At 76.2% G+C, this 56,124-nt stretch carries 49 protein-coding genes (1 of these 49 cut by a window edge); 17 read left to right on the top strand and 32 right to left on the bottom strand.

Going from position 1 to position 56,124, the window contains the following annotated elements:
* Nucleotides 1-125: 125 nt before the first annotated feature.
* On the bottom strand, nucleotides 126-992 hold the full coding sequence (locus OG335_RS30005) for an SMP-30/gluconolactonase/LRE family protein (RefSeq protein WP_405014265.1): 867 nt from the start codon (nucleotides 990-992) through the stop codon (nucleotides 126-128).
* Between the two features lie 306 nt (nucleotides 993-1,298).
* On the opposite strand from OG335_RS30005, the gene OG335_RS30000 reads away from it, so the two are divergent.
* The gene (locus tag OG335_RS30000) at nucleotides 1,299-2,801 is read left to right on the top strand and encodes a SulP family inorganic anion transporter (protein ID WP_405014264.1); all 1,503 of its coding nucleotides are present in this window, start codon (nucleotides 1,299-1,301) and stop codon (nucleotides 2,799-2,801) included.
* A gap of 109 nt (nucleotides 2,802-2,910) precedes the next feature.
* Here the strand turns inward: OG335_RS30000 and OG335_RS29995 are convergent, their stop codons facing one another.
* The 7 genes from OG335_RS29995 to OG335_RS29965 form a co-directional block, all read right to left on the bottom strand.
* Nucleotides 2,911-4,785, bottom strand: coding sequence for an acyl-CoA dehydrogenase (locus OG335_RS29995; RefSeq protein WP_405014263.1), 1,875 nt, complete (start codon nucleotides 4,783-4,785; stop codon nucleotides 2,911-2,913).
* Between the two features lie 112 nt (nucleotides 4,786-4,897).
* Entirely contained in the window at nucleotides 4,898-5,662 is a 765-nt protein-coding gene (locus OG335_RS29990) for a metallophosphoesterase (protein WP_405014262.1), read from the bottom strand.
* Nucleotides 5,663-5,771: 109 nt separating this feature from the next.
* Nucleotides 5,772-6,335: a GNAT family N-acetyltransferase gene (locus tag OG335_RS29985; RefSeq protein WP_405014261.1), complete on the bottom strand. Its 564-nt coding sequence runs from the start codon at nucleotides 6,333-6,335 to the stop codon at nucleotides 5,772-5,774.
* Between the two features lie 110 nt (nucleotides 6,336-6,445).
* Nucleotides 6,446-11,035: a hypothetical protein gene (locus OG335_RS29980; protein ID WP_405014260.1), complete on the bottom strand. Its 4,590-nt coding sequence runs from the start codon at nucleotides 11,033-11,035 to the stop codon at nucleotides 6,446-6,448.
* Between the two features lie 142 nt (nucleotides 11,036-11,177).
* Nucleotides 11,178-12,050 carry a hypothetical protein gene (locus OG335_RS29975; RefSeq protein ID WP_405014259.1) on the bottom strand — a complete coding sequence of 291 codons (873 nt, stop codon included), beginning with the start codon at nucleotides 12,048-12,050 and terminating at the stop codon, nucleotides 11,178-11,180.
* Nucleotides 12,051-12,084: 34 nt separating this feature from the next.
* Nucleotides 12,085-13,584 carry a hypothetical protein gene (locus tag OG335_RS29970; protein WP_405014258.1) on the bottom strand — a complete coding sequence of 500 codons (1,500 nt, stop codon included), beginning with the start codon at nucleotides 13,582-13,584 and terminating at the stop codon, nucleotides 12,085-12,087.
* Between the two features lie 157 nt (nucleotides 13,585-13,741).
* Nucleotides 13,742-14,761 carry a TauD/TfdA dioxygenase family protein gene (locus tag OG335_RS29965; RefSeq protein ID WP_405014257.1) on the bottom strand — a complete coding sequence of 340 codons (1,020 nt, stop codon included), beginning with the start codon at nucleotides 14,759-14,761 and terminating at the stop codon, nucleotides 13,742-13,744.
* A gap of 562 nt (nucleotides 14,762-15,323) precedes the next feature.
* Between OG335_RS29965 and OG335_RS29960 the strand changes: the two genes are divergently transcribed.
* From OG335_RS29960 to OG335_RS29945, 4 genes are all read left to right on the top strand, one after another.
* Nucleotides 15,324-15,926, top strand: a complete 603-nt coding sequence (locus OG335_RS29960) for a hypothetical protein (RefSeq protein WP_405014256.1) — start codon at nucleotides 15,324-15,326, stop codon at nucleotides 15,924-15,926.
* 223 nt (nucleotides 15,927-16,149) lie between these two features.
* Nucleotides 16,150-16,926 (top strand): LamB/YcsF family protein, encoded by a 777-nt coding sequence (locus OG335_RS29955; protein WP_405014255.1) that lies wholly within the window; start codon nucleotides 16,150-16,152, stop codon nucleotides 16,924-16,926.
* On the top strand, nucleotides 16,926-17,555 hold the full coding sequence (locus tag OG335_RS29950) for an allophanate hydrolase subunit 1 (protein WP_405014254.1): 630 nt from the start codon (nucleotides 16,926-16,928) through the stop codon (nucleotides 17,553-17,555). The genes OG335_RS29955 and OG335_RS29950 overlap by 1 nt, the downstream gene beginning before the upstream one ends.
* The gene (locus OG335_RS29945) at nucleotides 17,548-18,399 is read left to right on the top strand and encodes a biotin-dependent carboxyltransferase family protein (protein WP_405014253.1); all 852 of its coding nucleotides are present in this window, start codon (nucleotides 17,548-17,550) and stop codon (nucleotides 18,397-18,399) included. Before OG335_RS29950 ends, OG335_RS29945 begins: the two co-directional genes overlap by 8 nt.
* Before the next feature lie 42 nt (nucleotides 18,400-18,441).
* Here the strand turns inward: OG335_RS29945 and OG335_RS29940 are convergent, their stop codons facing one another.
* Nucleotides 18,442-19,218: an SDR family NAD(P)-dependent oxidoreductase gene (locus tag OG335_RS29940; RefSeq protein ID WP_405014252.1), complete on the bottom strand. Its 777-nt coding sequence runs from the start codon at nucleotides 19,216-19,218 to the stop codon at nucleotides 18,442-18,444.
* 299 nt (nucleotides 19,219-19,517) lie between these two features.
* Between OG335_RS29940 and OG335_RS29935 the strand changes: the two genes are divergently transcribed.
* On the top strand, nucleotides 19,518-20,360 hold the full coding sequence (locus OG335_RS29935; RefSeq protein ID WP_405015574.1) for an undecaprenyl-diphosphate phosphatase: 843 nt from the start codon (nucleotides 19,518-19,520) through the stop codon (nucleotides 20,358-20,360).
* Between the two features lie 79 nt (nucleotides 20,361-20,439).
* On the opposite strand, the gene OG335_RS29930 is transcribed toward OG335_RS29935, so the two are convergent.
* The 4 genes from OG335_RS29930 to OG335_RS29915 all read right to left on the bottom strand — a co-directional run bounded on the left by OG335_RS29930 (nucleotide 20,440) and on the right by OG335_RS29915 (nucleotide 25,256).
* A complete protein-coding gene (locus tag OG335_RS29930) occupies nucleotides 20,440-21,171 on the bottom strand; it encodes a DUF1775 domain-containing protein (RefSeq protein ID WP_405014251.1) in 732 nt (243 codons plus the stop codon).
* Between the two features lie 94 nt (nucleotides 21,172-21,265).
* On the bottom strand, nucleotides 21,266-22,711 hold the full coding sequence (locus tag OG335_RS29925) for a HEAT repeat domain-containing protein (RefSeq protein WP_405014250.1): 1,446 nt from the start codon (nucleotides 22,709-22,711) through the stop codon (nucleotides 21,266-21,268).
* A 333-nt stretch (nucleotides 22,712-23,044) separates the two neighbouring features.
* The gene (locus tag OG335_RS29920) at nucleotides 23,045-23,680 is read right to left on the bottom strand and encodes a hypothetical protein (protein ID WP_405014249.1); all 636 of its coding nucleotides are present in this window, start codon (nucleotides 23,678-23,680) and stop codon (nucleotides 23,045-23,047) included.
* A 100-nt stretch (nucleotides 23,681-23,780) separates the two neighbouring features.
* Complete coding sequence (locus tag OG335_RS29915; RefSeq protein ID WP_405014248.1) at nucleotides 23,781-25,256, bottom strand: hypothetical protein; 1,476 nt, start codon at nucleotides 25,254-25,256, stop codon at nucleotides 23,781-23,783.
* A gap of 443 nt (nucleotides 25,257-25,699) precedes the next feature.
* Between OG335_RS29915 and OG335_RS29910 the strand changes: the two genes are divergently transcribed.
* Nucleotides 25,700-26,869 carry an aminoglycoside phosphotransferase family protein gene (locus tag OG335_RS29910; RefSeq protein ID WP_405014247.1) on the top strand — a complete coding sequence of 390 codons (1,170 nt, stop codon included), beginning with the start codon at nucleotides 25,700-25,702 and terminating at the stop codon, nucleotides 26,867-26,869.
* 28 nt (nucleotides 26,870-26,897) lie between these two features.
* Here OG335_RS29910 and OG335_RS29905 read toward each other — a convergent pair whose 3' ends face one another.
* The 3 genes from OG335_RS29905 to OG335_RS29895 all read right to left on the bottom strand — a co-directional run bounded on the left by OG335_RS29905 (nucleotide 26,898) and on the right by OG335_RS29895 (nucleotide 29,862).
* On the bottom strand, nucleotides 26,898-28,094 hold the full coding sequence (locus tag OG335_RS29905) for an acyl-CoA dehydrogenase family protein (RefSeq protein ID WP_405014246.1): 1,197 nt from the start codon (nucleotides 28,092-28,094) through the stop codon (nucleotides 26,898-26,900).
* Between the two features lie 297 nt (nucleotides 28,095-28,391).
* Nucleotides 28,392-28,886, bottom strand: coding sequence for a hypothetical protein (locus OG335_RS29900; protein ID WP_405014245.1), 495 nt, complete (start codon nucleotides 28,884-28,886; stop codon nucleotides 28,392-28,394).
* 739 nt (nucleotides 28,887-29,625) lie between these two features.
* Entirely contained in the window at nucleotides 29,626-29,862 is a 237-nt protein-coding gene (locus OG335_RS29895; RefSeq protein ID WP_405014244.1) for a DUF397 domain-containing protein, read from the bottom strand.
* Between the two features lie 225 nt (nucleotides 29,863-30,087).
* Here OG335_RS29895 and OG335_RS29890 point away from each other — a divergent pair, with 225 nt between their 5' ends.
* Entirely contained in the window at nucleotides 30,088-30,633 is a 546-nt protein-coding gene (locus OG335_RS29890; protein ID WP_405014243.1) for a PTS-dependent dihydroxyacetone kinase phosphotransferase subunit DhaM, read from the top strand.
* An 88-nt stretch (nucleotides 30,634-30,721) separates the two neighbouring features.
* Entirely contained in the window at nucleotides 30,722-31,651 is a 930-nt protein-coding gene (locus tag OG335_RS29885; protein ID WP_405014242.1) for an NAD-dependent epimerase/dehydratase family protein, read from the top strand.
* Here the strand turns inward: OG335_RS29885 and OG335_RS29880 are convergent.
* The 6 genes from OG335_RS29880 to OG335_RS29855 all read right to left on the bottom strand — a co-directional run bounded on the left by OG335_RS29880 (nucleotide 31,638) and on the right by OG335_RS29855 (nucleotide 36,144).
* Complete coding sequence (locus OG335_RS29880) at nucleotides 31,638-32,129, bottom strand: NUDIX hydrolase (RefSeq protein ID WP_405014241.1); 492 nt, start codon at nucleotides 32,127-32,129, stop codon at nucleotides 31,638-31,640. The two genes, OG335_RS29885 and OG335_RS29880, sit on opposite strands and share 14 nt — an antisense overlap.
* A gap of 10 nt (nucleotides 32,130-32,139) precedes the next feature.
* On the bottom strand, nucleotides 32,140-32,808 hold the full coding sequence (locus OG335_RS29875) for a NeuD/PglB/VioB family sugar acetyltransferase (protein WP_405014240.1): 669 nt from the start codon (nucleotides 32,806-32,808) through the stop codon (nucleotides 32,140-32,142).
* Nucleotides 32,809-32,938: 130 nt separating this feature from the next.
* On the bottom strand, nucleotides 32,939-33,652 hold the full coding sequence (locus OG335_RS29870) for a sugar transferase (RefSeq protein WP_405014239.1): 714 nt from the start codon (nucleotides 33,650-33,652) through the stop codon (nucleotides 32,939-32,941).
* A gap of 31 nt (nucleotides 33,653-33,683) precedes the next feature.
* Complete coding sequence (locus OG335_RS29865; protein WP_405014238.1) at nucleotides 33,684-34,871, bottom strand: glycosyltransferase family 4 protein; 1,188 nt, start codon at nucleotides 34,869-34,871, stop codon at nucleotides 33,684-33,686.
* Entirely contained in the window at nucleotides 34,864-35,694 is an 831-nt protein-coding gene (locus OG335_RS29860; protein ID WP_405014237.1) for a polysaccharide deacetylase family protein, read from the bottom strand. Before OG335_RS29860 ends, OG335_RS29865 begins: the two co-directional genes overlap by 8 nt.
* A 192-nt stretch (nucleotides 35,695-35,886) precedes the next feature.
* Nucleotides 35,887-36,144 carry a hypothetical protein gene (locus tag OG335_RS29855; RefSeq protein ID WP_405014236.1) on the bottom strand — a complete coding sequence of 86 codons (258 nt, stop codon included), beginning with the start codon at nucleotides 36,142-36,144 and terminating at the stop codon, nucleotides 35,887-35,889.
* Nucleotides 36,145-36,438: 294 nt separating this feature from the next.
* On the opposite strand from OG335_RS29855, the gene OG335_RS29850 reads away from it, so the two are divergent.
* On the top strand, nucleotides 36,439-37,434 hold the full coding sequence (locus OG335_RS29850; protein WP_405014235.1) for a polysaccharide deacetylase family protein: 996 nt from the start codon (nucleotides 36,439-36,441) through the stop codon (nucleotides 37,432-37,434).
* A 10-nt stretch (nucleotides 37,435-37,444) separates the two neighbouring features.
* On the opposite strand, the gene OG335_RS29845 is transcribed toward OG335_RS29850, so the two are convergent.
* From OG335_RS29845 to OG335_RS29835, 3 genes are read right to left on the bottom strand one after another with little or no spacing between them, the layout of a single operon-like run.
* Nucleotides 37,445-37,999, bottom strand: coding sequence for an NUDIX hydrolase (locus OG335_RS29845; RefSeq protein ID WP_405014234.1), 555 nt, complete (start codon nucleotides 37,997-37,999; stop codon nucleotides 37,445-37,447).
* Complete coding sequence (locus tag OG335_RS29840; protein ID WP_405014233.1) at nucleotides 37,996-38,742, bottom strand: tyrosine-protein phosphatase; 747 nt, start codon at nucleotides 38,740-38,742, stop codon at nucleotides 37,996-37,998. The genes OG335_RS29845 and OG335_RS29840 overlap by 4 nt, the downstream gene beginning before the upstream one ends.
* A gap of 26 nt (nucleotides 38,743-38,768) precedes the next feature.
* Nucleotides 38,769-39,548, bottom strand: a complete 780-nt coding sequence (locus tag OG335_RS29835) for a glutamate racemase (RefSeq protein WP_405014232.1) — start codon at nucleotides 39,546-39,548, stop codon at nucleotides 38,769-38,771.
* A 55-nt stretch (nucleotides 39,549-39,603) separates the two neighbouring features.
* Between OG335_RS29835 and OG335_RS29830 the strand changes: the two genes are divergently transcribed.
* The gene (locus OG335_RS29830) at nucleotides 39,604-40,740 is read left to right on the top strand and encodes a glycosyltransferase (RefSeq protein ID WP_405014231.1); all 1,137 of its coding nucleotides are present in this window, start codon (nucleotides 39,604-39,606) and stop codon (nucleotides 40,738-40,740) included.
* A 16-nt stretch (nucleotides 40,741-40,756) separates the two neighbouring features.
* On the opposite strand, the gene OG335_RS29825 is transcribed toward OG335_RS29830, so the two are convergent.
* The 7 genes from OG335_RS29825 to OG335_RS29795 form a co-directional block, all read right to left on the bottom strand.
* The gene (locus OG335_RS29825; protein ID WP_405014230.1) at nucleotides 40,757-41,329 is read right to left on the bottom strand and encodes a flavodoxin family protein; all 573 of its coding nucleotides are present in this window, start codon (nucleotides 41,327-41,329) and stop codon (nucleotides 40,757-40,759) included.
* 215 nt (nucleotides 41,330-41,544) lie between these two features.
* Nucleotides 41,545-42,744 (bottom strand): glycosyltransferase family 4 protein, encoded by a 1,200-nt coding sequence (locus OG335_RS29820; protein ID WP_405014229.1) that lies wholly within the window; start codon nucleotides 42,742-42,744, stop codon nucleotides 41,545-41,547.
* Nucleotides 42,745-42,748: 4 nt separating this feature from the next.
* Nucleotides 42,749-43,942, bottom strand: coding sequence for an ABC transporter ATP-binding protein (locus OG335_RS29815; protein WP_405014228.1), 1,194 nt, complete (start codon nucleotides 43,940-43,942; stop codon nucleotides 42,749-42,751).
* Nucleotides 43,932-44,831, bottom strand: a complete 900-nt coding sequence (locus OG335_RS29810) for an ABC transporter permease (protein WP_405014227.1) — start codon at nucleotides 44,829-44,831, stop codon at nucleotides 43,932-43,934. Before OG335_RS29810 ends, OG335_RS29815 begins: the two co-directional genes overlap by 11 nt.
* Nucleotides 44,832-44,999: 168 nt before the next feature.
* Nucleotides 45,000-45,659, bottom strand: coding sequence for a DsbA family protein (locus OG335_RS29805; RefSeq protein ID WP_405014226.1), 660 nt, complete (start codon nucleotides 45,657-45,659; stop codon nucleotides 45,000-45,002).
* Nucleotides 45,660-45,785: 126 nt separating this feature from the next.
* Nucleotides 45,786-46,763, bottom strand: coding sequence for a slipin family protein (locus OG335_RS29800; RefSeq protein ID WP_405014225.1), 978 nt, complete (start codon nucleotides 46,761-46,763; stop codon nucleotides 45,786-45,788).
* Nucleotides 46,764-46,911: 148 nt separating this feature from the next.
* Entirely contained in the window at nucleotides 46,912-48,063 is a 1,152-nt protein-coding gene (locus OG335_RS29795; RefSeq protein WP_405014224.1) for a glycosyltransferase, read from the bottom strand.
* A 176-nt stretch (nucleotides 48,064-48,239) separates the two neighbouring features.
* Here OG335_RS29795 and OG335_RS29790 point away from each other — a divergent pair, with 176 nt between their 5' ends.
* From OG335_RS29790 to OG335_RS29765, 6 genes are all read left to right on the top strand, one after another.
* Nucleotides 48,240-49,406 (top strand): glycosyltransferase, encoded by a 1,167-nt coding sequence (locus tag OG335_RS29790; RefSeq protein ID WP_405014223.1) that lies wholly within the window; start codon nucleotides 48,240-48,242, stop codon nucleotides 49,404-49,406.
* A 480-nt stretch (nucleotides 49,407-49,886) separates the two neighbouring features.
* The gene (locus OG335_RS29785) at nucleotides 49,887-51,680 is read left to right on the top strand and encodes an AAA family ATPase (protein ID WP_405014222.1); all 1,794 of its coding nucleotides are present in this window, start codon (nucleotides 49,887-49,889) and stop codon (nucleotides 51,678-51,680) included.
* On the top strand, nucleotides 51,677-52,771 hold the full coding sequence (locus OG335_RS29780; protein ID WP_405014221.1) for a glycosyltransferase: 1,095 nt from the start codon (nucleotides 51,677-51,679) through the stop codon (nucleotides 52,769-52,771). The genes OG335_RS29785 and OG335_RS29780 overlap by 4 nt, the downstream gene beginning before the upstream one ends.
* A 114-nt stretch (nucleotides 52,772-52,885) precedes the next feature.
* A complete protein-coding gene (locus OG335_RS29775) occupies nucleotides 52,886-53,929 on the top strand; it encodes a GNAT family N-acetyltransferase (RefSeq protein WP_405014220.1) in 1,044 nt (347 codons plus the stop codon).
* Nucleotides 53,929-55,473 carry a hypothetical protein gene (locus tag OG335_RS29770; protein ID WP_405014219.1) on the top strand — a complete coding sequence of 515 codons (1,545 nt, stop codon included), beginning with the start codon at nucleotides 53,929-53,931 and terminating at the stop codon, nucleotides 55,471-55,473. The genes OG335_RS29775 and OG335_RS29770 overlap by 1 nt, the downstream gene beginning before the upstream one ends.
* Nucleotides 55,470-56,124: the 5' portion of a DegT/DnrJ/EryC1/StrS family aminotransferase gene (locus OG335_RS29765; protein WP_405014218.1), read on the top strand. 584 nt of this gene lie beyond the right edge of the window; only the first 655 of its 1,239 coding nucleotides appear in the window; it begins with the start codon at nucleotides 55,470-55,472; its stop codon lies off the right edge, out of view. Before OG335_RS29770 ends, OG335_RS29765 begins: the two co-directional genes overlap by 4 nt.

Here is a 56,124-nt window from a genome sequence, read left to right as displayed (position 1 = left end):
GCAGCTGCGCCGGCCGCCGCCCGGGCACACCCGGGAGGGTCCAGCATCCAAGACTGGGAAGACTTCTTCAAGTTTCCGACCGACTGGGACACAACGCCTGCCGAAGGGTGTAACGGGCCTCCGGCTCAGCCGCGGAAGCGGTGTGCCGGGCGGCCCGTGACACCGGGCGTGCAGGTGAAGATCCCGCCCGCGAGCGGCTGCTCGGCGAGCTCGGCCGACGTGAGGTTCTCGGTGGCCGTGGTGATGTAGAGGGTGTCCAGGCCGGGGCCGCCGAAGGCGCAGCTGGTCGTCATGGTCGCGGGCACCCGCACCACGGTGTCCAGCGTGCCGTCGGGCAGGTACCGGCGGATCTCGCCGCCGAAGGCGACGGCCACCCAGACGCCGCCCTCGGTGTCGACCGTGATGCCGTCCGGCACGCCGCCCTCGATCTCGGCGAACAGCCGCGGGTCGTGCAGCCGGCCGGCCTCGTAGCGGTAGGCGTGCACGAGGCGGGTCGGGCTGTCCGCGTAGTAGGCGGTGGCGCCGTCGGGCGACCAGTCGAGGCCGTTGGAGATCGTCACGCCGTCGAGCGCGGTGTGCACGGTGCCGTCGGCGTCGAGGCGGTGCAGCGTGCCGGCTCCGGGCGTGTGGTCGTACGCCATGGTGCCCGCGAGGAGGCGGCCCTCGGCGTCGCAGACGGCGTCGTTCATGCGCAGGGTGCCGCCCGCGGAGTCGAGGTCGGCGATCCGGGTGAGCGCGCCGTCCTCGTCGAGGACGGCGAAACCGTCGGCCACCGCGAGGACGAGGCCGCCGGCCGCGCGCAAGGCGACCGCGCCGACCGGCAGGCCCGCCTCGAAGCGGGTGCGCTCCCCCGTCACCGGGTCCCAGCTGTGGACGTGACCGGCGATGATGTCGACCCAGCGGAACAGCTGGACGCGGTCGTCCCACAGCGGACTCTCGGCGAGGTGCAGGCGGTCGGCGACCGCGAGCTCGGCGTGCAGGGTGCGGGGCATGTCTACTCCAGGGACGGAGGGGGCCGGTGTGAGCTGTGGGGGGACGATGATCCTAGGCGCCGGAGAGCGCGTTCCGCACCGGGGTCCGCACCTCGGACCGGACCGGGCCGCGGGCGGGCCGTCCCGAACGGGCCGGTAAGGTCTTCGGGGGCACAGCGCACCTGACGGCCACCGCGCCGGACCGCTCCGCCCGCGCCCGGGTCCGACGACGCCCCCGGGCGACCTGCAGGGCCGCCGCCCTCCGCAGCGCTCCGCACGCTTCCGGCCCGCCCGGCGGGCCGTCCTCACGACAGGCAGCCGCTCCCCGTGCCCTTCCCCCTCCCGTCCGCCGCCGCGCGGCTCCGCGGCCTGCGTCCCGACTGGCTCTCCGACCCGGCGGTGTGGCGCACCGAGGTGCTGGCCGGCCTGGTGGTGGCACTGGCGCTGATCCCCGAGGCGATCTCGTTCTCCGTCATCGCCGGGGTCGACCCGAAGATCGGCCTGTTCTCGGCGTTCACCATGGCCGTGACCATCGCGGTGGTGGGCGGGCGACGGGCGATGATCTCCGCCGCCACCGGTGCGGTCGCGCTGGTCATCGCCCCGCTCAACCGGGAGCACGGCCTCGGTTACCTCGTCGCGGCCGTGCTGCTCGCCGGGGTGTTCCAGATCGTCCTGGGTGCGCTGGGGGTGGCGCGGCTGATGCGCTTCGTCCCGCGGTCGGTGATGGTCGGCTTCGTCAACGCGCTGGCGATCCTCATCTTCCTGACGCAGCTCCCGGAGCTGGAGCACGTGCCGTGGGCGGTCTACCCGCTGTTCGCGGCCGGGATCGCGCTGCTGGTGCTCCTGCCCCGCCTCACCACGGCGGTGCCGGCCCCGCTGGTGTCGATCGTCGCCCTGACCGCCGTCACGGTCGCGGCGGGCATCACCGTGCCGACCGTGGGCGACAAGGGCGAACTGCCCTCCTCGCTGCCGCACCCGGGCCTGCCCGACGTGCCGTTCACGGCCGACACCCTGCTGACGATCGCCCCGTACGCCTTCGCGATGGCGCTGGTCGGCCTGATGGAGTCGCTGATGACCGCCCGGATCGTCGACGACCTCACGGACACCCGGTCCGACAAGACCCGCGAGGCGGTCGGCCAGGGCATCGCCAACATCGTCACCGGTCTCTTCGGCGGCATGGGCGGCTGCGCGATGATCGGCCAGACGATGATCAACGTCAAGGTGTCGGGCGCCCGCACGCGCCTGTCGACCTTCCTCGCCGGATCGTTCCTGATGGTGCTGTGCGTCCTGTTCGGCCCGGTGGTGTCGCGGATGCCGATGGCCGCGCTGGTGGCCGTCATGGTGATGGTGTCCTGGGCGACGTTCGACCGGCACTCGGTGTCGCCCGCGACGCTCCGCCGGATGCCCGCCGGGGAGACCGCCGTCATGGTGGTCACCGTCGTCTGCGTGGTGGCGACCGGCAACCTGGCCGTCGGCGTGGTCGTCGGCTCGGTCACCGCGACGGCGCTCTTCGCCCGGCGCGTCGCCCGGCACACCGGGATCACCTCGGAGACCTCCCCCGACGGCACCACCGTGGTGTACCGGGTCACCGGCCAGCTCTTCTTCGCCTCGGCCGACGGCCTCGCCGCGCACTTCGCCTACGCGGACGACCCCGACCGGGTCGTCGTCGACCTGTCGGCCGCCCACATCTGGGACGCCTCGACCGTCGCCGCGCTCGACGCGGTCGCGGCGCGCTACGCCCAGCGCGGCAAGACCCTGGAGATCACGGGCCTCAACGCCCCCAGCGCCCACCTGCACGGCACCCTCAGCGGCGAACTCGCCGCCGCCTGACCGGCCGCCCCGGACGGCTCAGACGGCCCGCACGGGCCGGACGACCAGCACCGCCCGCACGGCCCGCCGTACCGCGATCCCGCGGCGCGGCGGGCCGTCGCCGTACGGCTCAGCGGTCGGCGGGCACCGGACCGGCGGGTGGGCGGTCCATCAGCGGCAGCCGGTCCATCAGCGGCGCCGGCAGGGCGAAGGCCTCGGTGAGGGTCTCCAGGTGCGGCGTGAGCCGCGCCCGCAGGGCCTCCGCCTCCGTGGCGATCCCGCCCGCCTGCGGCACGGACAGCAGCCCCGCCGCGGCCAGGTCACCGCTGCGCGGGTGCACCTGCTGCAGCAGGAAGAGCCGGCACAGGTCGGCGAGCAGCGCCCGCGCCCGCGGGTCGCCGACCGTCCCGACGGCGTCGAGGAAGGCGTCCGCCGCCTGCACCAGCGCGTACGCGGCCAGGGCGTCCTGGGCGGCCGGTGAGGCGTGGTTCCAGCGGGCCAGGGGGTCGCCGGCCGGACCGGAGCGGATCCGCGCGGCGGCGTGGCGGCGCAGCCGGGCCTCGTCGGCGGCGAGCAGGTCGCGCAGCACGTACGGGTCGCGCAGCACACCCGGACCGGGCGGTGCCTCCGGGTCGGCCAGGGGGTCGGCGCCGGTGGCGCGGATCGGGCGGGGCTCCTCGTGGGCGAAGACGTGCTCGGCGGCGGCCTTGACCCAGACGGCCAGGTTGTCGCCCTCGGCCGTGATGGCGCCCTCGACGTTCAGCGGGAGCTCCGCGAGGCCGTTCGCCGGGAACAGCCCCTGGGCGCCGCACCGCTCGCGGCACTCGACGAGCACGTCGCGCGTGCGCCAGGTGTTCCACGCCTTGGTCACGGCGACCAGCCGCTCGGCGCGGGCCCGGTCCTCCGGTGCGTGGCCGGCCCAGGCCCGCGTCGCGGCGCGGTGCAGGAACGTCGTCGCGTACGCGGTGGCGCAGGCCGCGAGCAGCCGGTCGGTGTGCGAGCGGTGGGCGCTGAGCGGTACGCGGCTGCCGGCGGACGTGCCGCTGATGCGCCGGAGCCCGGCGTACCGGACGGCGATCGCGAGGGCGGCGCGGGAGGCGCCCACCCCGGCGGCGCTCATGCAGAGCTTGCCCTCGGTGACCCGGCCGATGGACCGGAGGAAACGTTTGCGCCGGCTGCCGGGCCCGGAGACCGTCGAGCCGTCCGGGCCGAGGCGGCCGTGGTCGCCGGTCAGCAGGGCGGACGCGGGCAGCCGCACCCGGTCGAACGAGGTGAGGCAGTGGTCGACCGGGCTGCCGGTGCGCTCCGGCAGCAGCTCGACGTGCACGCCGGGCCGGGGGCCGTCGGCGTCGGCGAGCTCGGCGAGGAGGAGGAACACGCCGTGGTCGCGGCCGTCGGCCAGCAACCGCGCCGCGACGACGGCGCTCTTGGGGCCGCCCGCGGGGCTGGTGTTGGGCATGTACTTGCGGGCGCCGGGGTGCGGGGTGTGCAGCACGTACGTGCCGGTCTCCCGGTCGAGGGTGGCGGTGGTCTCCAGCGCCGCTGCGTCGTTGCCGTGGTCGAGCTCGGTGCACAGGAACGTGCCGATGCGGCGCATCGCCAGCAGGTCGTCGAGGTGGCGCCGCCGTGCGGGGTGCGGGTCGTGGTCGAGGAGGCTGCCGAGGAAGAGGTTGTAGTGGATGCCGGCGACCGTGGCGAGGGAGCCGTCGACGACGGCCGTCCACTCGTGCAGGGCCGCGAGCCGGTGCACGTCGCCGGCCAGCGCCCGCGGGTCGGCGACCGAGTCGTTGACTAACCGCAGCCGGTCGTAGGCGAGTTCGGCCCGCTCCTGGTGGCCGAGGCCGGCCCGGTACGCGAACTCGGGGCGCGACACGAGGTGTGCCCAGTGCTCGTGGCCCGGGTCGTGGCCCGGTGCGGGTTCGTCGAACAGGGCTGAGGTCAGGGCCGTCAGCACGGCCTTGTGCCCGGGGCGGCCGTCCGGGCCGCCGGGGGGAGGAGTGATCATGACCGGCCCAACGAGCGCCTCCCCGTGCGGAAACGATCTCGGCGAAACGATTAACCCAGAGTTCACAGGGCCCCGGCCGACGGCGCCTGCGCGCGGGCGCCGCACCCGGCCGTCAGCCGACGACCACCCGTTGATGGGTCGTCAGCCGGCCGTCCTCGTCCAGCACGTGGAACGCGATCACCGGAGGGTGGTCGAACGCGATGCCCGGCCCGCCCTCCCAGGGCAGCGTCACCGTGGACACCACCCCCGGCGCCACCGCCAGCGGCAGGCCCGCGAACCGGGTCGCGGCACCCGTGTGCGCGTGGCCGCACAGCACCGCCGCCACCTGCCGGTGGCAGCGCAGCACCGCGGCGAACCGCTCCGCGTCCTGCAGGCGGATCCGGTCGACGGTCGGCTGGTGCAACGGCACCGGCGGGTGGTGCAGCGCGACCACGGCGGGCACGTCGCGGCGGGCGTGCGTGAGCGTGGTGTCCAGCCAGGCGAGCGTCTCCTCGTCGAACCGGCCCTCGTCCCGGCCGGGCACGGAGGAGTCGAGCATCAGCACGGTCAGGCCGGGGAGTTCGTGCAGCCGGTTCACCGGCCCGGCGGACGGCTCCTCCCCCGCCAGGCCCGCCAGGTACGCCTCCCGCACGTCGTGGTTGCCGGGGCACGTCAGCACCGTGTGCCGGGCCGACGCCAGCACGCGGGCGGCGGCCGCGTACTCCTCCGGGCGGCCGTGGTCCGCGATGTCACCGGTCACGAGCACCGCGTCGACCGGGCCCGGCAGCGCCTCCAGGTACGCCATGACCCGCGCCGCGCGCGCCTCCGCCCGGGCGCCGCCGTCACCGCCGTGGTCCTGGCCGAGGTGGATGTCGCTGAGGTGCGCGAGCACCGGCATGGGCGTTCCCTTCGGGTCGGGTCGTCGGGCCCGGCGCGGGGCCGGGGCTCGGACTCTATGCCCGGCGGGCGCGTCGGGTCGGGCGTTCGGGTCGGGCGTCCGGGTCGGTTCAGGCGTCCGGGTCGCGCAGGCCGACGCAGTCGAGGGCCCAGAAGACGTCCGGGTAGACGAAGGTGCCGGTCATCCACGGCTCGTGGCCGCCGAGCCGTGCCACCTGGAACGCCGCCGGGGGGATGCGCAGCGAGGGGCTGCGGAAGCCGTGCTCGTCGGCACGGTCGAAACCGCGGGCGCCGTAGTAGTCGGGCGGGCCCTCCAGGAACACCAGGGGTGCGCCGGTGGCGTCGGCCGCGGCGAGGGCGTGGGCGATCAGCCGGCTGCCGAGGCCGCGGCCCTGGTGGGAGGGGAGGACGGCCAGCGGGGAGAGGGTGAGCACGTCGACGAGGCGCCGGGGCGCGTCGAGGCGGGCCGGACTGAGCACGACGTGCCCCACCACGCGGCCGCCGTCGGTCGCGACGAACGACAGCGGGGCCGGCCGGAGCGCCTCGACGAGGGCGGCGACGTGGCCGTCGTCGCCGAACGCCGCGGTGTGGAGGGCGGCGACGGCGGCGCGGTCGGCTCCGCTCTCCGCGCGGACGGCGGGGCGGTCGGCGTGCTCGGGCTCTCGGGGGGTCATGGCGCGCAGGGTAGGTCGCCACGGCCCGGCGGCGCGAACGGTTTTCGGGCCACCGGGTCACCGGGCGTCAGGGTCCGGCGGGGCCGGGCGGTCAGGCCGGCGACCGGGCGCTACTCCGCCGCGACGGGCTCGACGGGCTCGACGGGTCCGATCGGTTCGGCCGGGCGCTTGAACATCCGGGTGGCGGTGATCTCGCCGTGGATCGCCGGGCCGTCCGGGTCCTGCGGCGCGGGCAGCCCGGGGCGCAGGTGCTCCTCCACGGAGATGTACTTGAGGCCGGCCCGCAGGTCGGCGTCGTTGCGCAGCCGGATGACGAGCGGGAACTCCGCGAGCGCGGTGGTGTCGAACAGGCCGGTGGTGTAGATGAGCTGCACGCCGAGCGCGTCGGCGACGGCCCGCTGGAGCTCCAGCAGGTAGGTGGCGTTGGCGCGGCCGATCGGGTTGTCGAGGAAGAGCGTGCCCGCGTGGCGCAGCTGCGACTGGCCGCGGTCGTTGGCGCGCAGCGCGGCCATCGTGCAGTAGAGCGCGATGGCGGCGGTGAGGAGCTGGCCGCCGGAGAAGACGTCGGACATCTGGCCGACGCCGACGCGCTCGGCCCGCAGCACGGCGTCGGGCTTGAGGATCTCGACGCTGACGCCCTTGGGGCCCATCGCCGCGGCGACGCCGCGCAGCAGCAGCGACATGCCGTCGCGGCGCAGGTCGCTGTTCTTGCGGACGGCGGCGCGGGTGGCCTCGTCGATGACCTCGCCGAGGCGCTCGACGAGCAGGGCGTGGTCCGGGTCCTCGAAGCGGATCCGGAGGAACTCCTGGCCGGACCACTCTCCCAGGCCCTCGGGCAGCCGGGAGAGCCGCTGGGCGGCACGCAGGGTGGTCAGCGAGCTCTCCACCAGGCCGCGCAGGCGGTCGACGATGGATCCGCGGTTGCGTTCCAGCTGGGCGAGTTCGTCGGTGAGGACGCGCAGCCGGGGGGCGAAGGCGGCGGCCCAGGCGGCGGCGTGCTCGGGCAGGGCCGCGGTCGGCAGCTCGCGGATCTGCTGCCGGGCGGGGGTGCGGACGGCCTCGTAGCGGGCGGCGTTGGCGTGCCGGATGAGCGCGTCGGAGGCGTCGCGGACGGCGAGTTCGGCGCTGCTGAGCTCCGCGGCGGCGGCGCGCAGGGTGCGGCGGGTCTCGGTGGCGCCGGTCCGGGCCTCGGCGAGGCCGCCGAGGTACGGTTCGGCGCTCTGCTCGGGCTCGTCGGCGTGGTCGCGGAGGCCGTCGCGGAGCTGGGCGGCGATCTCCTCGAAGTCGGCCGCGGCGCCTTGGGCCGCGTCGGAGGTGCGCAGCAGGTCGGCGTGCTCGGTGCGGGCGGTCTCCAGGCGTTCGCGGCGCTCGGCGAGGAGGGTGGTGGCGGTGCGGAGCAGCACCTGGGCGTGCTCGGGGTCGGTGGGCACGAGCTCGTCGGGGAGTTCGGTGTGGGCCTCGCCGTCGGCGGGGGCGGAGCGTTCGACCTCGCCGCGGAGCCGTCCGAGCTGTTCGCTGGCGGCGGCGGAGCGGGCCTCGATGGTGGCGACGAGTTCCTCGGCGCGGGTGGCGGCGGCCTGCCGGGCGGGGCCGTCGGCGCCGTCGGGGCTGGCGAGGAGTTCCTCGGCGCGGGTGCGGACCTTGTTGGTGAGGCGGTCGAGCTCGGTGGCGGCGGCGGCCTCCTCGCCTTCGGCGCGGGCCTGTTCGGCGCGCAGGTCGGCGCCGACGCCGACCTTCTCGTAGACCTGGGAGGCGGCGCGGTAGGCCTCGCGGAGGGCGGGCAGGGAGGAGGCGGCGCCGTCGGGTTCCGGGGCGTCCTCGGCGAGGGCGGAGAGCTCGGCGCGCTCCGCGCGGAGCGTACGGGCGGTGCGGCGGGCGTCGTCGGCGGCGCGCTGGGCGGCGCGGCGGTCCTCGTCGCAGGTGCGGGCGCGGTCGGCGCAGGTGGCCTGGCGCTGGTCGCATTCGGCGGCGTCGTCGGCGAGTTCGCGGCGGCGGCGGGCCCAGGTGGTGCGCTCGCGCAGGCGGAAGGCGAGGCCGGCGAGGGCGTCGGCGCGGCGCCGGGCCTGCTGGACGGCCTCGCGGCGCTCCTCGTGCGCGCCGGCGGCGGCGGCGTGGTCTGCCTCGGCCTCGGTGTGCTCGGCGCGGGCGGTGGCGAGCACCGCGGCGGCGGTCTCGGCCTGTTCGCCGGCGGCGCGGGCGGCGGCGGCGAGTTCGGCGAGGGTGCCGGGCGGGCACTGGGCGTGCCAGGAGGCGAGCCGGGCGGCGAGGGCGCGGTCGTGGCCGAGGCGGGCGGCGAGTTCGCGGATGTGCTCCTCGCGGGCGGTGGCCCGGGTGCGGAGCTCGCGGCGCTCGTCGTCGGCGGCGCGCTCGTCGTGCATGGCGGGGTTGGGCGGTACGAGGAAGAACGCGGGCTCGCCCTCGATGGGGGCGATGAGGGCGGCGGCGGTGCCGACGGCGACGGTGGAGCGGGGCAGCAGGGCGGCGGCGGCGAGGGCGGTGCGGGCCCGGTCGAGCGAGGCGGGGTCGGTGACGACGACGCCGTCGACGAGCTCGGGGCGGGCGGCGAGGATCGCGTCGTGGTCGGCGGGGTCGACGGACTGCGCGAGGTAGCGCCAGCCGGGGAGGGCCGGGATGCCGTGCTCGCCGAGGTACTCGACGGTGGCGAGGACGTCCGGACCGGGCGGCAGGAGGCCGCCGTCGCCGAGGGCTGCGAGGATGCGGGAGTCGTCGGCGGCGGCGGTGCGCAGGTCGAAGAGGGTGCGTTCGGCGGTGGCGACGGCCTGGTCGAGCTGCTCGCGCAGCGCTTCGGCGTTGGTGTCGAGGAGCGCGGGGGTGAGGAAGCCCTCGCCCTCGTCGGCGGTCTCCTGGTAGGCCGTCAGGGAGAGGAGGTCGGCGAGCCGGGCCTCGGCGGCGAGCAGGGCGGCGGTGCGGTGCTCGGCGGCGAGGGCGCGTTCGGCGGCGGCGCGCGCGTCGGAGGCGCGGGCGGCGGCGAGTTCGGCGCGGGCCTCGGCGGCGGCGGTCTCGCGGAGCCGGGCGGCGGCGAGTTCGGCGGCGGCGCGCACCTGGGTGAGCGCGGCGGCGGCGGCCTTCTCGGCGTCGGCGGCGTGCAGGGCGGCGCGGGCCGGGTCCGGGTCCTCGGTGGCGTCGATCCAGCCGGCGTCGACGGCGGCCTCGGTCTCCTGCTCGACCTCGGCGAGGCGCTGGCGCAGGTGTTCGGCCTCGCTGCGGGCCTTCTGGGCGGCGGTGGCGGCGGCGGTGGCCTCGGTCTGGGCGGCGGAGCCGTCCTCCTGGAGTTCGCCGGCGCGCAGCTCCTCCTGGTCGGCGCGGGCCTCGGCGGCGAGGGCGGCGGTCTCCAGGGCGCGGGCGAGGGCGCCGGCGGCCCGGGCGCGGGCGGCGAGGGCGGGGGCGGCGTCGAGTTCGGCCTCGCGGATGGCGGCGGAGACGCGGGCGGCGCGGTCGGCGGCGGCGCGGTGGCGCAGGGCGGCCTCGGCGGCCTGCCAGGCGGAGTGGAGGGTGCGGGCCTCGACGAGTTCGCGGCGCAGGGCGGCGGCGTCGGAGGTGGCGGCGGCGAGCCCGAGGGTGGCGTGGCGGTGGGTGAGTTCGGCGGTGATGAGGGAGTGCCGGGTGCGGTCGGCCTCGGCGGCGGTGACGGCGCCTGCGGCGGCGGCGACCTCGACGGCGAGGTCCTGGGCGCGGTCGCGTTCGGCGGCGGCCCGGCCGAGGTGGGCCTGGACGAGGCGGCGGGTGCGGCGTTCGGCGGCGCGGTGGGTCTCGCGGACGGTCTCGCGGGCGGCGGTGGCGTCGACGATGCGCTGGAGGAGGTCGAGGGAGCCGGCGGTGAAGTCGCGTTCGGCGGCGAGTTCGGAGCGGCGGCCGAGTTTGGCGGCGAAGCCGTGCACGAGGTCGGCGAGGCCGTCGGTGTCGCGGGTGTCGGTGACGGCGCGCAGCAGCAGGTCGGTGAAGTCGGAGTCGTGCTTGACCGCGAAGAGGCCGGCGGCCTCGCCCTCGTCGGCGTTCATCTCGCGCTGGTAGCGGAAGAGTTCGGGGTCGAGGCCGAGGGCGCCGAGGTGTTCGTTCCAGCGGTCGTGGATCTCCTCGAAGGTGAGGTCGAGGTAGGGGTGGGCCTTGCCGGCCTCGGTGAGGGCGTCGCGGAAGCCCTTCATGGTGCGGCGGCGGCCGCGGGCCCTGCCCTCGGGGGCGAGGGCGAGGCGTTCGGCGACGGGCAGCGAGTCGAGGGTGAGGCCGGGGCCGGGGCGGAACGAGTACCAGAGTTCGGCGAACTTCCGCGGGTCGGAGGAGACCTGGCGGCCGCGCCACTCGCTGGTCTTGCCGACGACGATGAGCTCGCCGGTGACGGTGTGCTGCCACTCCAGGGCGACGTGCCCGCAGTCGTCGGCGAGGAGGAACTTGCGGAGCACGCCGGAGCTGGCGCCGCCCAGGGTGTTGCGGTGGCCGGGCAGCATCACCGAGAAGATCAGCTTGAGCAGGACGGACTTGCCGCCGCCGTTCTCCAGGAAGAGGACGCCCGCGGGGGCGGGACGGCGGCGCGGGCCCTCCGGCTCCTCGCCGAAGAGGCCGATCTGCTGCGGGGCGGGCTCCGCCACCGGCTCGCCGACGCCGCGCAGGTCGAGGACCGTGTCGGCATAGCGGGCACCGGCCGGTCCGATCGAGTACAGGCGGACCCGGTTGAGCTCGTACATGTGCGGCGGTTCTCCTGGGGCGGGTCAGGCGGGGGACGGTGGGCCGGTCGGGGCGGTGGCCGCGTGGGCCGCTCGGGGCAGTGGCCGGTCGGTGTGGCAGCCGGGCGGCGTGGTGGCCGGGCGGGGCGGGGTGCCGGGCGGGTCAGAGGGCGTGGAACGGCAGTCCCGCGTCGGCGACCAGTTCGTCGCTGTGGTCGGGTGGCAGCAGGGTGGCGGTGCCGTCGGTGACCGGGACGACACCGAGGTCGGTGAGCTCGGCCATGGCGGCGCTGCCCGCGAGGTCGCGGACCTGCAACTGGTAGCGGGCGGTGGTGCGGTAGGTGCCGCCGGAGTCGTCGGACGTCTTCTGGAGGAAGCCGGAGTCGACGAGGAAGAGCACGGCCTTGGAGACGATGCCGGTGGTGGAGCCGGCCAGGCGGCGGGCGTCCTTGGTGGCGCCGGTGGCGGAGCGGCGGGCCCAGACGCGCCACGCGGCCTCCAGGCCGGGGGCGTCGGTGGCGGGGTCGGTGACGGCGCCCTCGGCCTCCGCGCGCTCCTCCAGGCGGCGGCAGGCCTGCCGGACGAACGCGTCGACGCCGTTGACGGTGACGCGGCCGAGGTAGCCGTCGTCGGCGAGGTCCTCCGGGCGGGGGAAGGCCAGGGCGGCGACGGCGAGGTGCGCGAGACCGTGCAGGAAGCGGTCGGTCGACTCGGACGCGGCGCGCCGCGAGTAGTCGCCCATGCGGACGGCGAAGACGGAGTCCTCGGCGGCGGCGACGGCCATGCCCGCACGCGGCGACACCTCCAGGACGACCAGGCCCATGCCGGTGGCCACCGCGTCGGCGAGCCGGGCGAACGACGGGTCCTCGCGGTGCCGGCGCACCAGCTCGGCGTACTCGGCGTCGCGGGCGGGCAGCAGCTTGGCCTGCAGGCCGAAGGAGACCAGCCGGGCGGCGTCGGCGACGTCCGCGGGGGTGAGCTGTGCGGGGGCGGGCTCCGGCTCGGACGCCCGGGCCGGCTCGTGGAGGTTCGTCACGGGCGGGGCTCCTTGCGCGGTGAGGGGTGGGACATCAGGTCGCCTCCTTGCGGTCGGCGGCCATACCGGCGGCGTCGAGCAGGGCGCTGCCGACGATGAGGTCGGCACCGCCGAACTCGGGGTCGTCGAGGCGGGTGCCGTCGTCGACGGCGAAGAGCAGCCGCTCCTCGCCCTGCCGGTAGGCCGTGCCGACGGGCGGGCTGGCCGCGTGCACGGCGAGCAGCGCGACGAGGTACGGCAGGTCGGGGTCCTGGCGGCGGGCGTCGGCGAGCAGGCCGGAGAGGCGTCGCGGGGCGTCGGCGGGCAGGTCGAGCAGGTCGAGCGCGGCTTCCAGCTGGGCCTCGGTGAACCGGCTGTCGTCGGGGGTGGCGACGAGGTCGGGCTCGGGGAGTTCGGCGCCGAGGTGCTCGCGCTCGACGGGCGGGGTGAGCAGCAGGTCGACGAGGTCGGCGACGCGGACGGACGCGGCGACGCGCAGGCCGGCGCCGCGGGCGAAGAACGCGTCGGTGGGCCGCACCGCGCGTTCCAGCGGCAGCTCCAGCAGCGGGGCGAGCAGGTGCCCGTACAGGTCGATGCCGCTGCGGGCGCCCGGGGCGGCGAAGGCCTGGCGGTCCTGCTCGGCGCGGAAGAGCGGGCCGGCCTCCAGCAGCCGGGTCTGCAGCTGGGTGTGGCGGCGGATGCAGTCCTTGACGATGTCGACGAGCTCGGCGGCCCGGCGCTTGTGCTCGGGGTCGACGGCCTCGTCGCGGGCCCGGCGGATGTTGGTGAGGATGGCGTTCTCGTGCCGGTACCGGTCGGCGATGTGGTCGAGCGCCTCGTCGATCAGGTCGGGGACGGTCTCCATCCAGTCGACGGCGCGGACGTTGCGGCGGGTGGCCTCCAGGGCGCGGCGCAGCGTCTCCGCGTACTGGACGGTGCGGTAGCGGGCCTGCTCGGCGGCGAGCTGCGCGTCGGCGAGCCGCCCGCGGCGGATCAGCACCTCCAGCTTCACCTCGGCGGCGATCTGGGCGGAGGTGACGTCGGTGTCGAGGGCGCCGACGAGCACGTTGACGGCCTCGTCGGTGGTGCGCAGGTAGACGCCGCCGTCGGGGCCCGGCACCTCCTCGATCAGCTTGAAGTCGTAGTCGCGCCGGACGTACCCGCCGTCGGCGCCGAAGGTGCCGTAGACGGCGCGGAACCCGCGGTCGACACTGCCGACGTTGATCAGCGACTCCATCACCCAGCGTCCGACGCGGGTGTGCTCGGCGGGGTCGCGGCCCGGGTTCTGCGCGGCGATCCGCGGGTGCAGCCGGGCGAGCACTATGTCGCGGTCGGCGCCGGTGTCGAAGTCCATGTTGAGCGTGACGAGGTCGATCGCGGCGAGCCCGATCTCGGCCATCGTGTACGAGCTGTACTCGCCGGCGAGGTTGACCTTGCGCGTGTCGAGGTCGTGCAGCGGGGCGGTGCAGGCCAGCGCCTTGAGCCGGCGGGCGAGCCCCTCGTCGGCGGCCGGGCCGGGTGCGGGCCTGGTGGGCTGGTCAGCGATCGCGGTCACGGTGGACAAGATTAGAGGTTCGCACCGACAACATCCGAAACGGCCGTGGTTGCCCCGGTTCCGCCGGCCCCGGCGCGGGCGCGCGCCGGGGCCGGTCGGGGTGCCGGTCAGGGCCGGCGGGGGTGCCGGTCAGGGTGCCGGTCAGGGCGGGCGGGTGTCACCCGCGGGTGGGCTCGGCCTCCAGCTGCTCGGCCGGCACCAGGCCCGCCACGGCCGGCGGGTCGGCGGGCTCCAGCAGACGGCTCGGCACGCCGTCCGTGCCCACCGGCAGGTCGCCGTCGAGGGTGATCCGGCGGACCAGGCGGGGCTGGTCGCCGTAGTCGGCCACGGCGTAGTGCTGGGTGGCGCGGTTGTCCCAGATCGCGACGTCGCCGACCTGCCAGTTCCAGCGGACGGTGTTCTCCAGGCGCTCCACGTAGCGCTGGAAGAGCCCGATCAGCGCCTTGCTGTCGGCGCCGGAGACGCCCTGGACGCGCTGCGCGAACGCGCCGAGCAGCAGGTTCTTCTCGCCGGTCACCGGGTGGACGCGCACCAGCGGGTGTTCGGTCCTGAAGGTGGTGGAGACGAAGACCTGCCGGAACAGCTTCGCGGTCTCCGCGTCGTCCGCGAGTGCGGGGGCGAGTGCGCGGTCGGCCGCGTAGTCGTAGTCGTTGGTGTGCACCGCGCGCAGGCTCTCGGCCAGCGCCTTCAGCGGCGCGGGCAGGTCCTGGTAGGCGGTCGCGGTGTTGGCCCACACCGTGCTGCCGCCCGCCTCGGGCAGTTCCAGGGCCCGCAGGATCGACGCCTTCGGGTAGGACGGGACGAACGTGACGTCGGTGTGCCAGTTGTCGGCCCGCACGCCCTTGGTGGCGTCGAGCTCGAAGACGTACCGGCCGTCGGCGCTCGGCACGGTCGGGTGGCCGACGGGGTGGCCGAGCAGGCGGGCGAAGGCCTCGTGGCCGGCGTCGTCGAGGTGGTGCTGGCCGCGGAAGAACAGCACCTTGTGGCGGTGGAGGGCGGTCTCGACCGCGGCGACGGTGACGGCGTCGAGGTCGCCGCCCAGGCGGACGTCGTGGACGACCGCGCCGATCCGCCCGGCGACGGGGGTGAGGCGGAGCCCGGCGGGGGCGGTGGTGTCGTTCTCGACGGCGGTGTCGACGGCGGTCTCGGTGACGGTCTCGGTGGCGACAGCGGTCATGGCTGATCCTCGGCTTTCTCGGCACGACGGAGCACGGCGGCGCGTCCGGGCCGCCGGCAGGGCGGGGCTCGGCGGAGGCGCGGCGGCGCAGGGCGTCGCAGAACGGTGCGGGGCGTCGCGGAGCGACGCGGGGCAGGGAACGGCGGTCAACGCCGGAAGAGGGGTGGCGACTCGCTCAGACGGCGGTCGCGCGGCGACACGGGGGACAGCTGACACGGCTCATGGTTCGGCGTCCTCCTCTGGGTCGCGGCGGGTTCGACGGCATCATGCTGGCGGCCCGACCGTACTGCTGTCAATCGCCATCTCGCCTGGTGGGAGTGGGTGTTGCGGCACAGTTTCAGCATGTTGCGGGCCATGGCGGGCGCCCGCGCCGCCACACCCTGCGGGGTCCGCCGACGGGAGTCCGGGCGGCGTCGCGGAGGTCCGCCGACCCTCCCCCGGGCAAGACGCTGAACGCGTTCAATTCTCATCTTGAACATGTTCAATACCGAGGTCTACAGTGATCCTGCGCCGCCCGGACACCCGGGCCGCCCCCTTCGACGCGCCGTCCCGGGAGTGCCCCATGATCACCGAACCCGGCCCCCGCGCCGAGCTCCGAAAGATCCGCACCTGGCTGTGGATCTTCATCGTCTGCCTCGTGCTCAGCGGCCTCACCGCCTTCCCGCTGGAGACCGAGACCCGCTGGCTGGCCGACGCCGTCCACCGCGGCGGCCTCGGCGAGCACTGGCCCGGGCTCACGCTCTGGACGGACCGGGTCCGCGACGGCGTCGCCGACACGAACCTCCGCCACCCCTTCCTCGCGTACGGCACCGACTGGCTCGCCTTCGCACACCTGGTGATCGCCACCGCCTTCCTGGGACCACTCCGCGACCCCGTCCGCAACGTCTGGGTGATCCGCTGGGCCCTGCTCGCCTGCGCCGGTGTCGTCCCGCTCGCCCTGATCTGCGGTCCGCTGCGCGAGATCCCGCTCATGTGGCGATTCATCGACATGTCGTTCGGCGTCGTCGGCGCGGTCCCGCTGCTCATCGTCCTGCGGGCGATCCGCCGCCTGGAGTGGGCCCAGGCCGTCGCCGCGCCGCCGTTCGCCGTCGCACTGTTCGACGGCACCCGCCCCGACCCCGACGACGCACGCCCGAGCCTCACGCGGACGGCGCCCGCCGGATGACCGCGCCGGACGGCGGGACGGCTTCCACGGCCCTCGCCGCCCAGCTCCCCTCCGGCACAGAGCCGTCCGGCCCAGAGCCGTCCGGCACCCGACGGCGCCGGGCGGTCGCGAACGGACGACGAACGTCCGGCAAAACGCGGCCCCGCGCCAACCGGCCCGGCGCCCGGGCAAACGATCAGGCCCTACGATCACCCCCAGGAGCGGCTGGAAGGCGGGGCGACGCGTGTCGGACGCGGTGATCGATCTCAATGCGGACCTCGGCGAGGGGTTCGGGCGCTGGACCCTGACCGACGACGAGGCGCTGCTGTCGGTGGTGACCAGTGCCAACGTCGCGTGCGGCTTCCACGCGGGCGACCCGTCCACGATGCGCCGGGTCTGCTCCCTCGCCGCGGAGCGCGGGGTGCGGATCGGCGCGCAGGTCTCGTACCGCGATCTGGCCGGGTTCGGGCGGCGGGCGATGGACGTTCCGCCGGACGAGCTGGCCGACGAGATCGCCTACCAGATCGGCGCCCTGCAGGTGTTCGCGCGGGCGGCCGGCTCCCGCGTCAGCTACGTCAAGCCGCACGGCGCGCTCTACAACCGCGTGGTCGCCGACGACGAGCAGGCGGAGGCGGTGGTCTCCGGGGTGCTGCGGGCGGGGGCGGTCTGCGACGGCCCGCTGCCGGTGCTGGGCCTGCCGGGTTCGCGGCTGCTGGCCGTCGCGGAGGGGGTCGGCCTGCCGGTCGTCGCCGAGGCGTTCGCCGACCGGGCCTACACGCGGGCGGGCACCCTCGTGCCGCGCCGCGAGCCGGACGCCGTGGTGCACGACCCGGAGGCGGTGATCACCCGGGCGGTCGGGATCGCCCGGGACCGCGCCGTGACCGCGACCGGCGGCGAGCGGGTGGCGGTGCGGGCCCGTTCGCTGTGCGTGCACGGTGACACGCCCGGGGCCGCGCAGCTGGCCTGGCGGGTGCGGGGCGCCCTGGCCACCGCGGGTGTCCGGGTGGAGGCCTTCACCTGATGGCGGGCCGGCTGACGTTCCGTCCGGTCGGCGAGGACGCCCTGCTCGTCGGCGCCGGCTCCGCCGAGCAGGTCGCCGCGCTGTACGCCGCCCTGCTGGAGCACCGCGCCGACCTCCCGGAGGTGGCCGAGATCGTGCCCGCCGCACGCACCGTGCTGCTGGACGGCGTCGCCGACCGGGCCGCGCTCGCCCGCGTGCTGGACGGCTGGACGCTGCCCGGGCACCCGCCCGCGGCGGGACCGCTGGTGACGGTGCCGACGGTGTACGACGGCGCCGACCTCGCCGAGGTCGCCGGTCTCTGGGGGGTCTCCCCCGAGGCGGCCGTCCGGATCCACACCGGGGCCGAGTACCGGGTGGCGTTCTGCGGCTTCGCCCCGGGCTTCGCCTACCTCACCGGTCTGCCCGCGCGGTACGAGGTGCCCCGCCGGTCGACGCCGCGCAGCGCGGTACCGGCCGGGTCGGTGGCGCTGGCCGGCCCGTACACCGGGGTGTACCCGCGGTCGTCGCCCGGCGGGTGGCAACTGCTCGGACGCACCGCGCTGCCCCTGTGGGACGCGGCCCGCGAGCCCGCCGCGCTGCTGGCGCCGGGCACCCGGGTGCGCTTCACGGCGGGGGCACCGGATGGCTGAGCTCGTGGTGGTGCGGCCGGGGCCGCTGACCACCGTGCAGGACCTCGGGCGGCGGGGCGTGGCCCATCTCGGGGTGCCGCGCGCCGGGGCGCTGGACGAGCCCGCGCTGGTCGCCGCCAACCGGCTGCTCGGCAACGCGCCGGGGGCCGCGGCGCTGGAGACGACGCTCGGCGGCGTCGCCGTCCGGGTGACCGCGCCCGTGGTGGTGGCCGTGACCGGCGCTCCCGCACCCGTGCGCGTCGACGGGCGCCCGGTGCCGTGGGGTGCGGCGGTCCGGGTCGGGACCGGGTCCGTCCTGGAGGTCGGGACGGCCACCCACGGCGTGCGCGGCTACCTGGCGGTGGCGGGCGGGGTCGCCGTGCCGCCGGTGCTCGGCAGCCGCTCGGCGGACCTGCTCTCCGGGCTGGGCCCGGCACCGCTCGCGGTCGGCGACCGGCTGCCGGTCGGTGCGCCGGGCGCCGCTCCGGCGGCCGGCCCGGTCGCGCTGCCGGGCCCGCCCGCGGAGCTGCTGCTGCGGCTGCTGCCCGGCCCGCACGACGACTGGTTCGAGGACGCACCGCCTCGCGGCGGTTACACGGTGGCCGCCGCGTCCAACCGGATCGCCCTGCGCACCGAGGGCCCGCCGCTGCACCGCGCCCGGCCGGGCGAACTGCCCAGCGAGGCCATGGTGCTGGGCGCCGTCCAGGTGCCGCCGGACGGCCTGCCGGTGGTGTTCCTCGCCGACCATCCCACGACCGGCGGCTACCCGGTCGTGGGGGTGGTGCCGCGGGCCGACCTCGCCGCGGCCGCGCAGGCCCGCCCGGGTACGCCGCTGCGCTTCCTGCCGGTGCGCCGGGCGCGCTGACCGCACGCCCGCGTCACCGTACGAGGTAGCCGCACGCCCGCCTCACTGGGCGAGGTAGCCGCCGTCCACCGGGAGCACGGCGCCGGTGACGAACGACGCCTCGTCGGAGGCGAGGAAGAGGACGGCCCGCGCGACCTCGGCCGGCTCCCCGAGGCGGCCCATCGGGTGGCGTCCGACGATCGCGCCGAGGTACTCCGGCCCGCCCGGTTCGTCGGCGAGGCGGATCACCCGGTCGGTGCGGATCGTGCCGGGGGCCACCGCGTTGACCCGGATGTTCTGCGGCGCGCATTCGACCGCGAGGTGCTTGGTGAGCCCGGTGGCGACGAACTTCGCCGGGCCGTACACCGCCTGGCCGGCCTGGCCCGCGACACCGGAGATCGAGGAGAGGCAGACGATCGAGCCGCCGCCGGCCGCCGTCATCCGCTCGATCGCGTACTTGCAGGTGAGGAACATGCCCCGGCCGTCGACCGCCATCACGGTGTCCCAGTCCTCGGGGGTGGCCTCGGCGACGGTGTGCAGCGGGAGGACGCCCGCGTTGGCGACGAGCACGTCGATCCGCCCGTAGGCGTCCACCACCGCGTCGACCATCGCCCGGGCGTCCGCGGGCACCGAGACGTCCCCGGTCACCGTGCGGGCCTCGGCGCCGCCCTCGGTGAGGGCTCCGCCCAGGGCGGTGACGGCCTCGCCGTCGACGTCGGCGAGCACCAGGCGTGCGCCCTCGGCGGCGAAGAGCTCGGCCGTCGCCCGGCCGATGCCGCGGGCGGCGCCCGTCACCAGGGCCGACCTGCCCGCCAGCCGTCCGCCCGTGCCCTCGCCCATGCCGTTGCTCCCGTCCGTGGTGTGCCCCGCCCAGCATGCCGCGGCGCCCGCTCCGGGGCAGGGCTGACATGCCGTCAGTTCGGGAGCGGCCACGGCCCGGAGGGGCTCCCGATACCGGACCTTGACCGTGCGGACAGGTCCCGGCCATCTTGACTGCTTATCCTCCAGCTGCGCCGGACGGCGCGGATCGCCGCGGCGACCGCGGCCGCACCCCGGCGCGCACGGCCGCCACCACAAGAACAGGAAACACCCGACCCGATGCGCACCCACCGACGGACACCCCTGGCGGGTGCCCGGTGATCGACTGGTTCCACGGGGCCGTCCTCGGCCTCATCCAGGGACTCACGGAGTTCCTCCCCGTCTCCTCCAGCGCCCATCTGCGGGTGTCCTCGGCACTGCTGGGCTGGGACGACCCGGGAGCGGCGTTCACCGCGGTGACCCAGCTGGGCACCGAGTCGGCGGTGCTCATCTACTTCCGCAAGGACATCGCCGCGATCATCGGCGCCTGGTTCGCCTCGCTGTTCGACCCGGCCCGCCGCAGCGACCCCAACGCCCGGATGGGCTGGTTCGTCATCGTCGGCACCCTCCCGATCGGCCTCCTCGGCGCGGTGTTCCAGGACACCATCGAGACCTCGCTGCGCGACCTGCGGGTGATCGGCACGACGCTCGTCGTCTTCGGCCTGATCCTCGCCGTCGCGGACCGCTCCCGGGCGGTGCGCAACGCCCGTCCGATCAGCGACCTCACCCTGCCGCACGCCGTCACGTACGGCTTCGCGCAGGCGCTCGCGCTGATCCCCGGTGTCTCACGGTCGGGCGGCACCATCAGCGCCGGCCTGCTCCTCGGCTACAGCCGGGAGGCCGCGGCCCGGTACTCGTTCCTGCTGGCGATCCCGGCGGTGCTCGCCTCCGGCACGCTGGAGCTCTTCAAGATCGGCGAGGGCCCGGCGCCCGCCTGGGGCCCGACCCTGCTGGCCACCGTGATCGCCTTCGTCGTCGGCTACGCCGCCATCGCGTGGTTCCTGAAGTACATCTCGCACAACAGCTTCATGCCGTTCGTGGTCTACCGCGTGCTGCTGGGCCTGCTGATCATCGGACTGGTCACCGCGGGCGTGCTCGCACCGGACGCCGGGGCCGTGGAGTAACCGGCCCCTCCCCGCCCGGCGACACCGGCCGCACCCCGGGGGCCCGTCCGCACGGACGGGCCCCCGGGCACGTCCGCGGTCAGTCCCGGCCGCCGGTCCGGCGGCGGCGCACCAGCACCGCCACGATCGCCACCGCCAGGACGCCCACCCCGACGATCGTCGCGATGCCGCCCCCGGAGAGGCCGCCGGAGGAGTCGTCGGAGGAGTCGGACGGCGTCGTGCCCGCGGACGCCGACGGGGAGGGCTCCCCGGAGGGCGCGGACGAGGCCGGCGCCGGCGGCGAGGCGGAGGGCGACGCGGGCGCGGCCGGGAGCGGAGTGGCCCCCGGCGAGGCCGCCGCCAGCTTGAGCACGGGCGCCGGGTGCGCCGGTGCCGCGCCGTTCTTCGGCAGCTCGATCCACCGGTCGACCTGGCCGTCGGAGTACGTCACGAGCGACTTGAAGGCGACCGACGAGGCGTTCGGCAGCTGGCGGACCTTCACCGTGTACGCGGCGCTCTTCCCCGGGGCGAGCGCGGTGCCCGCCACCTGGTAGCCGTCCGGGGTCGGGGTGAACGTCCAGCCCTTCGGCGCCTCGACGAGGGTCACGTCCGCGGGCGCGATCCCGGTCGGCAGCGCGACGGTGACCTTGTCGATCCCCGCGGTGGCGGACTCCCCCTCGGCGTCGAAGGCGATCACGGCGTCGACGGCCAGCGCCCGCGCGGTGGCGGACTCGACCTCGACGTGGGCGGAGGCCGGGCCGGCCAGGGCCAGCGCGCCCAGCACGGCGGCCGGCACTGTCGCGAGGCGGGCGAGGAGACGGGGTCGGTTCATGCGCCGGTGCTCCAAAAGGGCGAGCTGACGGTGGGCCGACCCATCATCCCGCACGGCCGGGCGCGCACCGTCCGGAATCGCCGCCTTCGATGATCTAGGGCCGTTCCCGGGCGGTCAGCCGCACGCGTACGGCCGCGTGCACCTCGGCCTCCTCGGCCGGATCGGCGGCCAGCCGCCGCAACCGCTCCAGCACGCGCACGTCACCCGTCGTGGTGACGTGCCGTGCGGCCAGTTCACGGGTCGACTCCTCGCAGTCCCACAGGCATTCGACGGCAGGCCCCTGCGCGAAGTGCGGGTCGGTGACGGCCAGCGCACGGGCGGCACGGCCGCGGAGCTCGGAGGAGACGGTCTCGCCGTACACGTGGCGCAGGGCGGGTACGGCACCGGCGGCGGCCAGCCGCCCCACACCGTCGACCAGGGTGGCCAGTCCGGCGCCCTCGACCCCGCGGGCGGAGATCCAGCGGCGCAGCGCGTCCACCACCATCGGGCCGTCGGCGGGCTCCCCGGCGTCGGCGAGGAGTTGCACGGCTGCTTCGCCCAGGGCGCTGTCGGCTCCGCCGGTCGCGGGGTCGGCCCAGCGGCGGGCGTGCCCGAGGGCCTCGGGTCCGCGCATCCGGCCCAGCACCTCCAGGGCGCCGGTGACGATGCGCTCGTCGACGTCGGCGGCGGCCGCCTCGATCAGGCCGGCCGCCGCGGGATCGCTCTGGTCGACCAGGTAGCGGAGGGCGGCTCTGCGGGCCCCCGGCTCTCCGTGCCGGGCGGCGTTCAGCACCGTCTCGCGGTCCTGGGGGCGGACGACGGCGGCCAGGCAGCGGGCGGCCGCGGCGGCCCGGCGCGCGGCGGCCGCGGTGTCGGGTTCGCCGGCGGCGTCCGGGTCGGGCCGGTCGGCCCAGGCGAGCACGTCGGCGGTGCTCCAGCCGGGGGTGACCCCGCCGCGGTTCAGCTGGCGCTGCCAGAGGTCGAAGGGTGACTGCTCGCCGGCCGAGGCCACCCGGGGGTGGTGCGCGGCCCACAGCCGCCAGGGGCGGGGCTCGTACGCGCCGCGGATGGCGGCGCGCAGCTCGGCGTCGCCGGCGGGGCCTGCGGGGAAGCGGTCGAGGACGGCGGGGGCCAGGTCGAGCAGCGACCGGTCGTCGTCGCGCAGCGCCAGCTCGTCCAGCGCCCAGGCCCAGTTCCAGCCGGCGGCCGCGTAGCCGCGCAGCAGGTCGAGGGCGTCGCGGCGGCCGTAGGCGGCGAGGTGGCCGAGGACGGCGAGCGCGAGGCCCGTCCGGGACTCGTCCTGGTCGAGGGCGTCGTCGGCGGAGTGCAGATGGTTGCGGAGGCCCGTGAGCGGCGCCTCCAGCTCCATGTAGAGGCGCGCGTAGTAGAGGGAGCGGTTCTCGACCTGCCAGTCGACCCGGGGGTCCTGCGTGACACAGGTCTCCAGCGCGGTGACGGCCTCGGCCCGGTCGGCTGCCAGGGCATGCAGCTGCCCGTCGCCGCGGCCTCTCTGGAGGAGGCCGACAAGGCTGGCACTGGGCGCTATCACTGGCTCGAACATGAGGTCAGCATCCGTTGCGGCGGTCGTCGTGGCAACGGGATTTCCGTCGCCGGGGGTGGAATGTCCTGGACAGGCGCCCGGGCGCCGGAATCACCGAAGGCTACCGCCTGACCGCCCGGTCCGCACACAGGGCAAGGCAGAACGGCCCCCGCACCCGGCCCCGGCGGCCCGCCGCACGCCCCTCCTCCGGGGGTCCGCCGGGGCGGTCGCCCGCGCGGGAGGAGAAATCTTCACCGATGTGTGCAGATCCCCCCGGACCGGGCACGGCCCGCCGGGCCCCGCAACCCCGGACAGCGGCCCCGGACAGGGGCCCCGCGCGGAGGTGTCCGGCCGTTACGGCGCCGCCAGCGCGGCACGCACCCGGGCGACGAGCTCCGCCGCCGCGTCGAGGTCGGCCGGCGTGCGGGGCGAGACCGTCCGGCCGTCCAGCACCACCCCGGTGCTCCGGTCGTCGGCCCAGCCGCAGGCCGGCATCTCCCACGGCCCGGACGAGCCCTGCAGCACCAGCGCCGCGCAGCGCACGACGACGGCCCCGCCCCCGGCCGCGCCGACGGTGCGCACCCCCGCGAGCCGCGGCCGCGACCCGGCGGAGCTCGCACCGACCGCGGCCTGCAGCGCCAGATCGGCCCGCGCGGCGGGATCCTCCGGAGCGGGCCGGGCGATGCCGACGGCCGCGACGTAGAACGGCCGGTTGATGTCGTACGCCGCCGCGACGGGTTCGCCGAGCCGGGCCGGGAACGGGACGAGCTCTCCGAGCCGGTCGCCCATCCGCTCGGCGAGGCCGGGACGGGTGATCCGCCGGGCCTCGCCGACCGCCGCCGGGGCCACCGGGGGCAGCCGGTCGGCCGTCGGTGCCGGGAGCGGCGCCGACGGCGGTGCGGCGGCGGGGCCGCCGCCCGTCGACGTGCAGCCCGCCAGCGCCAGGACGGCGGCCGCCGCCACCCCGACGGAACTCCGGAACCCTCGCACGCCCCACGCCCTTCCCCACCCACCGGACCGGCGCGGGAGCGCCGGCCGCCACGGACCGGGAGCACCGTAGCGGGACCGCGGCGGGCGGGCGACAGGCGGGTCAGACCCGGCGGCGCCGGTCGGGCATGACGGAGTCGATCTCCGCGCGCAGTTCGGCCACCTCCGGCAGGGCCTGGTAGCGGCCGGCCAGGCGGTACATCTCGCGCAGCCGGTCCCAGGTGCGCAGGGAGGACGTCTGGTTGATCGCGTTCATCGCCAGCTTCGCCTGCAGGCAGGCCGCGTCGGGCTCGCCGGAGATCCAGTAGACCGAGGCCAGCGTGATCTGGTCGAGCAGGGCGGAGCGCTCGCGGCCGCCGGTGGGGCGCAGGGCGATGGCCCGCTGGGCGTGGTGCTCGGCGAGCCGGGCCGCGCCGGGGTCGTGCTCGGCGAGGGTGCGGTAGACGAGGGCCTGCATGCCGTGCAGCTCGGCCTCGTTGAAGAGCTGCATCCAGCTCGGCGGCGCCTCGTCGGCCTCCTGCACGAAGAGGTCCTCGGCCTCGCCGAGGACCCGCCGGGTGGCCTCGGAGCGTCCGAGCGAGGCCTGCGCCCAGGCCTCGACGGTCTGCAGCATGGCGCGGGTGCGGGGCTGGGCCCGGTCGCCGGCACTGGCCTGGGCGAGCTGCATGAGCTCCAGGGCGTCGTCGGCGCGGCCGAGGTGCAGCATCTGTCGGGCCGCGCGGGAGATGGCCTCGCCGGCCCGCGGCCGGTCGTCGGCCTCCTTGGCGGCCTGCGCGGCGATGACGAAGTACTTCTGTGCGGTGGGTTCCAGGCCGACGTCGTGCGACATCCAGCCGGCGAGGACGGCGAGGTTGGCGGCGACCGTCCACAGCCGGCGCTCGACGGCGGGGGCGTGGCGGTGGGTGAGCAGGCCGCCGACCTCGTTGAGCTGGCCGACGACGGCCTTGCGCTGGAGCCCGCCTCCGCGGGAGGCGTCCCAGGCTCGGAAGACGTCGACGGACCGTTCGAGGGCCGTCACCTCGTCGTTGCCGACGGGGCCGGCGTCGTAGACGTCGACGACGGGCTGCGGGCCGCCACGGGTGAGCACGTGGCGTGGCCCGGGGCGTTCGGCGGCGTACGCGACGCCGTCGCCGGTGAGCCAGTCGTGGAGGTTGTCGGCGATGACGGTGCCGGCGGCGAGGGCTGCGCCCGCGCCGACCAGTCCGCGGCGGTTCAGCATGAGGTCCATTCCCGTGAACTCGGTGAGGACCGCCGCTGTCCGATCCGGCTGCCAGGGCACCACCGCCGCCGTCTCCGTGGGGGTGCCAGCCCTGGTGGGCCGGTGTCGCTCCAGACCGAGGTCCTCCGTGGTGACGACACGACCGAGCCGCTCCGTGAACACCGCGGCGAGCACCCTCGGCACCGGATCGCGGGGGATCTCCCCCTGCTCGATCCAGCGCCGCACCCGCGAGGTGTCGGTGGACAGCTGCTGCTGACCCATCGCCGCACCGCGCCGGTTGACCAGCCTGGCCAGTTCGCCCTTGGACCATCCGGTCAGGGCGAAGAGGTCGGCGAGTCTGGTGTTCGGCCCCTTGCTCACGTGAAGCCCCCAGGTTCCTCGGCTTGCTTTCGACAGTAGTGGCTCTGTCACATGCCAGGCGACCATTCGCCAGGCTTCGCCAGGGCACGCCACATGGTGTGCCAGTACCGACGGGGTGTCAGGTAGGAATGCGCCACCCCGACTTCGGACCGGTCGGTGCCGGAACGTCCACGATTCCGGCCCGACAGGCCGTCAGGAGCACCGGGCGGGGCCCCCGCGAGGGGCCCCGTGGAGGGGGTGGCGCAGCCGGGTGGCGCGGGGGCGTCGGGCACGGCGCGGCAGTACGGGACGACCGCATTCCCCAGGGTGCGGACGGAACGGGCTCGCCGGCACCGCGCCCGACGCCCGCACTCCACCCGGGCCCGCCCACGGCACCGCGGAGAGAGCAGGCGCCGCCGGGCACGACGGCACCCCAGTCGCCAGGAAGGGACCCTCACCAGCCCATGTACTCCACAGCCAGCACCGGCACCCGTAACGCCCCGGCCGCCGATCCGGGTACGGCCCGCCACCCCCAGGGCCAGGCCCGCCCGGGCCTGCGCCCCCCGACCGCGACCGGCGGCCGGCCCGCACTCCGCGGCGCCGAGGTCCGCGACCCCCGCGCCGCCCTGGCGCGCACCGTGGTCGGGCCCCGGCCCGGCGAGGCCGCGCCCCGGCCGCTCGGCGGCCGTGTGCTGACCTCGCGCACCGCGGAGGGGTTCGTCGACCGGGTCGATCCGGCGGCGTTGCAGACGCCCGCCGTGAAGGCGGCGCTCGCCTCGATCTCGCGGATATGTCCCGCCTTCCTGCCGCGGCAGGTGCTGCGGGAGGGAAGCCGCCACATCATCATCGCCGGGACGATCGGCCGGGCCCCGGTGGTGGCCAAGTGCCTGGCCCCGCAGGCGGCCAGGGACGAGCAGCTGATCGCGCGCTTCCACCACGAGGTGGCGGTGTACCGGGCGTTCGTCCGGCACCGTCCGCCGGTACGGCTGCCGCGGCTGGTGGCGGCCGACCACGACCGCTGCGTGCTGGTGCTGGAGCGGGTGCCGGGCCGGCCGGCCGCGCGCGAGCGCCACCCGGTGAACCCGCCGACCCCCGGCGAGGTGCGGGCGGTGCTGGGCGCGGTGCGCACCCTCAACCTGTGGCGCCCGCCGGCGGACGTCTTCGGGCGCCCGCTCGACTACGGCACGGAGATCGCGCGGTTCCACTCGGTCGGCCAGCTGACCGACCGGGACGCGAGCGACCTGCGCCAGTTGATGCACGGCCTGTCGAACACCCCCCGGCAGCTCTGCCACGGAGACGCACTGCTCGGCAACCTGCTGCTGGCGCCGTCCGGGCCGGTGCTGCTCGACTGGGAGGAGGCCGGCTGGTACCTGCCGGGCTACGACCTGGCGGTGCTGTGGAGCGTGCTCTCGGGCGACACCGCGGCCCGGCGGCAGATCAGCCAGCTCGCGCAGTCCGGCGGCACGCTGGCACGGGACGCCTTCCTGGTCAACCTGGTGCTGGTGCTGATGCGGGAGATCCGGCTGCACGACGTGCCGGGCGCCGGCGAGGAGCAGCGCATCATGATCCGCCGGCTGTACGACGACGCGGGGCTCGCCCGCCGGGCCGTCCGCACGGCGGTCGGCACCCGCTGACCGGCCGGGTCCCGGCCGGCTGGGTCTCTCAGCCGGCGCGGCGGGGTCCGCCCCGGGCGAGTGCCGCGCGGCCCGCGGCCTCCAGCACGGTCTCCTCGGCGGGGAAGTGCATCCGGCCGCTGAGCACGTCGCGGAGGTAGCGCTCCAGCGGGTGGCGGCGGCTCAGGCCGGGGTTGCCGGTGAGGGTGACGGCCTGCTGCACGGCGTCGGTGGCGGCCCGGTTGGCGAGGAGCTGGCCGGCCGCGGCCCGCTCGGCGGCGGCGGGGTCGCCGCGGTCGACGCCGGCGGCGAGGGCGTCGAGGAGTTCCTCGGCGCCGATCAACGAGGCCTCGATGCCGCCGAGGGCGGTGCGGTAGCGCGGCAGGGTGGCGAGCGGCTCGGTGAGGTTGGCCGGGGTGCGCTGCTGGAGGAAGCGGATCAGCCAGTCCTGTGCGGCGCGGGCGATGCCGAGGTGGACGGCGGACAGCGCGAGGAGGTGCCAGGCGCGTGACGTGTCGGTGGCGGCGTGCCGGTCGGGGCCGGCCGGTCCGGCGGCGGTGAGGCGTACGGCGTGGTCGGCGGCGACGCGCACGCCGTCCAGGAGGACGTCGTGCCCGGCGCTCGCGCGCAGGCCGAGCTGGTCCCAGACCGGGTCGATCTCCAGGCCGGGGCTGTCGCCGCGGACGAGGAAGACGCCCGTCCGGGGCACGGGTTCGTCGGTGCGGGCGTGCACGGCCATCCAGGAGAGCGCCTCGGCGCCGCTGCAGTCGGTCTTGCGGCCCGTCAGTTCCCAGGCCTCGCCGTCCCAGCGGGCGACGGTGGCGGGCGGTGCGCCCGCCGGGCCGCCGGGTTCGGTGCGGAGCGCGCCGAGCAGGGCGGGGCCCCGGCGCGACTCGGTGAGCAGGCGGCGGTAGGCGGCGGCGGGCCAGAGGCCGGCCCTGGCCTGTTCGGCGTGGAGCAGCAGGGTGTGGGCGGTGAGCACGGCGACGGAGGCGTCGCCGCGGCCGAGGCCGGCGAGGACGCGGACGGTGTCGGCCAGTCCGGCGCCGGCGCCGCCGTGGCGGCGGGCGACGGTCAGGGTGAGCAGCCCGGCCTCGTGGACGGCCTCGATCCCCTGGTAGGGGAAGGTGCCGTCGCGGTCGTGCTCCTCGGCGCGGGCGGAGAGGAGGTCGGCCACGCGGGGCAGGCGGGCGAGGGCGTCGGAGACGGCGGCGCGGTCGTCGGCCGGCGGCGGCGTCGGGGTCATGGAGGTGCCTCCGGGCTGGGGACGCGGCAGGGTGCGGGCGGCACGCGGGGGCCGACGGTACGGCCCCGGCGGTGGGCGGGCACCGGCGTCCCGCGTGGGGGGGGCGGCGGCCGGAGAGGTCCCGGTGCCGTGGGGACGGTGAGGAGGCGGGGCCCCCGATCAGCGGCCCGGACACGTCCCGCCGGCGTCACGGCGCAGGTCGACGACTCTGCGGCGGGTGAGCAGGGGGCGGCACGGCATGCCCGTGACTGTACGAAGCATTGATCGACACCGTCAAGCGCGGTCGTACCGGTGCGTTCAGCCCTGCTGGAACATCTCCGCGGGCAGCGGCTTGAGCAGCTGGTAGAGGTCGTCCGCGATCGGTCTGTCCCAGGAGGCGATGGTGACGAGCACGCCGTCGCTGCGGTCGAACTGCGAGCAGAACACCCGCTCCTCGCTGACCTTGACCTTCTTCACGATGAGGAGGTCGTCGCCGAGCAGCACGGGGAAGTCCTCGGTCGAGACGAGGTCCACCGGCTCGTCGTTCTCCAGCGCGGCGAGCAGCTGCCGGATCTCGAAGGGCACGCCGTCCTCGGGCTCGCGGGCCGGCGAGCCGTCCGGCAGGTTGCCGATGAACATGGCCGGGCCCCGGCCGCCGAAGAGGTCGTAGCGCAGGAAGATCCCCTGACAGGAGCCGTCCTGGCCGGTCATGGTCATGGCCCCGAAGTGGCCGGGCCAGTCGCCCGGGTCCATCGCGAGCACGTCGAAGTCCGGGCCTGCGGGGGAGCCGGAGCGACGGCGGAGGAAAGACATGGCACCATCGTACGTGGCCGTTGCCGTCCGGACGGCGCGCGGGTGCCCCGGCGTACGCGGGCGCGTGGCGGCCGTCGACCGGCATCGACGCTCAGAGACCAATGTTGACTCTGAGCAACCGTCCGGGCTACGTTCGGTTCAGCACGACAACCGCTGTGGGCACGTCCCACCGGGGGGCGGCTTGTTCAGGCGTGCCATGCCACGCTGTACCTCATCCAGCACACCGTCGTGCGAACAGACCTGATCGACCGTTGTCGGCACCGCCGTCCGCCAGGACGCCGGATCCGGCCCGGCCGGTCGTGACCGGACAACACCAAGAGCCAGGTTCGCGGGGCCCCAGGCCCGTCGCTTCCGCGGACCTGTCCGGGACACCGCCGCGTGGGGGCGTGCGGATCCCGGACACACCGGCACCTCGACCGAGTAGCTCTCGGACGCGGTGCCTGCCTCCCGGCGACACCGGCCCTCCACGGGGCCGGGCCGGCCGACGCACTCCGGTGCGTGGGGACACATCGGGAGGAGCTCGTCGCCGTAGCCGGTGGCGGGCAGCACAGCGGGCGCCGTGCACGACCGCGTGGGGGCGGTCGGCACGGCGTCTGCCTGCTCCATACTGTGAGCCGCTGCTCGTGCAGCAGTCAACGAGTTTCGGACCATCAGAATTCATTTGTGACCTCCCGGCCGTCACCGCCGGTTCAGCCCGAGGTCCGCGGCGTGTCGTCCGTCCGCCGGCACCGCGTACGCGTCAGCCGAGGTCGAACTCGCCGTCCCGGGCGCCGAGGACGAAGGCCCGCCACTCCGCCGGGGTGAAGATCAGGGCCGGCCCGTCCGGTTGCCGCCCGTCCCGCATCGCGATGCAGCCGTCGACGAACGCGATCTGCACGTCGCCCGATCCCCGGCTCCCCGAGAGCCACTCCGCGCCGCCCAGATCGGGCCGGTGCTTCGCGGTGTTCCCCGCGCCCGTCACGGTGTTGGCCGTCATGCCGTGCTCCTCCCGACGTCGTCCGGCCTCCAGCGTAGTCAGCGGGCCGCCGTCGGGGCGCCGGCTTCCCGCCCGGGGGGCCGGATTCCGCGGATCGCCCGTCCGACACCGGGCCGTTGTGGTAGACACGGCCGCCCATTGGCCGGGATGGGCGCGCCGGGCTGCCAGAGTGGTTGCTTCGAGCCTTCGGATCCGTTCAGGAACCGCAGCCCCAGGGAGCCGCCGATGGACCGCCGGGCCGGCACGCGTGATGTGATCCCGATCTCCGACGCACCGTCGGCACCCACCGGCGTCGCGCCCGCGACCCGGTCCGCCCCGGCTCCGGTGCCGCGGCCCAGCCGGCCCGCGGGGCTCGGCCGGGTCGGTGTGGTGCTGGTGTCGCACAGCGAGGAACTGGCCCTGGCCGTACGGACGCTCGCGCTGTCGCTCGCGCGCAGCGAGGACCCGTCGCCCGTCGCGGCGACCGGCGGCAGCCCGGACGGGCTGGGCACCAGCGCCGTGCTCGTCGCGGCCGCGGCCCGGCGGGTCGACCAGGGGCACGGGGTGGCGGTGCTCTCCGACCTGGACGGCGCGGTCTCCACCGTCCTCGCGCTGATCGCCGACGCGGACGAGCACGGGCTGCCGTTCCCGGTGCGCTTCGCCGACGCGCCGTTCGTGGAGGGCGCGGTGGCGGCCGTGGCGACGGCCACCGCGGGCGGCGATCTGACGGCCGTGCTCGACGCGGCGGAGGAGACGTTCCGGCAGCACAAGACGGGTGGGCCCCACATGTGAGGTTCGCCCGCGGCACGGCCGGGTGCGCCGCTAGCATCGGGGCGGTGCCGGGGCGGGGAGGCTCCGGCCGTGCGAAGGGGATCCCAGCATGCGCGTGGTCGTCACCGGCGGGGCCGGCTTCATCGGCGCGAACCTGGCGCGGGCCCTGCTGGCCCGCCCGGAGGTCGAGGAGGTCCGGGTGGTGGACGACCTGTCCACCGGCGACAAGGCGAACCTCGACGGCCTCGACCTCTCCTTCCACCACGGCACCGTGCTGGACCCGGCCCTGCTCGACACCGCCTTCGCGGGCGCCGACGCCGTGGTGCACCTGGCCGCGCTGCCGTCCGTGCCGCGCTCGGTGGCCGACCCGCTGGCCAGCCACCACGCCAACGCCACCGGCACCCTGCAGGTGCTGGAGGCCGCCCGCCGGGCGGGCGGCCTCTACGTCGCCGCCGCCTCCTCGTCCTCGGTGTACGGCGCCAACCGGGAGCTGCCGAAGCGCGAGACGATGCGCACCGCCCCGATGAGCCCGTACGCGGTGAGCAAGCTCGCCACGGAGGCGTACCTGGCGGCCTATCACCACTGCTACGGGCTGGGCGTGCTGCCGCTGCGGTTCTTCAACGTCTTCGGCCCGCTGCAGCCGGCCGGGCACGCGTACGCGGCCGTGGTGCCGGCGTTCCTCGACGCGGCGATCGCGGGCCGGCCGCTCACGGTGCACGGCGACGGCGGGCAGAGCCGTGACTTCACGTACGTCGGCACGGTGGCGCAGGTGCTGACCGAGGCGGTGCTGCGCCGGGTCGTCCACCCGGACCCGGTCAACCTGGCGTTCGGCACCCGGACGACGCTGATGGAGCTGGTCGCGGAACTGGGGTCGGTGCTGGGACGGCCGCTGGAGACCGCGCACACCGAGCCGCGGGCCGGGGACGTCCGGGACTCGCAGGCCGACAACGGGCGGCTGCGGGCGCTGTTCCCGGACGTCCGGCCCGTGGAGCTGCGGGAGGGCCTGGAGCGGACGGCGGAGTGGTTCAGCTCCCGCTGACGGGCGGCGCGAACGCGAAGACCGTCCGGTCGGCGCCGGCCAGGGCGGTCTTCAGCCGGTCCAGGGTGTAGTCGTCGAGCTCGGGGAGGGCATCGGGCCCGAACCACGCGACCTCCAGCGACTCGTCGTCGTTGACGTGCGCCTCGCCCGCCACCACGCGGCAGCGGAACGTCAGGTCGAGGTAGGTCGCCCGGTCGCCGTTCGGGTAGTGGATCTCCGGGGAGACGCTGACCGAGGTGAGCAGCTCGGGCTCGACCGTCACGCCGGCCTCCTCGAAGCACTCGCGGGCGAGGCCCTCGGCGGGCTGCTCCCCCGGGTCGAGGATGCCGCCGATCAGCGCCCACTTCCCGTTGTCGCTGCGGCGGTTGAGCAGCACTCTGCCGCGGTCGTCGACGATGACGGCGGCGACGCCGGAGAGCCAGAGCGGGCGGGTGCCGACGACGGCACGGAGTTCGGCGAGGAAGGTCGGAATGGCCATGCTCCCGACCTTAGACCGGCCGGCCCGGGTCGGCCGCCGGCCCGGGCCCGGGGTCTCGGTTCCCCGTCCGCCGGACGAGCGGACGGGCGGGTGAGCCCGCCACCACCGCGCCGGGCGCGACGTCCCGGGTGACCACGGCGGCGGCCCCGACGAAGGCACCCGCACCGACCGTGAGACCCTGCAGCACGACGGCGTTGGAGCCGACGGTGGAGCCGTCCTCCAGCCGCACCGACCCCGACACGTTGCCGCCCGGGTAGACGGTGACCCGCTCCCCCAGCACCGTGTCGTGGCCGACCGTCGCGTTGTAGTGCACCTGGCTGTGCGCGCCGAGCCGGACGCTGCTGGAGACGTACGCGCCGCCCATGACCAGGCAGCCGGGGGCGAGTTCGGTCTCCGGGGCGATCAGGGCGCGCGGGTGGACGAGCACCGCGGGCGTGCCGCCCGCCGCGTCGAGCAGGGCGGCCAGCCGCAGCCGGACGGCCGGGTCGGCGATGCCGACGAGGTAGCGGGCGCCGGGCGGCACGTCCGCGGGGGCGCGCACCGGCAGGCCGCGGACGGTGGTGCCGCGGGCCCGGTCGTCGAGGAACCCGGCGACCGGGGTGCCGGCGGCGAGGGCGGTGTCGTAGGCCTCACGGCCGACGCCCCCGGCGCCGGCGATCCAGAGCGGTGCGTCGGTCATGGCTCCATGATCGGGTCACGGCCGCGGTGCGGGCCCACGGCCCTCCGGGGCGGCGGGACAGGCCGGGCGGGCCGGGCGGGCCGGGAGGCAGACCCGCGGGGGCGGGCCGGGGACAGGGCGCGGGCCGTGGTCAGGACGCCTCCTCGACGGCCGTCCGGCCGAGCCGTGCCGCGGCGGCGTGGCGCGGCAGGACGACCCGGGCGGTCGGCAGTTCGGCCACCGCCGGATCGGGCCCGGCGGGCGCCCCGGCCGGGACCGGGAACCCCGGGTTGACGCCCCCGGCGGCGGTGACGCCGTGCGGGCGCAGCAGCACCCCGACGGTCAGGGCGAGGATGCGGACGTCGAGCGGGACCGAGCGGTGGACGATGTACCAGAGGTCGAGTTCGATGCGCTGCGGCCAGCTGATCGAGTTGCGGCCGCGCACCTGGGCCCAGCCGGTGAGGCCGGGTCGGACGGCGAGGCGGCCGCGCTGCCGGTCGGTGTAGTGGACGACCTGCTCGGGCAGGGTCGGCCGGGGGCCGATGACGCCCATCTCGCCGCGGGCGACGTTCCACAGCTGCGGCAGTTCGTCGAGGCTGGTGGTGCGCAGGAGCCGTCCGAGCCGGGTGATGCGCGGGGCGTCCGGCTCGTCGGCGAAACGTCTGTCCCGCATGGTGCGGAACTTGAGGATGTCGAACTCCTTGCCGTGCAGGCCCGTGCGGGTCTGCCGGAACAGCACCGGGCCGCCCGTGGTGCAGCGGACGAGCACGGCGATCAGCAGGCCCAGCGGTACCGCGACGATCCCGGCGAGCGCGGCGATCAGCAGGTCGCCTCCGCGCCCGATCCCTCCCCCAGCAGGCTGCATGTCTCCCCCAACGGGTGTGTGGTGTGCGGCCTCAGCCGACCGTCCAGGGCAGCCCTCGTGCCCTGGCCACGGCCGCGTAGGTCTCCAGCGAGACCCGGGCGACCGCGCGCTGGTCGAACTCGGCCAGGGCGCGGCAGCGGGCCGCCGCGCCGAGGTCCCGGCGCAGGGCCGGCTCGGTGAGGAGCCGGTCGAGCGCCGTGGTGAGCGCCCGGACGTCGCCGGGCGGGGCGAGCAGCAGGTGCTCGCCGTGGATGCCGATCTCCCGGCAGCCGCGTATGTCGCTCAGCACCATCGGCAGGCCCGCGGCGGCGGCCTCCATGGCGGACCGCGAGAACCCCTCGCGGTGGGACGGCAGCACGAAGACGTCGAGTGCGGCGTAGAGGTCGGGCATGTCGGAGCGGGCGCCGAGGAAGTCCACGCCGTCGGCGGTGCCGTCGAGCGCGTCCGGCTTGTCGGGGTCGGGCGGGCCGATCCAGACGAAGCGGGCCTTGCCCGCGAGCGCCGCGGCGGCCTCCGCGTACTCGCGGATGCCCTTCTCGGCGACCTGTCGGCCGACTCCGCCGACGAGCAGTTCGCGGTCGGCGACGCCGAGTTCGGCGCGCACCCGCTCGCGGACGCCGGGGCGGGTGCGGAAGCGCGTGAGGTCGACGCCGTTGCCGACGACCCGGGAGCGGTACCGCGGGACGGCGCGGGCGAGGGTGCGGCGGTCCTCGGCGTTCTGGTAGAGCTCGGCGTGCGAGAAGCGCCCGGCGACGGCTTCCGCGCCGAGCACGAACGCCCGCTTGGCGAACGGGTCGTGGGCCTGCGCCCAGAGGCCGTGGCAGGTGTTGACGACGACGGGCACCCCGGCGAGGCGGCCGAGGACGCGGCCCAGCACGCCGGTCTTCGGGTTGTGGGTGTGCAGCACGTCCGGCCGGATGCGGCGGAGCGCCGCGAGCAGTTCCCGCCCGGCGGCCGCGTCGGCGCGCGGCTGCCAGGCGCGGGTGAGCGCGTGCAGCGGCTCGTGCCGCACCCCGATGGCCTCCAGCTGCGGCACGTACGGACCGGGTGCGCTGAGGCCGTACGTCTCGAAGCCGGCCTCCAGGTCGACGGCGAGCTCGGTGGCGAGCAGCAGGTGCAGGCTCATGTCGACGGTGGTCAGGTGGGCGACGCGCAGCGGGCGGCCGCCGGGGCCGCGCAGCCGCAGCGGCAGCACGGGGGTGCCGTCGGTCTCAGGCACGGGCGCCCACCGCCTTGGCGGTGGCGACGATGCGGGCGTAGGCGCGCTCCGGGACGAGCCGTCCGTGCAGCTTGGCCCGGTAGAAGTCGATGGGGTCGGTGCGGCGGACGGGCACCCGGCAGAACCGGACCGGGTCGGAGCCCGGCAGGTTGCGGCCGACCTCGCCGGTGGCGGCCGTCCGGAAGCGGGCCCGCAGCGCGGCGGCCATGTGCGGCACCGGCACGCCCCAGGTGTAGGCGAAGTGCCGGGGGCGGACGCCGAGGTGCTCCTCGACGTCGTCGTTGCAGCCGTCGAGTTCGGCGGTGGTGAGCAGCACGGGCCGGGCGTGGGTGCGGGTGTGGTTGGCCACGGTGCACAGGCCGGAGGCGGTCATCTCGCGCAGCTGGTCCCAGTCGAGGCCCTGCGCGGGGGCGCCCTTCGCGGTGGAGCCCTCCCAGCGCATCGCGCCGCCGACGTGGCCGCTGGCGAGGTAGACGGTGAACGGAAGGCCGCGCTCCTTGAGGAGGGGCCAGGCGTGGTCGTACACGTCGGCGAAGCCGTCGTCGAAGGTGAGGACGGCGCTCGGGGTGCGGCGGCCGGCGGCGAGCCGGTCGGTGGCCTCGTCGAGGGAGGCCACCCGGCCGGGCGGGAGGTCCGCGAGGAGGTCGAGCTGGGCCGTGAAGGCGGCGGTCGGGACGTCGAGTTCGTCCGCGGTGCCGCCGCCGATGCGGTGGTAGATGAGGAGGGTGGCTCCCTCTCCGGGTGCACGGCCCGCCGCACGGGCGAGGCCGCGCTTGAGCGTGCTGCGGAAGTTTCCGGCCGCGGGCGCGGCGGTCGTCCCCATCGTTCTCCCCTTCCGCGGCGCCCTCCCCGGCGCCGTACCGGCCCCGCCCGGCGGCGTCCGGGTGCCGGGCGGGACCCACAGTAGGGGGAAGTGTGGGGTTGCTGCCCCGGAAATGTGAAAGAAGCGCGGAGATGGGCCGAAAAGGGGCCGGTCGGACCGGTCCTGACCGGAACCGGGCGCGGCGTGTCGGTCTCAGCCGATCCGGGCGGGCCCGCGCAGCCAGGCCAGCGCGACGCGGGCCAGCAGGACGACGCCCGCGGCCAGGCATCCGGCGACGGCCATCACCCAGGCCGGGCCGTCACTCTCCGGGACGAGGACGGCCACGAGGATGCCGGCGGCGACGCACGCCGCACCGACGACGGCCAGCAGCAGCTTGTGGCGCTCCAGGGCGCAGCCGCTCCAGGCCCGTGCCCAGCGGGTGAGCGGGGTGTGACCGTCCGTGTGCACCATGTCCTCCACGCTAACCGGGCTCCCCTTCCAAGGCATACCCCGTGATGCGCCCCGGCGCGCCGGAAGGGCCCCTTCCGTGCGCCCGTCGAAAATTCGCCGAGCGCCGTACAACCATCCGCCGGGCCCGGGGGTCTCCATTACATTGAGCGATCCAGGAGCCGTCCGCGCGGGCAGGGAGTCCCCGTCGCGGACCGGATCACACCGGGACGGAGCCGCCGTTCCCGGGGTCGGAGGCCGGGCTCCGCCTGCCGACGGTACCGCCACGCCGCTCTGCGGCGACCGAGGGGGAACCGCGTGCCGTACTCCGAATCGACGACCGTCAGCACTCCGCCGCCCACCACCGTCCGGCGCGGCGCGCCGGCGGCCGTGCCCTGCCGGGGCACCCGCAACCGGGGCAGCTGGCTGCGGCTCACGCCTGCGCAGCCGCTCTTCCGCGCCCGGGCCGCCCAGCGGCTCGCGGTGCTCGCCTACCACGGGGTGACCGACCCGCGCTCGTTCGGCGCCCAGCTCGACCGGCTGCGCCGGCTGGCGAACCCGGTGTCGCTGGAGGCCGTCGAGCGGGCCGTCACCGAGGGGCGGCCGCTGCCGCCGCGCTCGGTGCTGATCACCTTCGACGACGCGGACCGCTCGGTGCGCACCCATGCCATGCCGGTGCTCGCCGCCCGCGGCATCCCGGCGGCGGCGTTCGTGATCGCCGAGCTGATCGGCACCGACCGGCCGTTCTGGTGGCACGAGGCCGCGTACCTGGCCCGGCACGGCGGGCGGGCCCGGCTGCTGCCCGGCGGCCACCCGGGGCGGCTGCTGGCCCGGCTGCGGGAACTGCCCGACCCGGACCGCCGCCGGTCGCTGCACGAGCTGCGGGTGAGCGCCGACCGGCGGCCGCCGCATCAGGAGCAGCTGCGGCCGGAGGACCTGCGGGCGCTGCGCTCCGCGGACATCGCGGTCGGCAACCACACGCTGGGCCACCCCTGCCTGAGCCGCTGCGACGACTCGACGGTGCACACCGAGATCACCGCGGCGCACCTGGCGCTCACCCAGTGGCTCGGCGAGGCGCCGACGGCGTTCGCCTACCCGGACGGCGGCTACGACCCGCGGGCGGACGCGGTGCTGCGCCGGCTCGGCTACCGGCTCGGGTTCCTGTCCGACCACCGGCTCGGGCCGCGGCTGCCCGTGCACCCGCTGCGGATCAGCCGGCTGCAGGTCGACTCGACCACCGGGACGCGGCGCTTCGACACGATCCTGTCGGGTCTGGAGCCGGCGATGCAGCGGTGGCGCGGCGCGGTCGCCTGACCCGGGCGTGTCAGGGGCGCGCGGCGCGGTCGGGCTCGGTGTCCTCGTCGACGTCCCCCAGGTGCAGCGGGGCTCCGGCGCCGGCGAGGACGGCGGGCAGCAGCACGTCCATCCCCCGGGGGCGCACCGTCTCGCGGGTGGCGGCGAGGTCCGCGGCGCTCCACCAGCGGTGGCCGTACCGGGCCTCGTGCGGGTCGATGCGCAGGCCGGCGGCCTCGTCGTCGGTGATCACCAGGAGCCGGTACTCCTCGTCCTGGTCGATGCGCCGCCAGGTCGTGCGGAAGCGGGCCCGCCGGGTCCAGACGACGGGGCCGAGCCGGTCGGCGGGTACGCGCAGGCCGGTCTCCTCGCGGAGTTCGCGCAGCGCGGCCTGCACGTGGTCCTCGCCCTTCTCGACGGCGCCGCCGACGGTGAACCACCAGCGGGCGCCGCGGCCGCGCGGGTCGCGGGCGCAGAGGAGGAGCAGGCGGTCCCGGCCGTCGACGAGGAGCAGCCGGGAGGTGGTCCGCCGCCAGGGCAGGACGGCCGTGCGCCGCGGCGTGCGGGCCGGCGGGCGGGGTGTCATCGGGCGGTCCTTCCGGGTCGGGGGGTGAGCAGCCGGCCGCGGAGCGCGCGGACGAGGCCGCCGTCGGCGCCGAGGCGGGTGGCGGCGTAGCCGGTGACGGAGCCGTACCGGTCGGTGAGGTCCGCGAGGAAGAGCTCCATGACCGCGGCGGGGGCGCGGCCGTAGCCCGGCCAGTCGGGGGTGCGGCCGTGCCGGGCGCGGTAGCCGTCGACGAGGCGTTCGGTGGCCTGCCCGGTCAGGGTGAAGTCGGCCACGACGTCGTGTTCGCCGACGCCGAGCAGGGTCAGCACGAGGGCGGCGACGATGCCCGTCCGGTCCTTGCCGGAGTAGCAGTGGAAGAGGAGCGGGCCGTCCGCGGCGGCGACGACGCGGAGCACCTCGGCGAGTTCGGCCGCGCCGTCCTCCGCGACCTCGGTGTACCGCGCGGCGAGGTAGGGCCCGGGGTCGACGCCGGCGCCGAGCGCGGCCTGGTCGTACGGCCGGTGCTCGACGGAGAGGTTGTGGAACGCCAGGCCCGGCAGGTCGGGCACGCGGGCGGTCTGCGCGATCTCCCACGGGTACCGCAGGTCGATGACGGTGCGGATGCCGAGCGCGGTGAACCCGGCGAGGCCGGGGCCGGTCAGCTTGCCGAGCGAGTCGGAGCGGTAGAGCAGGCCGGGGCGCACGGTGCGGCCGTCGGACGTGCGGTGTCCGCCGAGGTCGCGGAGGTTGTCCAGGCCGTCGAGGGCGGGCGTGGCGGTCATCCGGCCAGCGTACGAACCGGCGGGGCTCAGCGGGCCGGAACGGCGGAGGCGATCAGGGTGCCCTCGGGGTAGCGCAGTGCGGCCGGGCCGAGCGCGGAGGTGCGGCCGGTGTGCAGCACGGTGAGGGTGCCGCCGCCGGGGGCGAGGCCCGCGGCGTCGAGCCGGCGCAGTGCCTGGGCGGCGACGGCGTCGGCGGAGCCGTACAGCCGCAGGTCGGCGGTGGCGCGGTCGGCGACGGCGGCGCGGATCTCGTCGCGGACGAGTTCGTAGTGGGTGCAGCCGAGCACGATCGCCGAGGTGCCGGCGGGGGTGCGGGTGGCGGCGTCGGCGACGGCCGCGGCGATCGCGTCGCGGTCGCCGCGCTCGACGGCGTCCGCGAGGCCGGGGCAGGCGACCGGGGTGATCTCGGCGGCGCCGCCGAAGTCGGCGATCAGGCCGCGCTGGTAGGCGCTGCCGGTGGTGGCCGGGGTGGCCCAGATCGCGACCCGGCCGCCCGCGGCGGCGGCGGGCTTGACGGCGGGCACCGTGCCGATCACCGGCAGGGCGGGCTCCAGCTCGGCGCGGAGCAGTGCGAGGCCGTGCGTGGAGGCGGTGTTGCAGGCGACGACGAGGGCGTGCGGGGCGTGCGCGGCGGCGGCGCGTGCGCAGTCCAGGGCGCGCCCGGCGATGTCCTCGGAGGTGCGGGGGCCCCACGGCATGCCGTCGGGGTCGGAGGACAGCACGAGATCGACGTCGGGCCGCAGCCGGCGCAGGGCGGCGGCGGCAGCGAGCAGTCCGAGTCCGGAGTCCACCAGTGCGATCTTCACGGGGCACGACTCTACCGAACCCCTCCGGAGGGGTCGGGTGCGGCAGACTGCCGGGGTGACGTTGCTGCTCTGGGTGTCGGCGCTGTCCCTGTCCGCGTGGGTGTGGCTGGTCTGCTGCCACGGGCTGTTCTGGCGGACGGACCAGCGGCTGCCGTCGCGTCCGGCGCCGCGGCGCTGGCCGTCGGTGGCGGTGGTGGTGCCCGCCCGGGACGAGGCCGCGGTGCTGCCGCTCTCGCTGCCCGGCCTGCTCGGCCAGAAGTACCCGGGCACGGCCCGCGTGGTGCTCGTGGACGACCACAGCTCCGACGGCACCGGCGCGCTGGCCGCCCGGCTCGGCGACGGCGGCGGGCTGCCGCTCACCGTGGCCGTGCCCCCGGCGCTGCCCGCGGGCTGGACGGGCAAGCTGTGGGCGCTGCGGCACGGCGTGGAGCTGGCGGGCGGCGCCGACTACCTGCTGCTGACCGACGCCGACATCGCGCACGGCCCCTCGCTGCTGGCCGACCTCGTCGCCGCGGCGGAGGCGAACCGCCTCGACCTGGTCTCGCAGATGGCCCGGCTGCGGGTGGCGACCGGCTGGGAGCGGCTCGTCGTGCCGGCCTTCGTGTACTTCTTCGCGCAGCTGTACCCGTTCCGGTGGAGCAACCGGCCGGGGGCGCGGACGGCGGCCGCGGCGGGCGGCTGCACGCTGGTGCGGCGCAGCGCGCTGGAGCGGGCCGGCGGGGTCGCGGCGATCCGCGGGGCGGTGATCGACGACGTGTCGCTGGCCCGGGCGGTCAAGCGCACCGGGGGCCGCACCTGGCTGGGCCTGGCCGAGCAGGCCGACAGCGTGCGGCCCTACCCGCACCTCGCCGAGCTGTGGCGCATGGTGTCGCGCAGCGCGTACGCCCAGCTGCGGCACTCGCCGGTGCTGCTGGCGGGCACGGTGGCGGGGCTGGCGCTCGTCTACCTGGTGCCGCCGGTGGCGCTGGTCGCGGGCGTGGCGACCGGGTCGACCGGGGCGGCGGTGCTCGGCGGCGCGGCGTGGGCGCTGATGGCCGGGTCGTACGTGCCGATGCTGCGGTACTACGGGCGGCCCGCCCCCGCCGCGCTGCTGCTGCCGTTCACCGCCGGGCTGTACCTGCTCATGACGGTCGACTCGGCGGTGCAGCACTGGCGGGGGCGGGGCGCCGCGTGGAAGGGGCGGACCTACTGACCCCTGCGGGTGCGGGTCAGGCGGAGAGGCGCTTGGCCTGCTCGGCGACGCGGCGGCCGAGGTGCTCCGCCGTGGCGAGGTCGGACTTGTGCATGGCCTCCGCGCCCTGGTCGCCGTTGGACTGCGCGGCGGCACCGAGCCAGACGCCGAGGCGGTTGAGGTCGAACTCGGAGGCGGTGGACTTGTTCCAGCCGGGCAGCAGGCCCAGGTTGACCCAGGTCATGGAGTGCTGGGCGGCGAACAGCGACAGCGACTGCAGGCTGTGCAGCTTGTCGCCGCTCTTGGCGCCGGAGTTGACGAAGCCGGCGGCCAGCTTGTCCTTCCACTCCTGCTTCATCCAGCGGCCGCTGGACTTCTCCACGAACGCGCGGAACGCGGCGGAGACGTCGCCCAGGTAGGTGGGGGAACCGAAGATGATGGCGTCGGCGGCGTCGAGCTGGGCCCACTGCTCGTCGGTGATCTCGTCGACCGCGATCAGGTGGACGTTCTCGGCGACCTCGGCGGCGCCCTGACGGACGGCCTCGGCCTGGCGGGCGGTGTGGCCGTAGCCGCTGTGGTAGGCGATGGCGACGCTGATCTCGCGAGACATGCTGTCAGATCCCTTACGTAGGAGGAGGGTCGGGCCGGCCGGAGCTGCGGCTGTGCGCCGCGCACCGGCCCTACCCTGGCGATGCTCGCAGCACCGGCGACGCCCCCACAACGGCGGATCGGTGAGTCCGATCACTCGGAATGACCGTGCGGTCGCCCGGTGTTGGCGCAGCAGCGGCCGGGGTCGACGGCAGCGGTCGACGGCAGCGGCCGCGGTCAGCGGCCGAGCAGCCGCAGCGCGGTCGGCTTGGTGAACTCGTACCGGCTCATCTGCTCCAGGTCGCGCAGCCAGCGGGACGGGCCCGGCGGGGCGGCCAGCACCTCCCGGTAGATCTCCTCGAAGGCGGTGGAGACGCTCTCCAGGGAGAAGCGTCCGACCACCCACTCGCGTCCCCAGCGGCCGAGTTCGGCCCGCAGACCGGGGTCGTCGAGCAGCTCGCGCAGCTGCGCCGCGAGCGGGCCGGGGTCGCGGTCGCCGTCACCGAAGCCGTACATGCAGCGCGAGGCGTGCGGCTCCACCAGCGGGCCGGGCCGGTGGACCGCGGTGTAGCCGGCCGCGCCGTGCACGACGACCGGCCGGGCGAAGGCGAGGCCGCGCAGCGCGGAGCCGCCCATGCCGAGCACGACGTCGGAGCCCTCGTACGCGGGCCGCGGGTCGGCCGCCTGGCCGGGCACGAGGACGGCCTCCCGGCCGAGCGCGCGGTTGGCGTCGGCCGCGCGGGCGCGCAGCGCCTCCAGGCTCGGGCCGGCGCCGACGATCACCAGCCGCACCCGCGGGTCGTCGAGCCGGCGGACGGCCTCGACGGTGAGCGCGGCCCCGGCGTCCTTCTCCAGGTCGGGCACCAGGCGGGTGACGATGCCGAGCACCAGCTCGTCGTCGGCGATGCCGAGCCCGCGCCGCCAGGCGGTGCCGTCCGCGGTGCCGGGGGCGTCGGTGGCCGTGTCGACCGGCGGCTCCACCAGCCGGACGTCGCGGTGGCCGAACGCCCGGCCCTCGCCGAGCAGGGCGCCCAGGCCGAGCACCAGCGGCTGGTGCCGGGGCAGGCCGCGGAGCATCCGGATGCCGTAGAAGGTGGTGACGACCGGGAGGCGGCCGAGCCGGCCGGGCCCGAAGAAGGCGTTGCGTGCCGCCCGCACCTCCCAGGCGTGCACCAGGTCGCTGCCGTGCTCCCCGGCGAGCCGCACGAGGCGCCGCCGTACCTCCGGGTGCGGGGTGTCCGGGCCGCCGGCGACGACCACCTCCATGCCGTGCCCGGCGGCGACCCCGACCAGCGGCGCGTCACCGGACACGCCCTGCGCGAAGAGCACCGGTTCGTGCCCGCGGTCGCGCAGGGTGCGGGCGATGTCGACCGCGTTGAGCTGCGCCCCTCCGAGGGCGAGGTTGTTGAGGTGCACGAGCACCCGGACCGGTCTCACGCGGTCACTCCTCCCAGTGGTGCGGGACGAACACCGGCGCGGCGAGCACGACCGCGCGCGGCGGCGTGTCGAGCATCGGGCCGAACACGTCGAACTGGCCGACGGAGTGCCAGCTCATCAGGGTGCCGCCGTCGGTCTTCCCGATCGAGTAGACGCCCGCCCACAGCGTGTACCGGCCGCGCGGCAGCGGCAGCCTCGGGATCACGCACGCGACGTGGTGGTCATCGCCGCCGAGCCGGATCTCGTGGCTGATCTGGAAGATCGGGCTGGACGTGCCCTCGCTGACGCCGAGGTGCAGGGTGGCGTCGCCGCGGTAGTCGCCGCCGAGGGTCAGCTCCACGGTCATCGGCTCGTCGGTGGTGAGGTTCTCGCGGTCCTCGCCGCGCAGCTCGTGCTTGAGCAGTTGCAGCGGCTCACCGGTGCGGGCGCCCGCCTCGGACTGCGCCTCGATGGAGTCGCGGTAGCCGGACAGCGCGTCGCGGATGCCCGCGTCGACCCGCACCGTGCCCTGCTCCAGCCAGATGCCGCGGCGGCAGATCGACTGCACGGCGGGCAGGTCGTGCGAGACGAAGACGATGGTGGTGCCCTGTTCGGCGACCTCGCGCATGCGGTCCAGGCAGCGCTGCTGGAACACCGCGTCGCCGACCGCGAGCACCTCGTCGACGAGCAGCACGTGCGGCTCCAGGTAGGCGGCGACGGCGAAGCCGAGGCGCATCTGCATGCCGGAGGAGTAGAACTTCACCTGCCGGTCGATCGCGCCGCCGAGCCGGGCGAACTCCACGATGTCGTCGAAACGGCCGGCGACCTCACGGCGCTTCAGGCCGAGGAGCGCGCCGAAGAGGTAGATGTTCTCGCGGCCGGTGAGGTCCGGGTGGATGCCGGCCCGGATCTCGATCAGCGCGCCGATCCGGCCGCGCACGTCGATGATGCCGCCGTACGGGTACATGACACGGGTCAGCATCTTCAGCAGGGTGGACTTCCCGGAGCCGTTCGAGCCGATCAGGCCCACCGACTCGCCCGGCTCGATGTGCAGGTTGATGTCGCGCAGCGCCCAGCGCCAGTCCTCGCCGCGGCCGCCGCGCAGTCGGCGGGCCATCGCCTCGACCTTGTCGCGCAGCAGCATCCGCTGCTGGTCGGCCTTGAAGCGCTTCCAGACGTGCTCGGTGCGGATCGTCCCCGGCGGCAGCTCACGCGACATCGGCGATCCCCGTTTCCAGCTTCTTGAAGAGCAGGTAGCCGCCGGCCAGGAACACCAGCGAGGAGACGGCCGCGATCGCGGTGAGGCCGAGGTCGGGCGCCTGCCCGTACAGCAGCGCGCGGCGGTAGCCCTCGATGACGGCGCCCAGCGGGTTGACCCCGCAGTAGATCTCCTGGAGCCGCACCGGGATCTTCGCGAGCGGGTAGGCGACCGGGGTCGCGAAGACGCCCATCTGCGTGATGATCGGCAGCAGGTGGCGGACGTCGCGGAGGTAGACCACGGCGACCGACAGGATCAGCGCCACGCCGTAGGTGAACGCGAACTGGATCACCAGCAGCGGCAGCACCCACAGGAAGGTCGCCGCGGGCGCCGTCCAGGTCGCCAGGAACAGCAGGCCCAGCACGGCGGTGCCGATCAGCATGTCGACCGCGGCGACGAGCATCGTCGCCAGCGGGAAGACCTCGCGCGGGCAGTACACCTTGTTGAGCAGGCTCAGGTTGTTGGCGAGGCTCAGCGCCCCCTGGTTCATCGTGTTGCTGAAGAACTGCCAGACGATCAGGCCGACATAGGCGAACAGCGGGTACGAGACGCCCTGGGTGTCGATCTTCACCGCGCGGTGGAACACCAGCGTGAAGATCGCGCACAGCGCCAGCGGGGTCAGCACCGCCCAGGCGAAGCCGAGGACCGCCTGCTTGTAACGGGCCCGCAGGTCGCGCTCGGCGAGGGCGCGCACCAGCTCGCGGGCCGCCCACAGGTCGCGTGCGGTCTGCACCGGCCGAAGCCGCCGCCGGAACACCAGCTCCGGGGGCGGGCCGTCGGGCAGTGCGGGCCGGCCCGCCGTCCGCTGGTCGCGCTCGTCGCCGATGACCTGCGCGCTGTGTCCCCCCACGGGCCCCCGCCCTCTCGCATGTGGCTGCCGGAGGGCCGCTGCTCAGGAGGTGCGGCCCGGGCGACCACTCTGGCACAAGGTGTGCGCGCCAGGGGCTGGTTCGGTGAAGGTGGAGCTGCTCAGCGGCCGTACCGGCGGGCGCGCGGCAGCCGGTACGGCGCCGGGCGGTCAGCCCCGCTCGACGAGCCCGTCCAGGGCGTCCGGCATCCGGTCGACCCCGCCCGCGGCGGTCGGCGAGGTGCGCCCGGAGCCGACGAGCACCGTCGGGATCTCGGTGATGCGGTGGCGGGTGAGCAGCCCCGGGGCGTCGGCGACCGCCCGGTCGACCTCCGGCGAGCGGTACGCGGCCCGGAACGCGGCGGCGTCCAGGCCCTGCCCGGCCGCCCACGCCGCCGCACCCTCCTCGCCCGACAGGTCGGACCGGTGCTCGCGGACGGCACGGAACGCCGCGGCCTGCAGCCGGTCGACCTGCCCGAGGCGCTCCAGCGCGTAGTAGAGGCGCGCATGGCCGAGCTGCTCCTGCTCGTCCGGGGAGCCCGGCCAGACCGCGGGCACCCGGCGCAGCAGCACGTCGTCGCGGTGCCCGGCCGCCCACCGCTCCAGCGGGGCCTCGAACTGCGCGGAGTGGACGCAGTCGTACCAGAAGAACTCGACGGCTTCCTGCCGCTGCGCGGCGGCCCGCGGCGGGTGGCCGGGCAGCGCCAGGTGCGCACCGTCCCGCGGGACGTCCGGGGCGACCGCCACCGCGGCGCCCGGGGCGAGACCGGAGGTGAGGCCCGCGGCGAGGGCGAGCAGGACGGGGGCGGTGCGCAGCAGCTTGGCGTTCACGGCCGTAGCGTGCCAGCGCCGCGGATCGGACGGCCAGTCAGGTCGGCTGCGGCGGACGCGGATTCGCCCGATCGGACGATACCGGGCCGGGCCGGACGGGGGCCGCCGCGCGGGGGCCGGACGGTGTCAGACGGTGTCGGGCGCCCGCCCGGGCTTCGGCGGCACCGGCGCGGCGTGGGCGTTGACGTCGGCGGGAGCAACCGCCGGAACGGGAGCCACCGCCGGAACGGGAGCGGCGGCCTGGACGGGAGCGGCGACGGCCTGGGCCGGAACAGCCGCGGGCGCCTGGGCCGGAACAGCGGCGGGCGTCTGGGCGGGAGCGGCTGCCGGGGCCGCTGCGGCGGCCTGACCGGCGGCCTGACCGGCGGCCGTGTCGAAGAACCGCAGGAGCTCCACCGGGAAGGGCAGCACGAGGGTGGAGTTCTTCTCCGCCGCGACCTCCACGACGGTCTGCAGCAGCCGCAGTTGCAGGGCCGCGGGGGTGGCCTGCATGACGGTGGCGGCCTCGGCGAGCTTCGCGGCGGCCTGGAACTCGCCGTCGGCGGTGATGATCCGGGCCCGCCGCTCGCGGTCGGCCTCGGCCTGCCGGGCCATCGACCGCTTCATCGAGTCGGGCAGCGCGACGTCCTTGATCTCGACCCGGTCGATGTGCACGCCCCAGCCCACGGCCGGGCTCTCCAGCATGAGTTCGAGGCCGCGGTGGAGGTTCTCGCGGCCGGAGAGGAGGTCGTCGAGGTCGCTCTTGCCGATGACGGAACGCAGCGAGGTCTGCGCGACCTGGGACATCGCGAAGGTGTAGTTCTGCACGTCGACGGTGGCCCGCACGGGGTCGATCACCCGGAAGTAGACGACCGCGTCGACCCGCACCGAGACGTTGTCGCGGGTGATGCCCTCCTGAGCGGGCACCGGCATCGTGATCACCTGCATGTTGACCTTGCGCATCCGGTCGACGACCGGGATCAGCAGCGCCGGCCCCGGGCCGCGGATCCGGCCGCGCACCCGGCCGAGCCGGAAGACCACGCCGCGCTCGTACTGCTGGACCACCCGCAGGCCGGTGACCAGCCAGAACAGTCCGAGTCCCACGACGACCGCGAGGACCGCCATCGCACACCCCCGTCGCGGCCGGCCCGGCCGGGCCGGGGGCGGCCCTGTCGCGCGGGTGCGGGCCGCGGAGCACAGTATGCGCGCCGGGCCCGGCGGCGGACAGCCCTGCGGCGGGCCGGAGGGCGGGCGGTCGGCGGGAGGGGCGCGGTCAGCCGCGGGGCGCGCGGGCCGCGCGGGCGAGGAGCTGCTGCCAGGCGTCGGCGACGACCGCGAGGTCGAAGCGGGCGAGGGCGTGCCGGCGGGCGGCCGCGCCGAGGTCGTGGCGGGTGTCGGCGAGGAGCCGGTCGACGGCGGCGGCGAGGGCGGCGGCGTCGCCGGGCGGCACGAGGGTGCCGGTGACGCCGTCCTGCACGACCTCGCCGACCCAGCCGACGTCGGTGGCGACGGCGGGCAGGGCGGCGAGCGCGGCCTCGACGAGCACCCCGGGCACGCCCTCGCTGTCGCTGGTGAGCAGCAGGGCGTCGGCGGCGCGGTAGAGCGGTGCCGGGTCGGCGAGGTCACCGAGGAAGGTGACCCGGCCGGTGGTGTCGCGGGCGGCGAGGGCGGCGCGCAGCGGTCCGTCGCCGGCCACCGCGAGGTGGGCGGCGGGGAGCAGCGCGAGGGCGTCCAGGGCGAGGTCGAGCCGCTTCTCGGGGGCGACGGCGCCGACCCAGGCGAGCAGCGGGCCGTCGGCGGGCAGGCCGAGCGCGGCCCGGGCGGCCTGCCGGTCCGCGTCGTCGGCGGCGGGCGGGAAGCGGTCGGCGGGGCGGGCGTTGGGGATCGTGCGGACGCGTTGCGCGGGCAGCCGGAAGCGGTCGACGAGCACCTGCCGGGCGCCGTCCGAGATCGCGGCGACGGCGGCGGCCCGGTGCAGGAAGGCGCCGACCCGCAGCCGGCGGGAGGCGGAGGCCGTCCAGTGCCGGGGGTCGCCGATGTTGACGTACACGAACGGGGTGCGGGTGCCGAGCAGGGCCAGGGCGCAGGCCGGCAGCGTGGACGAGCCGTGGGCGACGACGACGTCGGCACGGCGGGCGGCGGCCCGCAGGGCGCGCAGCGTGCGCGGGTGGAAGCGGGCCGGGCCGAGCACGGGGGCGCCGGCGTCGGCCGGGGCGTCGGGGTGGGGCTGGAGTGCGCGCAGGTCGGAGCGCTGGCCGCGGCGGAGCAGTTCGGCGTGCAGGTCGCGGGCGAGGTTCTGGGCGCCGCGCCGGCGCGGGTCGGTGACCAGGTGCAGGACGGCGGGCTGCGGCACGTCCCGCTGCGGGGCGGGCGGCGCGGCGGCGGGCTGCGGGCCGGCGGGCTGCGCGGGCACGGGGTCGGGCATGGAGCGACCCTGGCACAGCCCGGCGGGGCGGCGCAGCGGTTCCGCGGAAGGGCGTGCGCGGGCTCCTCGGCGATTCCCTGGCGGACACTCGGCCGGGCCTGGGATGCTGAGCGCCTGTCAGGGCGCGGGAGCCACGAGGGACGGGCCGCGCGCCCGGTTCCCGGGGGGTCGCCGCCGTGCACGTGCTCTATGTGATCGACAGCCTGCACCGGATCGGCGGTGCCGAGCAGGGCCTGGTGGCGATGGCGCCGCTGCTGGTGCGCTCCGGGGTGCGGTTGGACGTCGCCTACCTGAAGGAGTCGCCGGGGGGCTTCCAGCCGGAGCTGGCGGCGGCGGGCGCGCGGGTGTTCGGCGTGCACCGGCCGGGGCGGGCGGGCACGGCGGCGGCGCTGCGGCGGCTGGTCCGCGAGCTCCGCCCGGACCTGGTGCACACGACGCTCTACGAGGCCGACGTGCTCGGCCGGGCGGCGGCGCTGACGGCGGGCACCCCGGTGGTGTCGAGCCTGGTCAACTCCTCGTACGGGCCGGAGCACCTGCACGCGCGCGGCCTGTCGCCGTGGAAGGTGCGGGCGGCGCAGGCGGTGGACGCGGCGACCGCGCAGGGCGCCCGGCGGTTCCATGCGCTCACCCGGCACGTGGCGTCGTCGATGGCCGGGCGGCTGCGGATCCCCGCCGACCGGATCGACGTGGTGCCGCGCGGCCGCGACCCGCAGGCGCTGGGGTCGGTGACGCCGGAGCGGCGGGCGGCCGTCCGTGCCGCGCTGGGCCTGCCGGAGGACACCCCGGTGGTGCTGGCCGCGGCCCGGCAGCAGTACCAGAAGGGGCTGGACGTGCTGGTGGAGGCGTTCGCCGCGGTGCGCGCGCACGCGCCGGAGGCGGTGCTGCTGCTGGCGGGCAGCCCGGGCACGGAGACGGCGCGGCTGGAGGCGCTGGCCGGACGCGCCGGGCAGGTGCGCTTCCTGGGGCCGCGCGGCGACGTGTACGACCTGATGGCCGCGGCGGACGTGTTCGCGGTGCCGTCCCGCTGGGAGGGCCTGGGCAGCGCGGCGATGGAGGCGATGGGCGTGGGCGTGCCGCTGGTGTGCGCGGACGTGCCGGCGCTGCGCGAGACGGTCGGCTCGCCGGACCACGCCCTGCTGGTGCCGCCGGAGCGTCCGGCCGAGCTGGCCGCGGCGCTGGTCGCGGCGCTCGACGACACGGCGGCGGCCCGGGTGCGGGCGAAGGCCGCGCGGGCGCGGTTCCTCGCGACGTTCACGCTGCCGCAGGTGTGCGGGCAGATGGTGGGGTTCTACGAGCGCTCGCTGCGCCGGGCCCCTGCCGGGCCGAAGGGCGCACACCCGTGACGGGTCGTCAGACATGCACGTCAAACGGGGACATTGCCTCCGCAACCACCGCAGGGCGCGCGGGAGTGCCGAAATGCGCCCTCCCGAGAATCGCCAAAGTGCTTGCGCCGCAGGTCCGTGGCGGCAAGCATCGCAGGGGGATGCGGGTGGCCGGGGGGAACGGCGGCCCGCGCGAGGCATCCGGGCCGGGCGGGCCCGGGTGGGCGACGCCGTCAGGGGGCCTGATGTCACAGCGACAGCCGCGATGCGCCGGCCTGCCGGGATCCGTCCGCGGCCCGGCCGCGGCGGTGCCACGGCGCGGTCCGGCCGCCTTACCGGCGCGCCGCTGACGACCACCGGTCCGGGCGGGCCTCCGGGCCGCTCCCGTCTCGACACCACGAGCACACCAGGCCGTACCGGGGCGTGCCGCCGCTGCGACGGCGGGCACGCGCCGCCGGGCACACCGCCTGCCCGCACCACGAACACGAGGGGAACCCACCGGTGGAACCGGCAAACCACGTCACGGTCCTGCGGCGCTACTGGCGGCTGCTCGCCGGGTGCACCGCCGCCGCGCTGCTCATCGGATTCCTGCTCACACCGGCCGGGGACGCCGTGGACGTCGGCAAGTGGCAGTGCAAGGTCGCGATAACGCCCGTGGCGGGCGCCGGCGAGTCCGTCCGCGCCGACCAGGTGCTCAGCTACGCGCAGGGGTCGGACGTCAGCACGGCCGCCGCGAAGAAGCTCGGCATGACCGACGTGGCCGCCCTGACCGCCCGGCGCACCGTCGCCGCGGCCTCCACCCAGATGCTGGTGTTCACCGTCACCGGACCGACCCAGCAGTCGTGCACGGACCTCGCGGCAGCGCTCTCCGAGTCGACCATCAACGGCTACAGCCAGGCGTCGAAGAAGAGCGCCGACGACTCGATCAAGCGGCTCCAGACGCAGGCCGACAGCCAGCAGGAGCAGGTCAACACCCTGCAGCACGCGTTCAACAAGGCCGGGGCGCCCGACCAGCCGAAGCTGCAGCCGCAGCTGACGGCCGCGATCAACGCCCTCACCAAGACCCTCACCGACATCAGCACCCTGCAGAACTACAGCCAGACCGACGCCATCCAGCAGTGGGGCAGCATCGACGCCGAGGAGGCGGGCGGCAGCCTGCTCAGCTCGCCGAGCCGCGGCATGCGGCTCAGCCTGGCGGTCGTCCTCGGCCTGGCGCTGGGCGTGGTCGCCGCGGTGATGCTCAGCCGGATGGACACCCGGCTGCGCACCCGCAACACCACCGAGGAGGCCTTCAACCTGCCGGTGATCGGCGAGATCCCGCAGCTCGGCCGGCGGCTGCGGCGGCTGCGCGAGCCGCTCGTCGTGGCCCGGCCGTCCGACCCGGGCGCCGAGGCGTTCCGCTCGCTGCGCTCGACGCTGCTGCTGACCGGTCCCGAGTCGCTCTCCGGCCGGCCCGGCCGGGCCGACCACGGCGGGCACCGCGCCGCCGACGGCCCGGCCCCGGTGATCCTCGTGATGTCCGGCCGCAGCGGCGACGGCCGCACCACCACCGTCGCCAACCTGGCGGCGGCGCTGGCCGAGACCGGCCGTGCCGTCCTCGTGCTCGACTGCGACTTCCGCCACCCGCAGGCCCACCTGCACTTCGGGGTGGGCGACGGCCCCGGCATGGCCGAACTGCTGAGCGGCGAACGGCTGCCCAGACTCGACGACCTGATCCGCGACACCGGCGTGGAGGGCGTCCGCCTGATCACCGGCGGCAACACCACCGCCTACCCGGCGGCGCTGGTGCTGCGCGCCGGCGAGGTGCTGCGCCGCGCCCGCGACCACGCCGACGTCGTGCTCATCGACACCTCTCCGCTGCTGCACGCCAACGACGCGTACGACCTCGTGCAGCACTCCGACGCGGTGCTCGTCACCGCGCTCGCCGGCAACGTCACGCCGGAGCAGGCCGACCGCGTCTCCGAGCTCCTCGCGCGCACCGGTGTGCCGGTCGCCGGTGTCGCCCTGCTCGGCACCGTCGGCCCGTCCGGCCGCCGCCTCAAGCGGGACGGGCTGCGCACCGGCGCCCTGCTCGCCGGCCGCACCGGCGGCAGCGGTCCGCGGCCCCCCGCCGACCGGCAGCCGAGGCCCGCCCCGGCCGCTCCCCCGCCACCGCCGGCGGCGGCCGGTCCCGCACCGGTGCCCGTCGCGGAGGAGCACCACCGCTCCGCGCCCAGCTGGGCCCGCCGCCCGGCCCCCTCGGCGGAGCCGGTCGTGGAGACGACCCTGCAGCTGCGCGAGATCGAGGACCTGTGAGCGCCCGCCGGCGGGTGCTCTGGCTCGCGAAGGGGCTGGGCCGCGGCGGCGCCGAGCAGCTGCTGCTCAACTGCGCCCGCCACGCGGACTCCGCACGGTACGAGGTCGAGGTCGCGTACGTGCTGCCGTACAAGGACGCGCTCGTGCCCGCGCTGGAGGCGGCCGGCGTCCGGGTGCACTGCCTCGGCGGGCCGCCCGGCGCGCTGTGGCCGCTGCGGCTGCGCCGCCTGGTCGCGGAGCGCCGCTACGACCTGGTGCACTCGCACATGCCGATCCCCGCGGTGGCGGCCCGGCTCGTCGCGTTCGGGCGGCGCGGGCCGCGGCTGGTGCACACCGAGCACAACGTGTGGGAGCGCTACCGGACGGCCACCCGCTGGGCGAACGCGCTGACCTACCGGCGCAACGACGCGGTCGTCGCGGTCTCCCACGCGGTCGCCGCGACGATCGGCCGCCGCCGGCCGGGCGACGACTGGGTGACGGTGGTGCACCACGGCCCCGACCTGGGCGGCGCCCCCGAGGGCCCGGCCGCCCGGGCCGCCGCCCGCGAGGCGCTCGGTCTGCCGCAGGACGCCCTGGTCGTCGGCACGGTCGGCAACCTGACGCCGAAGAAGGACCAGGCCGGTCTGCTCGACGCCTTCGCCCGGCTGCGCCGCGACCACCCGTCGGCGGCCCTGGTGCTGATCGGCGCCGGGCCGCTGGAGGCGGAGCTGCGCGCCGCGGCGGGCGGCGGCGTGGTCTTCGCCGGCTCCCGCGCGGACGTGCCCGCCCTGCTGCCCGCGTTCGACGTCTTCACACTGAGCTCCCGTCAGGAGGGACTGCCCGTCGCCCTCATGGAGGCCATGACGAGCGGCCTGCCGTCGGTGGTGACCCGGGTCGGCGGCATGCCGGAGGTGCTGGCCGACGACGAGCAGGGCCTGCTCGTGCCGCCGGGCGACCCGGCCGCGCTGGCCGCCGCGCTGGGCCGGCTGGCGGCCGACCCGGCCCTGCGCGAGCGCCTCGGCACGGCGGCCCGGGAGCGGTCCCGCGGCTTCGACGTGGCCGGCGCGCAGCGGACGATCGAGCAGGTGTACGCGCGCGTCCTGGCCCGCTGAGGCCCGCCCCCCGCCGACCCGCGCCCGCCCGCCTGCCTGCCCACGCTTCCCCTCCCGCTTCCCCTCCCGCGGACCCTCCTCCACGGACCCTTCTCCCCGGAGCCGATGACCCCGATGACCACGCCACACGACGGGCTGACCTACCGTCCGCTGACGGACGCCGACACACCCGCCGTACTCGGCCTGCTGACCGCCTCGCTCGCGGGCGGGCCGACGGGCACCCGCACGGCCGAGTTCTTCGACTGGAAGCACCGGCTCAACCCGTTCGGGGCGAGCCCCGGGCTGGTCGCCGAGGCGGGGGACGGGCGGCTGGCCGGGGTGCGGCTGTTCCTGCGCTGGGAGTGGCGCACCGGCGGGCGGCCGGTGCCGGCGGTGCGCCCGGTCGACACCGCCACCCATCCGGACTTCCAGGGCCGCGGCATCTTCCGGGACCTGACGCTGCGCCTGCTGGAGGAGGTCTCGCCCGGGGCCGAGCTGGTCTTCAACACCCCGAACGGCAACAGCCTGCCCGGCTACTTGAAGATGGGCTGGCGCGAGCTCGGCCGGGTGCCGGTGGCCGTCCGGGTGGCCCGGCCGGGGGCGTTCGCGCTGGGCGCGCGGGCGGCGCTGGCCCGGCGGGCGTCCGGCCCGGCCCGGCCGGTGCACTGCGGGCTGGAGAGCGCCGCGGCGTGGTTCGCCGGGCCGCGCACCGGCCTCGGCGAGCTGCTGCGCGAGCGCGCCGGCGCCGAGGCCGCCGACACCCGCCTCGCCGTGCGCCGCACCCCCGCGTTCCTGCAGTGGCGGTACGGCGACGCACCGGGCCTGGACTACCGGGTGCTGACGTGCCACCGCGGCGGCGAGCTCGCCGGGCTGGCCGTCGGGCGGCCCCGGCGGCGCGGGCCGCTCACCGAGTTCACGCTCTCCGACGTGATCGTCCGGCCCGGCGACCGGGGCAGCGCCGCCCGGCTGCTGAAGGAGGCCGCCCGGGCGGGCTGCGACCACGTGGCCGGGCACCTCGCGACCGGCACCGAGGCGGCCGCGGCGGCGCTGCGCAGCGGCTACCTGACGGCGCCGCGCACCGGCATGGTGCTGGCGGCCCGTACGCCGTCGGGTCCGCTGCCGGAGGGCCGGTCGGCCGCGGACTGGCGGTTCGCCCTGGGCGACCTGGAGGTCTTCTGATGGCCGCGCTCGCCGCCGCGGCCTCGTTCGCCCGCCGGGCGCACTGGCCGACCGCGGTCGCGTTCTCGCTGGTGGCGGGCTACGTGACGGTGTTCGTGCTGGCGATGGTGCACACCGGCTACGACACCTGGGGGGCGCTGCTGGTGCTGCCCGCGCTGATGGCGATCGGCACGCCGATCCTCTCCCGGGTGGCGGCCGCCAACCCGGAGAAGGACGTCTTCCGGCTGCTGATGCTGGCGATGGCGCTGAAGCTGCTCTGCGCGTTCCCGCGGTACCTCATGGCGTTCGTGCTGTACGGCGGCGCCGCCGACGCGAAGATGTACCACGAGCGCGGCAGCGAGCTGGCGCTGTTCCTCGACACGCACAGCCCGCTGTCGGGCGCGTTCCACTACGACCTGGGCATGAAGGTCGCCGGCACCGGCTTCGTCATCATCGTCACCGGCGTGGTCTACGCGATCACCGGTCCGTCGCTGGTGGGCGGCTTCCTGGTGTTCTCGTGGTTCGGCTTCTGGGGGTTGCTGCTCTTCTGGCGGGCCCTGCAGATCGCCTTCCCGGAGGCCGACTCCCGGCGCTACGCGAAGCTCGTGTTCTTCCTGCCGTCGCTGCTCTTCTGGCCGTCCAGCATCGGCAAGGACGCCTGGATGATGCTCTGCCTGGGCGTCACCACGTACGGCGTGGCCAGGCTGCTCGACCGGCGCTTCGGCGCGTTCGCGTGCATCGCGCTGGGCTCGCTGGGCACGGCGATGGTGCGCCCGCACGTGACGGTCCTCGCCGGGGCGGGCCTGACGGTGGCGTACGTGCTGCGCAGGCGGCCGCGGCAGGTGAGTGCGCTGGGGCCGCTGCGCACGGTGCTGACCGTCGTGGTGCTGGGGGTGATGGTGATGCTGATGCTGCAGCAGGTGTCGACGTTCTTCGGCACGACGGGCACCGGCGGCGACAGCGTCAACCAGGTGCTGTCGGAGACCTCGCGGCGCACCTCGCAGGGCGGGTCGGTGATCAACCAGCCGACCGGGGACGACGATTCGCCGCAGTTCAGTCTCAACCCGGCGGGCCTGCCGGTGGCGGTGGTGAGCGTGCTCTTCCGGCCGTTCCCGTTCGAGGCGTCCAACGTGCAGAACCTCGTGCAGTCGGTGGAGTGCTTCGCCCTGCTGGTGATGTTCGTGCGGAGCTGGCCGCGGCTCAGCCGGCTGCCCCGCCTCTTCGTCAACCGCTCGTACGTGGCCTTCGCGATCGTCTACACACTGCTCTTCTGCTGGGCGTTCTCGACGATCAACAACATGGGCATCCTGTCGCGCGAGCGCGTGCAGGTGCTGCCGCTGGTGCTGGTGCTGCTCGCGGTACCGCGCCCCGAGGGCGACCGTCCGAAGCTCCGCGCGCACTCCCGGCCGCCGCTGTGGCGGGTGCAGCCCGGGCAGTGGGGCGAGCGGGCGGCCGCCCTGCCCGTTCCGGCCGGCGCCGCCGCGCAGGCCGGCACCGAACCCGGGCCCGGCTCCGCGCCGCGCTCCGGCACCACACCGACCCAGGGGGGTTCGACCCGATCATGACGACCACCGACCAGACTTCCGACCACGCCTCCGGCCAGGCTCCAGGCCACCCCGCGCCCGCCGCCCTCGGCGGCGGTCCGGCCTTCCCCGACGGCCTGCCGCTGACCCGGGTCCGGGTGCCGCACCGCGAGGAGGTGCTCGCCCGGATCGCCGCCGTGCTCGACAGCGGGCAGCTCACCAACGGGCGCACCGTCGCCGAGCTCGAGGAGCGCGCCGCCGCACTGCTCGGGGTGGAGCACGTGGTGGCGGTGTCGAACTGCACGGCCGGCCTGATGCTGGTGCTGCAGGCGGCCGGCGTCGACGGCGGCCGGCCGGTGGTGATGCCCGGCTTCACCTTCTCGGCGACCGCGCACGCCGCGCACTGGGCGGCCGGCACGCCCGTCTTCGCGGAGGCCCGCGCGCAGGACATCACCCTCGACCCGGACGACGCGGAGGCCCGGCTGAAGGCCGCCGACCGCCCGGCCGCGCTGATGGCGACCCACGTGTACGGCACGCCGTGCCAGGTCGAGCGGCTGCAGGAGGTGGCGGACGCCGCCGGGGTGCCGCTGGTCTACGACGCCGCGCACGGTTTCGGCAGCGCGCGCGGCGGGGTGCCGCTGGGCGGGTTCGGGCTGGCCGAGGTGTTCTCGATGAGCCCGACGAAGGTGGCGG

Source organism: Kitasatospora sp. NBC_01539, from assembly GCF_045040525.1.
Lineage (GTDB): Bacteria > Actinomycetota > Actinomycetes > Streptomycetales > Streptomycetaceae > Kitasatospora.
Note: the sequence above shows the minus strand (reverse complement) of the source record. Positions and strands in the feature narration are given on the sequence as shown.

What these genes read in the sequence shown, in the direction of transcription:
- OG335_RS29870 (WP_405014239.1), bottom strand. Translation starts at nt 33,652, where the DNA reads ATGCAGCCTGCTGGGGGAGGGATCGGGCGCGGAGGCGACCTGCTGATC.
- OG335_RS29925 (WP_405014250.1), bottom strand. Translation starts at nt 22,711, where the DNA reads ATGTTCGAGCCAGTGATAGCGCCCAGTGCCAGCCTTGTCGGCCTCCTC.
- OG335_RS29885 (WP_405014242.1), top strand. Translation starts at nt 30,722, where the DNA reads ATGCGCGTGGTCGTCACCGGCGGGGCCGGCTTCATCGGCGCGAACCTG.
- OG335_RS29825 (WP_405014230.1), bottom strand. Translation starts at nt 41,329, where the DNA reads ATGTCTCGCGAGATCAGCGTCGCCATCGCCTACCACAGCGGCTACGGC.
- OG335_RS29940 (WP_405014252.1), bottom strand. Translation starts at nt 19,218, where the DNA reads ATGGGCGAGGGCACGGGCGGACGGCTGGCGGGCAGGTCGGCCCTGGTG.
- OG335_RS29960 (WP_405014256.1), top strand. Translation starts at nt 15,324, where the DNA reads ATGATCACCGAACCCGGCCCCCGCGCCGAGCTCCGAAAGATCCGCACC.
- OG335_RS29905 (WP_405014246.1), bottom strand. Translation starts at nt 28,094, where the DNA reads ATGACCCCGACGCCGCCGCCGGCCGACGACCGCGCCGCCGTCTCCGAC.
- OG335_RS29795 (WP_405014224.1), bottom strand. Translation starts at nt 48,063, where the DNA reads ATGCCCGACCCCGTGCCCGCGCAGCCCGCCGGCCCGCAGCCCGCCGCC.
- OG335_RS29815 (WP_405014228.1), bottom strand. Translation starts at nt 43,942, where the DNA reads ATGTCGCGTGAGCTGCCGCCGGGGACGATCCGCACCGAGCACGTCTGG.
- OG335_RS29840 (WP_405014233.1), bottom strand. Translation starts at nt 38,742, where the DNA reads ATGACCGCCACGCCCGCCCTCGACGGCCTGGACAACCTCCGCGACCTC.
- OG335_RS29995 (WP_405014263.1), bottom strand. Translation starts at nt 4,785, where the DNA reads ATGATCACTCCTCCCCCCGGCGGCCCGGACGGCCGCCCCGGGCACAAG.
- OG335_RS29930 (WP_405014251.1), bottom strand. Translation starts at nt 21,171, where the DNA reads ATGAACCGACCCCGTCTCCTCGCCCGCCTCGCGACAGTGCCGGCCGCC.
- OG335_RS29855 (WP_405014236.1), bottom strand. Translation starts at nt 36,144, where the DNA reads ATGGTGCACACGGACGGTCACACCCCGCTCACCCGCTGGGCACGGGCC.
- OG335_RS29895 (WP_405014244.1), bottom strand. Translation starts at nt 29,862, where the DNA reads ATGACGGCCAACACCGTGACGGGCGCGGGGAACACCGCGAAGCACCGG.
- OG335_RS29965 (WP_405014257.1), bottom strand. Translation starts at nt 14,761, where the DNA reads ATGACCGCTGTCGCCACCGAGACCGTCACCGAGACCGCCGTCGACACC.
- OG335_RS29770 (WP_405014219.1), top strand. Translation starts at nt 53,929, where the DNA reads ATGGCCGCGCTCGCCGCCGCGGCCTCGTTCGCCCGCCGGGCGCACTGG.
- OG335_RS29980 (WP_405014260.1), bottom strand. Translation starts at nt 11,035, where the DNA reads ATGTACGAGCTCAACCGGGTCCGCCTGTACTCGATCGGACCGGCCGGT.
- OG335_RS29800 (WP_405014225.1), bottom strand. Translation starts at nt 46,763, where the DNA reads ATGGCGGTCCTCGCGGTCGTCGTGGGACTCGGACTGTTCTGGCTGGTC.
- OG335_RS29845 (WP_405014234.1), bottom strand. Translation starts at nt 37,999, where the DNA reads ATGACACCCCGCCCGCCGGCCCGCACGCCGCGGCGCACGGCCGTCCTG.
- OG335_RS29910 (WP_405014247.1), top strand. Translation starts at nt 25,700, where the DNA reads ATGTACTCCACAGCCAGCACCGGCACCCGTAACGCCCCGGCCGCCGAT.
- OG335_RS29775 (WP_405014220.1), top strand. Translation starts at nt 52,886, where the DNA reads ATGACCACGCCACACGACGGGCTGACCTACCGTCCGCTGACGGACGCC.
- OG335_RS29985 (WP_405014261.1), bottom strand. Translation starts at nt 6,335, where the DNA reads ATGACCCCCCGAGAGCCCGAGCACGCCGACCGCCCCGCCGTCCGCGCG.
- OG335_RS29950 (WP_405014254.1), top strand. Translation starts at nt 16,926, where the DNA reads ATGGCGGGCCGGCTGACGTTCCGTCCGGTCGGCGAGGACGCCCTGCTC.
- OG335_RS29890 (WP_405014243.1), top strand. Translation starts at nt 30,088, where the DNA reads ATGGACCGCCGGGCCGGCACGCGTGATGTGATCCCGATCTCCGACGCA.
- OG335_RS30005 (WP_405014265.1), bottom strand. Translation starts at nt 992, where the DNA reads ATGCCCCGCACCCTGCACGCCGAGCTCGCGGTCGCCGACCGCCTGCAC.
- OG335_RS29945 (WP_405014253.1), top strand. Translation starts at nt 17,548, where the DNA reads ATGGCTGAGCTCGTGGTGGTGCGGCCGGGGCCGCTGACCACCGTGCAG.
- OG335_RS29860 (WP_405014237.1), bottom strand. Translation starts at nt 35,694, where the DNA reads ATGGGGACGACCGCCGCGCCCGCGGCCGGAAACTTCCGCAGCACGCTC.
- OG335_RS29875 (WP_405014240.1), bottom strand. Translation starts at nt 32,808, where the DNA reads ATGACCGACGCACCGCTCTGGATCGCCGGCGCCGGGGGCGTCGGCCGT.
- OG335_RS29990 (WP_405014262.1), bottom strand. Translation starts at nt 5,662, where the DNA reads ATGCCGGTGCTCGCGCACCTCAGCGACATCCACCTCGGCCAGGACCAC.
- OG335_RS29900 (WP_405014245.1), bottom strand. Translation starts at nt 28,886, where the DNA reads ATGTCTTTCCTCCGCCGTCGCTCCGGCTCCCCCGCAGGCCCGGACTTC.
- OG335_RS29880 (WP_405014241.1), bottom strand. Translation starts at nt 32,129, where the DNA reads ATGGCCATTCCGACCTTCCTCGCCGAACTCCGTGCCGTCGTCGGCACC.